44 protein-coding genes (2 of these 44 only partly in view) are annotated in these 57671 nt (G+C 42.6%); 20 read left to right on the forward strand and 24 right to left on the reverse strand.

The genetic code is table 11. The annotated features are described in order from the left end of the window. The 4 genes from ACSBL2_RS14295 to ACSBL2_RS14310 all read right to left on the reverse strand — a co-directional run. Nucleotides 1-727: the 5' portion of an MFS transporter gene (locus tag ACSBL2_RS14295; protein ID WP_442587208.1), read on the reverse strand. The gene continues 581 nt to the left of window position 1, outside the view; the window shows 727 of its 1308 coding nt (coding positions 1-727); the start codon lies at nt 725-727; its stop codon lies off the left edge, out of view. A 70-nt stretch (nt 728-797) separates the two neighbouring features. Next, nucleotides 798-2168, reverse strand: coding sequence for a glycoside hydrolase family 28 protein (locus ACSBL2_RS14300; RefSeq protein ID WP_442587209.1), 1371 nt, complete (start codon nt 2166-2168; stop codon nt 798-800). A gap of 180 nt (nt 2169-2348) precedes the next feature. Continuing rightward, entirely contained in the window at nt 2349-3599 is a 1251-nt protein-coding gene (locus tag ACSBL2_RS14305; protein ID WP_442587210.1) for a glycoside hydrolase family 28 protein, read from the reverse strand. Nucleotides 3600-3832: 233 nt separating this feature from the next. Beyond that, a complete protein-coding gene (locus ACSBL2_RS14310) occupies nt 3833-4684 on the reverse strand; it encodes a helix-turn-helix domain-containing protein (protein ID WP_442587211.1) in 852 nt (283 codons plus the stop codon). An 86-nt stretch (nt 4685-4770) separates the two neighbouring features. On the opposite strand from ACSBL2_RS14310, the gene ACSBL2_RS14315 reads away from it, so the two are divergent. Continuing rightward, nucleotides 4771-5718: an NADP-dependent oxidoreductase gene (locus tag ACSBL2_RS14315; protein WP_442587212.1), complete on the forward strand. Its 948-nt coding sequence runs from the start codon at nt 4771-4773 to the stop codon at nt 5716-5718. Between the two features lie 8 nt (nt 5719-5726). On the opposite strand, the gene ACSBL2_RS14320 is transcribed toward ACSBL2_RS14315, so the two are convergent. The 3 genes from ACSBL2_RS14320 to ACSBL2_RS14330 all read right to left on the reverse strand — a co-directional run bounded on the left by ACSBL2_RS14320 (nt 5727) and on the right by ACSBL2_RS14330 (nt 9302). Then, the gene (locus ACSBL2_RS14320; RefSeq protein ID WP_442587213.1) at nt 5727-7307 is read right to left on the reverse strand and encodes a hypothetical protein; all 1581 of its coding nucleotides are present in this window, start codon (nt 7305-7307) and stop codon (nt 5727-5729) included. Nucleotides 7308-7311: 4 nt separating this feature from the next. After that, nucleotides 7312-8184: an ABC transporter ATP-binding protein gene (locus ACSBL2_RS14325; RefSeq protein WP_442587214.1), complete on the reverse strand. Its 873-nt coding sequence runs from the start codon at nt 8182-8184 to the stop codon at nt 7312-7314. Between the two features lie 92 nt (nt 8185-8276). Next, nucleotides 8277-9302, reverse strand: coding sequence for a S41 family peptidase (locus ACSBL2_RS14330; RefSeq protein ID WP_442587215.1), 1026 nt, complete (start codon nt 9300-9302; stop codon nt 8277-8279). A gap of 214 nt (nt 9303-9516) precedes the next feature. On the opposite strand from ACSBL2_RS14330, the gene ACSBL2_RS14335 reads away from it, so the two are divergent. From ACSBL2_RS14335 to ACSBL2_RS14345, 3 genes are all read left to right on the forward strand, one after another. Further along, nucleotides 9517-9900 (forward strand): hypothetical protein, encoded by a 384-nt coding sequence (locus ACSBL2_RS14335; RefSeq protein WP_442587216.1) that lies wholly within the window; start codon nt 9517-9519, stop codon nt 9898-9900. 293 nt (nt 9901-10193) lie between these two features. Next, nucleotides 10194-12563: a TonB-dependent siderophore receptor gene (locus ACSBL2_RS14340; RefSeq protein ID WP_442587217.1), complete on the forward strand. Its 2370-nt coding sequence runs from the start codon at nt 10194-10196 to the stop codon at nt 12561-12563. A gap of 14 nt (nt 12564-12577) precedes the next feature. Continuing rightward, complete coding sequence (locus ACSBL2_RS14345; protein WP_442587218.1) at nt 12578-13666, forward strand: PepSY-associated TM helix domain-containing protein; 1089 nt, start codon at nt 12578-12580, stop codon at nt 13664-13666. 42 nt (nt 13667-13708) lie between these two features. On the opposite strand, the gene ACSBL2_RS14350 is transcribed toward ACSBL2_RS14345, so the two are convergent. Next, a complete protein-coding gene (locus ACSBL2_RS14350) occupies nt 13709-14386 on the reverse strand; it encodes a LytR/AlgR family response regulator transcription factor (protein ID WP_442587219.1) in 678 nt (225 codons plus the stop codon). Continuing rightward, entirely contained in the window at nt 14383-15171 is a 789-nt protein-coding gene (locus tag ACSBL2_RS14355; RefSeq protein WP_442587220.1) for a sensor histidine kinase, read from the reverse strand. Before ACSBL2_RS14355 ends, ACSBL2_RS14350 begins: the two co-directional genes overlap by 4 nt. A gap of 586 nt (nt 15172-15757) precedes the next feature. Between ACSBL2_RS14355 and ACSBL2_RS14360 the strand changes: the two genes are divergently transcribed. After that, complete coding sequence (locus tag ACSBL2_RS14360; RefSeq protein WP_442587221.1) at nt 15758-17068, forward strand: erythromycin esterase family protein; 1311 nt, start codon at nt 15758-15760, stop codon at nt 17066-17068. A 95-nt stretch (nt 17069-17163) separates the two neighbouring features. Here ACSBL2_RS14360 and ACSBL2_RS14365 read toward each other — a convergent pair whose 3' ends face one another. The 5 genes from ACSBL2_RS14365 to ACSBL2_RS14385 all read right to left on the reverse strand — a co-directional run bounded on the left by ACSBL2_RS14365 (nt 17164) and on the right by ACSBL2_RS14385 (nt 23802). Next, nucleotides 17164-18651 (reverse strand): hypothetical protein, encoded by a 1488-nt coding sequence (locus tag ACSBL2_RS14365; RefSeq protein ID WP_442587222.1) that lies wholly within the window; start codon nt 18649-18651, stop codon nt 17164-17166. A gap of 4 nt (nt 18652-18655) precedes the next feature. Beyond that, entirely contained in the window at nt 18656-20725 is a 2070-nt protein-coding gene (locus ACSBL2_RS14370; RefSeq protein WP_442587223.1) for a hypothetical protein, read from the reverse strand. Nucleotides 20726-20732: 7 nt separating this feature from the next. Continuing rightward, nucleotides 20733-22046 carry a hypothetical protein gene (locus ACSBL2_RS14375; RefSeq protein WP_442587224.1) on the reverse strand — a complete coding sequence of 438 codons (1314 nt, stop codon included), beginning with the start codon at nt 22044-22046 and terminating at the stop codon, nt 20733-20735. 155 nt (nt 22047-22201) lie between these two features. Next, the gene (locus tag ACSBL2_RS14380) at nt 22202-23092 is read right to left on the reverse strand and encodes an SDR family oxidoreductase (protein WP_442587225.1); all 891 of its coding nucleotides are present in this window, start codon (nt 23090-23092) and stop codon (nt 22202-22204) included. A gap of 131 nt (nt 23093-23223) precedes the next feature. Next, on the reverse strand, nt 23224-23802 hold the full coding sequence (locus tag ACSBL2_RS14385; protein WP_442587226.1) for a Crp/Fnr family transcriptional regulator: 579 nt from the start codon (nt 23800-23802) through the stop codon (nt 23224-23226). Nucleotides 23803-23949: 147 nt separating this feature from the next. Between ACSBL2_RS14385 and ACSBL2_RS14390 the strand changes: the two genes are divergently transcribed. Continuing rightward, nucleotides 23950-24963: an NAD-dependent epimerase/dehydratase family protein gene (locus ACSBL2_RS14390; RefSeq protein ID WP_442587227.1), complete on the forward strand. Its 1014-nt coding sequence runs from the start codon at nt 23950-23952 to the stop codon at nt 24961-24963. 44 nt (nt 24964-25007) lie between these two features. Then, a complete protein-coding gene (locus tag ACSBL2_RS14395; protein ID WP_442587228.1) occupies nt 25008-25583 on the forward strand; it encodes a Crp/Fnr family transcriptional regulator in 576 nt (191 codons plus the stop codon). 46 nt (nt 25584-25629) lie between these two features. On the opposite strand, the gene ACSBL2_RS14400 is transcribed toward ACSBL2_RS14395, so the two are convergent. Continuing rightward, complete coding sequence (locus ACSBL2_RS14400; RefSeq protein ID WP_442587229.1) at nt 25630-26340, reverse strand: TIGR02117 family protein; 711 nt, start codon at nt 26338-26340, stop codon at nt 25630-25632. A 147-nt stretch (nt 26341-26487) separates the two neighbouring features. Between ACSBL2_RS14400 and ACSBL2_RS14405 the strand changes: the two genes are divergently transcribed. The 6 genes from ACSBL2_RS14405 to ACSBL2_RS14430 all read left to right on the forward strand — a co-directional run bounded on the left by ACSBL2_RS14405 (nt 26488) and on the right by ACSBL2_RS14430 (nt 32769). Continuing rightward, nucleotides 26488-27105: a hypothetical protein gene (locus tag ACSBL2_RS14405; protein WP_442587230.1), complete on the forward strand. Its 618-nt coding sequence runs from the start codon at nt 26488-26490 to the stop codon at nt 27103-27105. A gap of 17 nt (nt 27106-27122) precedes the next feature. Continuing rightward, nucleotides 27123-27629 (forward strand): O-acetyl-ADP-ribose deacetylase, encoded by a 507-nt coding sequence (locus ACSBL2_RS14410; protein WP_442587231.1) that lies wholly within the window; start codon nt 27123-27125, stop codon nt 27627-27629. Nucleotides 27630-27995: 366 nt separating this feature from the next. Beyond that, nucleotides 27996-30266, forward strand: coding sequence for a nitric-oxide reductase large subunit (locus ACSBL2_RS14415; protein WP_442587232.1), 2271 nt, complete (start codon nt 27996-27998; stop codon nt 30264-30266). A gap of 19 nt (nt 30267-30285) precedes the next feature. Further along, nucleotides 30286-31164 (forward strand): DUF2249 domain-containing protein, encoded by an 879-nt coding sequence (locus tag ACSBL2_RS14420; RefSeq protein ID WP_442587233.1) that lies wholly within the window; start codon nt 30286-30288, stop codon nt 31162-31164. Beyond that, a complete protein-coding gene (locus ACSBL2_RS14425) occupies nt 31155-32447 on the forward strand; it encodes a hypothetical protein (RefSeq protein ID WP_442587234.1) in 1293 nt (430 codons plus the stop codon). The genes ACSBL2_RS14420 and ACSBL2_RS14425 overlap by 10 nt, the downstream gene beginning before the upstream one ends. Continuing rightward, nucleotides 32434-32769, forward strand: a complete 336-nt coding sequence (locus ACSBL2_RS14430) for a metal-sulfur cluster assembly factor (protein ID WP_442587235.1) — start codon at nt 32434-32436, stop codon at nt 32767-32769. The genes ACSBL2_RS14425 and ACSBL2_RS14430 overlap by 14 nt, the downstream gene beginning before the upstream one ends. A 28-nt stretch (nt 32770-32797) precedes the next feature. Here ACSBL2_RS14430 and ACSBL2_RS14435 read toward each other — a convergent pair whose 3' ends face one another. Continuing rightward, nucleotides 32798-34030 (reverse strand): hypothetical protein, encoded by a 1233-nt coding sequence (locus ACSBL2_RS14435; RefSeq protein ID WP_442587236.1) that lies wholly within the window; start codon nt 34028-34030, stop codon nt 32798-32800. A gap of 157 nt (nt 34031-34187) precedes the next feature. Between ACSBL2_RS14435 and ACSBL2_RS14440 the strand changes: the two genes are divergently transcribed. The 7 genes from ACSBL2_RS14440 to ACSBL2_RS14470 all read left to right on the forward strand — a co-directional run bounded on the left by ACSBL2_RS14440 (nt 34188) and on the right by ACSBL2_RS14470 (nt 40582). After that, the gene (locus tag ACSBL2_RS14440; RefSeq protein WP_442587237.1) at nt 34188-34667 is read left to right on the forward strand and encodes a c-type cytochrome; all 480 of its coding nucleotides are present in this window, start codon (nt 34188-34190) and stop codon (nt 34665-34667) included. Nucleotides 34668-34740: 73 nt separating this feature from the next. After that, complete coding sequence (nosZ, locus tag ACSBL2_RS14445; protein ID WP_442587238.1) at nt 34741-36735, forward strand: Sec-dependent nitrous-oxide reductase; 1995 nt, start codon at nt 34741-34743, stop codon at nt 36733-36735. A 54-nt stretch (nt 36736-36789) separates the two neighbouring features. Then, nucleotides 36790-37383, forward strand: a complete 594-nt coding sequence (locus tag ACSBL2_RS14450) for a hypothetical protein (protein ID WP_442587239.1) — start codon at nt 36790-36792, stop codon at nt 37381-37383. Then, on the forward strand, nt 37380-37820 hold the full coding sequence (locus ACSBL2_RS14455; protein WP_442587240.1) for a nitrous oxide reductase accessory protein NosL: 441 nt from the start codon (nt 37380-37382) through the stop codon (nt 37818-37820). The genes ACSBL2_RS14450 and ACSBL2_RS14455 overlap by 4 nt, the downstream gene beginning before the upstream one ends. Continuing rightward, on the forward strand, nt 37817-39055 hold the full coding sequence (nosD, locus tag ACSBL2_RS14460) for a nitrous oxide reductase family maturation protein NosD (protein ID WP_442587241.1): 1239 nt from the start codon (nt 37817-37819) through the stop codon (nt 39053-39055). Before ACSBL2_RS14455 ends, nosD begins: the two co-directional genes overlap by 4 nt. Beyond that, nucleotides 39052-39780, forward strand: coding sequence for an ABC transporter ATP-binding protein (locus ACSBL2_RS14465; protein ID WP_442587242.1), 729 nt, complete (start codon nt 39052-39054; stop codon nt 39778-39780). Before nosD ends, ACSBL2_RS14465 begins: the two co-directional genes overlap by 4 nt. Nucleotides 39781-39814: 34 nt before the next feature. Then, nucleotides 39815-40582, forward strand: a complete 768-nt coding sequence (locus ACSBL2_RS14470) for an ABC transporter permease subunit (RefSeq protein WP_442587243.1) — start codon at nt 39815-39817, stop codon at nt 40580-40582. Between the two features lie 129 nt (nt 40583-40711). On the opposite strand, the gene ACSBL2_RS14475 is transcribed toward ACSBL2_RS14470, so the two are convergent. The 8 genes from ACSBL2_RS14475 to ACSBL2_RS14510 all read right to left on the reverse strand — a co-directional run. Then, complete coding sequence (locus ACSBL2_RS14475) at nt 40712-43510, reverse strand: M16 family metallopeptidase (protein WP_442587244.1); 2799 nt, start codon at nt 43508-43510, stop codon at nt 40712-40714. Continuing rightward, nucleotides 43510-45798: a Gldg family protein gene (locus tag ACSBL2_RS14480; RefSeq protein ID WP_442587245.1), complete on the reverse strand. Its 2289-nt coding sequence runs from the start codon at nt 45796-45798 to the stop codon at nt 43510-43512. Before ACSBL2_RS14480 ends, ACSBL2_RS14475 begins: the two co-directional genes overlap by 1 nt. Before the next feature lie 2 nt (nt 45799-45800). Next, nucleotides 45801-46730, reverse strand: a complete 930-nt coding sequence (locus ACSBL2_RS14485) for an ABC transporter ATP-binding protein (protein ID WP_442587246.1) — start codon at nt 46728-46730, stop codon at nt 45801-45803. 89 nt (nt 46731-46819) lie between these two features. After that, nucleotides 46820-48232 (reverse strand): RagB/SusD family nutrient uptake outer membrane protein, encoded by a 1413-nt coding sequence (locus ACSBL2_RS14490; RefSeq protein WP_442587247.1) that lies wholly within the window; start codon nt 48230-48232, stop codon nt 46820-46822. A gap of 10 nt (nt 48233-48242) precedes the next feature. After that, nucleotides 48243-51596 carry a SusC/RagA family TonB-linked outer membrane protein gene (locus tag ACSBL2_RS14495; RefSeq protein WP_442587248.1) on the reverse strand — a complete coding sequence of 1118 codons (3354 nt, stop codon included), beginning with the start codon at nt 51594-51596 and terminating at the stop codon, nt 48243-48245. A gap of 99 nt (nt 51597-51695) precedes the next feature. Continuing rightward, on the reverse strand, nt 51696-52673 hold the full coding sequence (locus ACSBL2_RS14500) for a FecR family protein (protein ID WP_442587249.1): 978 nt from the start codon (nt 52671-52673) through the stop codon (nt 51696-51698). A gap of 92 nt (nt 52674-52765) precedes the next feature. Then, on the reverse strand, nt 52766-53362 hold the full coding sequence (locus ACSBL2_RS14505) for an RNA polymerase sigma-70 factor (protein ID WP_442587250.1): 597 nt from the start codon (nt 53360-53362) through the stop codon (nt 52766-52768). Between the two features lie 71 nt (nt 53363-53433). Continuing rightward, nucleotides 53434-57671, reverse strand: partial view of a hybrid sensor histidine kinase/response regulator transcription factor gene (locus tag ACSBL2_RS14510; RefSeq protein WP_442587251.1) — the 3' portion only. Its footprint extends 259 nt past the window's final position; 4238 of the gene's 4497 nt are visible here — the last part of the coding sequence; its start codon lies off the right edge, out of view; its stop codon occupies nt 53434-53436.

Here is a 57671-nt window from a genome sequence, read left to right on the forward strand (position 1 = left end):
GATATTTAAGCAATGCACTGATACCGGTTTTTTCCTCTTCTTCTTTCTTCGTTTTAAAAGCTGCCGTTTCATCAATATGCCTGCGTAAATACAAGGCGATAAAAGAAAGGATAGCACCTATAAAAAAGGGAATTCGCCAGCCCCAGGCATGCAATTGTGCTGAAGTCAGTAACAAGTTCTGCAAGACCAGTTGAATACCTAAGGCAAGCAATTGTCCCCCGATTAAGGTCACATATTGAAAGCTGGAATAAAACCCGCGTCTGTTCCTTGTGGCCATTTCACTTAGGTAAGTGGCTGATGTACCATATTCGCCTCCGGTACTCAATCCCTGAATTAATCTGGCCAACAACAATAAGAGTGGTGCTGCGATCCCTATCTGCCGGTGCCCGGGGGTAAGACCGATAATCAAGGATCCTATGGCCATGATCAGGACAGACAATGCCATAGACTTTTTCCTTCCATATTTATCGGCAATACTGCCGAATAACCATCCGCCTATGGGGCGCATTAAAAATCCCACCGCAAAAATACCTGCCGTGTTCAAGAGCTGTGCGGTGGGATTACTGTCGGGGAAAAACACCGGGGAGAAATATAAGGCAAAAGCAGAATAGCTATACCAGTCGTACCACTCCACCAGATTTCCAATTGATCCTCCGAATATTGATTTCAGCCGGTTTCCGACATCTTTGCTATCGTTGTTTGCTATCAAATCTCCTTTTTTACGCATACGCTGAATTTTTAATTCCGCTATATACGGTATTTTGCAATAATAGTCAGCATCATCATCCTGGTTGGGCTTAATTATCCGTCGTAAATCCAACTACATGTTCATGGATATAAGGCTGGTCCAGCACATGGGAAGCCGTAACTTTTTTCAGTGAAACATTTTGGACCGGCAGCTTTTCCTCGCCTGCAATATGGGAGATAAACTTCAGCTCTCCAGCAGTTACCTTATTCAAAAAGATATCTTTTATAGGGGTCAATCTGACTTCCACAGTAGGAACGAGGTTCTTCCACTGATAGAGTACATTGGTTTCTATCCCCAGAATCCCCTGGTCGATTTTGCCTGAAGAGATATTCTCCGCATAGATATGCCGCACATATCCTCCCATCCGTTCATTGGTTTTAATGAAGATGAGATGGAAGAGTTTGGCACCTTCAAGTACCCGGCAGTTTTGCAGCAGAACATTCTCAATCCCTCCTGAAAGCTCAGACCCAATGGCCAGCAGCTGGTGACCGTTTTTCACCGTACAATTGCGGACAACAATATTTTTTGAAGGGGTCTTCAACCGCCATCCTTCGGGATTCCGCCCTGATTTTATAGCAATTGCATCATCCCCCTGATCAAAAGTACAGTCTTCAATCAGCACATTCTGGCTCATCTCAGGGTCCACACCATCGTTATTGTGTCCATGGGCATAAACATTGACTTTTCTGATCGTGACATTCTTGCACAAATAAGGATGGATAGTCCAGAAAGGACTATTCGTAATCTTTACCCCCTCCAGCAGCACATTTTCACACCTGTTGAACAGGATAAACTGTGGCCTGAGGTGAGCAGTATCATTTACCATCTGGCGTTCGGTTACAGGAGTATATGCAGAGGCAAGGTTATACAACCGCCTGATGCTTTCCATATGTGCCTTCGGACGCGTGAACCATTGTTTCCATACCTCCATCTTTGCTTTCAATTCCCCCTCCCCGCTGATGGCGATGTTTTTACACTGATAAGCATAAATCAGTGGAGAATAGTTCATACATTCCATTCCTTCCCAGGTGCTGTGTACTGCAGGAAGGTAATCCTCAGGCTTTTCGGAAAACAACAATACGGCTCCCTTGCTGACGTGGAGATTGACATTGCTCTTGAAATGGATTTTTCCGGTTAGCCATTCCCCAGGTGGAATGATTACAGTACCACCGTTTAATCTGTTGGCCTTATCGATCGCAGCAGCTATCGCTTTTGTGGTCTTTTCCTTATTTCCCTGTTCTGCCCCAAAGTCAGTTATCGGGATTTTCTGGCACTTCTTAAAATCAGGAACAATAACTGCCGGCATGTTAAAAGGGGTATTCACTTTTGTTGCCCTTAATTCTACCTTCGCCGGATCTTTAATAAACGATAGTCCGGCAAGCGCCAGCAAGCTCAGGTATATGATATTTTTTTTCATCATTAAATGATTTTTTTTTTAAAGGTAATGAAGCTATCATAAGCATTTTTCATTAGCTCTTATTGTCCCTTATTTGCATTCAAGAACTCGCAAGCTCGGTTTTCATTGCTTTTTGTAAGCTGTAAGCTTATGATGGTTTCATCTGTGGTGGTCAAATAAGTGTGTGGATGAGGGAACGTTATCTCACAGTATCAATTGTTTCCCATTGAGCGTTACATTCTCCGTTTTCAGTCCTTTGTAGATATTCCGGAAATCAGGGGACACTGCTGTTGCAGTGATATTTCTGAAAGATATATCCGATACCTGATCATTGGGATTACCCTCCAGTTGCCCGAAGCTGGCACAGTTAACCCGGATATCAGAAAAACTGATATTCTTCACAATGCCAAAAGGTTTATCCTGGCTTTTGCCCAGATCAAAAAATTGTTTCCAGGGTTTTAGGGTAAGGATTGCTCCGCACTTCCCGGTGATGTTCTCCACCCTGACATCTTCAAAAACCTGGTAGGTATCAGGTCTCATTTTTAGGTTGAGGATAGAACAATTGTTATCCACCTCACAATTGCGCAATACAATATTTTTAACACGGATACATTCGCTGCCGAGGGTCAGCGTGGCATGCGCATTACCAAATTTACAATCCTCAATAAGTACATTCTCAATGGATCCGTTTTCCGGTAGTTGATGTGCATTCGGCCCTTTTCCTCCTTTAATTGCAATCGCATCATCATTTACCGAAATATAACACTTACGGATCACGACATCCTTGCAGACATCCAGGTCAATTCCATCTGTACTGGGTGCCGGTACAGGCTTGAATGGAGAACGGATGTCACAGTTTTCCATCAGTATGGTATTGCACTGGTAAAAATGGGTTGTCCAGAATCCTGCATTCCTTAAGGTAATATTGGTGATGGAAACATGATTGCTTTCCCAGATGAAGATCAGTCTGGGACGGTGTACTTCCAGGTTCGTACTTTCTTTACCGATCTTTTTCATGGCCAGGCGGTGTGCCCAGAATTGTTCCCAGAATTTGAGCCCATTCCCATCTACTGTTCCGGGGCCGGTGATGCTGAACCCGTCTACTTTTGTGGCATTGATCAGTGCAGCATAATAATCCAGTTTTCTGCCTTCCATCCTTGAAGGAACCAGCGGATAGTCCTTGATTTGGTCTGATCCTTTTAAGGTAGCTCCCTGCAGCAGTACAAGTTTGGTATTTTTTTTAAAGAATAAGGCTCCGGAAAGGTATACGCCTTTTGGAATGACTACTGTTCCTCCACCTTTACTGTAGGCAGCATCAATTGTTTTTTGGATAGCTTTTGTGCTCAGGCGCGTACTGTCAGCACCGGCCCCATAATCTGTGATCAGAAATTCCTGCGCAGTCAGCGTAGTTACAGACAGGGTAAATAATGTCGTTAGGGCTAGGATTAGCTTCATCTTATATTTGGTTAGATTTAGTGCAGGAGTTGATCAGCTACCTGAACAATGATCAAATGTAATGACCACAGGTCTTTCCAGACAGGTAAAAAACCACCAAAATGCAGGTAAAAATAATCATAATTTTTTCGATATATTTCATTATAACGAAACAAGTCACCGTAATTTTACAACTACTTGCCATTTGTTTGCAGACAAAGAAATGAGTGAGTATATATTTTTGCAAAAATGGCTTACCGGGTACCTGTTGAAGAATTTTGCAATTCCTTTCTGTACGCCCTAAGACTCCTCCCTCTGTGCCGTTTAAAAAATTTATTGATGTGACTTTCATCAGCAAAGCCAAATTCGTCTGAGATCTCATGAACCCTTCTGTCGCTAAAGCGTAGTCGGTGTTCAATCAGCCTGATCCGGTAGGAAGAAATATAATTCTGGATCGTTTCACCGCACTGTTTACGGAAATATTCACCAAGGTATGTAGAAGAGAGCCCGAAAACATCAGCGATGATCCCAATTTTTAATTGATCGGGGTGGCGGATATGTTCTTGGATATAATCCAGTATCTGAAGTATGCGTACATCTGCATTAGCAGAAATATTGCCCGGTTTCATGAGAGATAAATTCCTTGCAGCAATCACAATCACAGCATTTACCAGATGACGGATCAGGTCTTCATTGTAGAGATGATTGTATTCAATGGCATAGTGCAGCTGTTGCATCAATACCCCGACCATTTTCTCATCTTCCTGGTTAACTACAACAGAACCGGAGAAATGAGAAGCATAATACAGTAAGCATTCTACATGGTCTATGCTTTTCCATTGGTATTCTTTGATATAATTTTGACCAAAACGAACGACCATAAACTCACATATACCCTGCAGATCAAATTGATGGCAATCGTTTGGAGTAATCAGGAATAAGTTCCCAGGACTATAAGCAATTTGATGACCATTGACAAGGTGGGTACCTTTACCTGATATTACATACACCAGTTCAAAGAAGTTAAACTTCCTGTCACGCAAAGGACATACCGTTACTTTTTCATAGAAAACTTCCAGCGATTGATACAGGTTTTCTTTTGCCATACTGCAAAAATACCCAAACAGCCTTGAATTGTACCTGTTTTTACGATTGTTATCAGTCTATTTTTGTTGCATCAAACAGAAATAAAATGAGAGCTATCGTATTGGAGCAGTTTGGAGGTGTTGAAAACCTCCTTTATAAAGACATAGAGAAACCGGAAATAAAAGCAAATGAGGTACTGGTTAGGGTAAAAGCTATTGGTATCAATCCCGTGGATGTGAAAGTACGTAACCGGCAGGCTCCACTGGCAGAAGACCTGGTCAAATATGAACCGTTAATCCTGGGCTGGGATATTTCGGGAGAGGTTACCGCCATTGGAGAACACGTCAGCAAGTATCAGGTTGGAGATGAAGTATTCGGTATGATCAACTTTGCGGGACATGGCAGGGCTTATGCAGCATATGTTGCTGCCCCGGAGGAACAACTGGCTTTAAAGCCAGCAAATATCAGTCATGTAGAGGCAGCCGCAAGTACACTCGCCGCACTAACCGCCTGGCAGGCATTTGACAGTTATGGGAAATTGAGGGCATCAGATAAAATATTGATCCATGCAGCTTCTGGTGGTGTTGGGCATTTTGCCATACAGATGGCCAGGCATATCGGGGCGTATGTAATAGCTTCGTGTTCCGCAGCTAACCGGGAATTTGTAATGGGATTAGGTGCGGATGAACATATAGATTACAAATCTATTCCATTTGAGGAAATCCTTCAGGATATAGATTTTGTGCTGGAAGCTATCGGAGCTGAAAACTTTCAAAAATCCGTCAAAGTATTGAAGCCCTTTGGAACCATTGTGACGCTACCTTCCGGTCATACATTGGAAGATGAAGCTGCGGCAAGACATAAACAATTACATGCCTGCTATTTTATGTCGGTCTATTCCTGTGGGAGAGATATGGAGAAAATTGCCTTATTGCTGGAAAAAGGAATATTGAAACCCCACGTATCCCATGTATTTGGATTCAATGAAATGGATAAGGCCCATTTGCAAATTCAAACGGGCCGTACCCTTGGTAAAGTGGTAGTAAAATTCTAATAAGAACCTTACAGATGTCTTACCTCGTAGCTTCTTGCTAAAAAACTAACCAACGTTAGCAGCAGGTTGATGCCCAGCATAGTGATGATAAACCTCGCCATATTTTGATGGGGCAAACTACCCAGGTAATCGGTTACAGGGACTTTATTTAATACGGCATAGGTCAGCAGAAAGAATATCACCTCAAAAAGCTTCTTGCCTCCGGTTAAGATACCTGTTGCGACCGCCAATAAAACAATACATACCGAACCATTCAGGATATTGATAAAGGCATACAGGTTCGAAGTCATTACGCTACGCAGGAGTACAGGAAGTGCCAATCCCAATGCAAGGATGATGCCTGCAAGGATTTGTGAAGGAAGCATACGCTGCATAGGTTTATAGGAGGCATAAGCGAAATAATGAATGCGGTTGGTTTTTTCTTTTGTGACCAGATCTGACCAGCGCGTGACCTGGAAAAATAACAGTAGTGGCAACAGATACAGATATGCGATCTGAAAAGGTGCCAGAAACAACGCTATCCACAATCCTGCATTGACCAGCCAAAGCCATTTATTACCTTGCCTGATCAACAGCAGTAACTCCGTTTTAATAAATGGATAAATGCTGAAATTGAAAGTTACGGCCGGCAAGAGCGTACGATTTACTCCTGCCGGGCTAAGCATTAATTTGTCGTTTTGCTGAACTGCAGGCTGTTTTTTAGTTCTTTTTGAAGATCCCTTCTGTTTAAAATCGAACCGGTGAAAGAAGAAGGAAGAAATATACACTAATCCAATGCCCAGGCTGATCCAGATCAGCCTGCTGAGTATAAATAGAACAGACCAGTTCAAGCCGTTCCATACAAAAAGCTGATAGGGTCGCGGACCACTAAAAATAAAACCAAATGAGACGTGTTGAATATGCTCATGAAATTGGGTATTAATCTGGCCCTTTACACCTGACATCATGAGGCTTAACCCGAAGGGATCAAGTACACCTGACGGCTCCTGAACACTTGCCTTATTGAGCTGTACCATAATTATACTACAGAGAAACAGGTAAATGATGTATTGTAACAGCCCACGTCTAACCAAAAAAACCTCTGCGGCCACAGCAAGTGAGGCCACTAAAAACAAAGCAGGTAAGGCAAAGAATACATATGGCAGGATAAAATTACCCAGGATAAAAGGATAACCCGTTCCCCGTACAAAAAACATCAGTAAGCTTACCACAAAGGTACAGGCGGCAATGGTCACCAATACCAGGTAGTTGCTGAGCTGCTTGCTCAACAAGTATTGAAAATTTGTTATAGGTGTAGTGGCAATAATGAGTCCCACTTCCGTATCCATATCTTTTTTTATACCACTGTTCACGAGTAAAAAACCATAAAACGAAAGCATAACAGTAGTCATGATGGCTGACACATACCCTACCCATGCGGAGTTGTATGCCCCTTTGTATCCTACTGTACTTAAGGTAGTGTAGGAAGCATCATTGGTCGGTATAAAAGAATAGGCAATATATGTTGTGATCGCCATAGTGATTAAAAATGCATAACTCCGTGTACGCTGCAGATAGTCGGCTTTTATAATTCTGTAGAGGTTGTGCATATACCTAATGATTGTTTTGGGTTAAAAACAAATAAGCATCTTCCAGCGTAGCGGCAACCGGTACTGAAGAAAATGCAATATCATTTGCAGTACTGATGTAGCGCACCCTGATACGGTCAGCCTGGCGTGCGGTGTCAATTACCTTATAGCGACTTTTGAAGTCGGCCAGCGCATTATTTTCTAATAGTACCTCAAAAATGCGGTTATCGGCCTGATTAATTATGTCTTGTTGTTTTCCATGACTAATCAACCTTCCTCCCTGCATAATAGCCACCTCATCGGCTATGGTGTCAATATCCGATACAATATGTGAAGACAGAATAATAATGGAGTCATGTGCCAGATCGGCTATTAATTGCCGAAAGCGCATCCTTTCTTCCGGATCAAGGCCAACTGTCGGTTCATCAAAGATCAATACTTTGGGATCATTGAGCAAGGCCTGTGCGATGCCGATACGTTGTTTCATCCCACCGGAATAAGTTCCTATTGGACGCTTAGCCTCTGCAATCAGGTTTACCCCTTCCAGCAGCTGTTCAATTCTTTTTCGCAGCCCCCTGCCTCCAATCCCTTTCATGGCGGCTATATATTCCAGAAATTCATAGGCATTCAGATTGGGATATACACCAAAATCCTGTGGCAGATAACCCAGCACCTTACGGATAACATCAGGGTTTTTCAGGATGTCCTCTCCATCTAAAAGTAAAGTTCCTGCTGAGGGTTTACTGATGGTGGCTATGATTTTCATCAGGGTTGATTTTCCCGCTCCATTGGGCCCTAAAAGGCCTAAAACACCTTTGTTAATGGTAATGGAATAATCAAAGAGCGCAGTTTTTTGTGCGTTATATTGTTTACTGAGATTAGTGATAGTGAGCGCCATAGATAAGGTTTATGGGGTTATGACGCGGATTGCTGTGTTTAGTTACAGTTTAATTCTCCTGATTTCCTATTATACAGCCCTCCTGATCCATTCTACTTTTCCCTGCTGATCCATCTGATTGCCCTGTTTATTTTTGTATCTGCCAGAAGATCTTCGAAGTTGTCACCGCCATTAATGGATATATCCGGCATCACAAGATTCTTGTAGACCTTTCCATTCCTGTCTGCATCATAATCTACTGCCAAATTTAGTCCTGCGTAGGCATTTACCTGGAATCCTTCATTAGCTGTCGTATACCCTGCACTGTTTTCTCCAATGAGGATACTCTTTTCTCTTCCTATGGTACTGATGGCCGTTACTTCGCCCGAACTTGCGGTCATGCCACTGATCAGCACTGCGAGAGGTTTGAATTTTTTGGTAGTGCTGTGTTCCGGCAATTTAGAAACCTGGTTACTGTCTAAATAGATATTTCCTTTTCGAATGATCCAGCTGCCATCATTATCCCCATGCTGGTTGATAAAGCTGCCCACTTTCCCATCTCCCAGAAGACCGGATAAACCTGCAAGCATCTGATACATGCTGCCGCCCGTATTCAGACGCAGATCCAGAATCCAGCCCTTTACACTTTTACGATCAATTCTAGCAATTGCATCCCTGATCTGCTGTGCATCACGGTCAATATACTTTCCAGAAAAGTCACTGTTTCCGGGAACAAGGATATAACCGATATTCCCTTTAAGCAACCGGGCTTCTGCGTTTTTATATTTTTTCACCGCATCTTTTACATTCTGGTTAGTGTACACAAAGCCTGTGTTCCAGCTATATTGCTGTTTTCCTATTTTCAATGATCCATGGTGGTCATCAATTTGCTGGAAAATATAGGGGAAAACTTTTGCGGCGTCCGCATAGGTCTTCGCCTCCCTTGTTCTTTGTCCGATTTCCTGCTCCAACGATTTCCAGTCGACTGAATCCCGGTTAATTGCGTTTGTCCTGATCACTTCCAGGCTTTTACTCAGGAAGACATTCACACTATCAGGAACCTCCTGATGAGGTTGTTGCCCATACAGAAAAAGAGGCAAGAAAATGGCGAGAAAAGAAGCAATGATTTTAAAGTTCATAAGGTGTAGAGGTAAAAAAGGATAAATAGGTTGCAAGTGGATCAAAATATATCTACATCATAGGAAATTTTCAGGCCAGCTTGCTAATTTACCTTTTATATCTGGTAATGGAGGATAACCCATCTTCAGGATTCCATATTAGGCTATACGATTTTTAAGTAATTTGCTTTACCTCCATAAAAAACTATACATTTGCGGCAATAATAAAAGAAAGTTGAGAAAATCCGTTTGCCTTTTACTCATCATGATGATCATCATGCAGACCTTTAACAGGTTAGGCATCACGCTTGCTTTTAAAATCAACCAGGAATACATCACGGCCAACTTTTGTGTAAATAAAGATAAACCCGAAATGCACTGTAATGGTCGTTGCGTGCTGGCAAGCAAACTCAAAAAAGCTGAACAGAGCGAACAAAAGCAACGTACCCTGAATATGGAAAAAACGGGCGTACTTTTCTTTTGCAAAATGAATAAGCTGGAGTTGAACACTACATTGACAGATAGGGAAACAGGAAGCTTCAATCCCTTCTACCTGACTTTTAAACCAAACGCTTTCACCAACGATATCTTCAAACCACCACAGCACTCCGCTGCCTGATCCGATTGTATTTCTTTTGAACCAATTTCTGCTTAACCTAAGCAGCTAAAATTGTCTGTATAAAATTTTGCGTGATGCGGATATGATTATCGCTTTTTATCAGCGTGCCCATAAGTACGGTATAGACAGTTGTACATGAAAGTTGTACGGAGAATACACAGGATCACAAATTCTAATCTCAGCCTGCATACGTCAATAAATTCCACCGGGATATTGGCCGTATTCAAACTGCTGCAGGCAGGCTAAAAACAATATTTAACACATAAGTACTACAGAAATATCATCATATTCAAATGAAACCCAATATTTTCAACATCATACTCCTCTTCCTTTTGATCAGCAATTATTCCTTTTCCCAGACGGATGCAGGGAATTTAAAAGGTCGGATTATAACAGTTAATGAAGAACCTGTTACTGGTGCAACAGTACAATTACAGCATACCTCCATCCGCACGCAAACTGATGCGGAAGGGAATTTCAGCTTCAAGGCAGTTCCTGTCGGCACTTATATATTGGTCGTATCAAACATTGGTTATACGGCCCTAAAGCAAAACCTGCAGATCGTTCAGGGGAAAAACCCTTTTCTTCACCTGGAGCTCTCGGAAAGTAAACAGGAACTGAAGGAAATAGCCATCAGTACCATAAAAAAAAGATACCAGGAAAAAAAATCAAGCAGTTCCACGAGAATGAATATCCCTTTACTGGAAACACCCCAATCTGTACAGGTGGTTTCTTCAGAAGTCATGAAGGACAAACAGGCATTCACGCTGAATGAACTCGCAAATACCTTCACAGGTATGAAAGCCAATAATGGAAATGGCTCGTTTAACATGCGCGGATTTACGGCCTACTCTCCTACAGATGCCAGTTTTCTCCTTTACAATGGCATCAGGGGAAATCTATTTTTATGGAGTCAGCAACCCCTGTTGTATAACGTAGAATCTGTGGAATTACTACGGGGGCCTTCAGGAGCACTTTTTAGTGAAGGTGCACCAGGGGGCGTGATTAACTTCGTCACTAAAAAACCATTGGTTAACCCAGCGTATAACTTCGACCTCTCCCTTGGAAGCTGGAACTTCCGCAGGGCATCAGTAGACCTGACAGGGCCATTGACGAAAAACAGGAAACTTCTCTACCGTGCGATCATTGGATACGATAAATCTGAAAGTTTCCGCAATGACCAGGAAAAAGAGAATATCTTTTTTGCCCCATCTTTGACTTACTTGTTTAATGCGCATACCAACCTGAACCTGGAAGTTAACTATGCGCATCAAAAAGCTGTTCATCAATATGATAACGGAACTTTCATCCGTACCAGACCGGACGGAACATTTGACTTCAATTATTATCCGGATAACCTGACGATCCAGAGCCCGACAGATTACGGGAAGACCAATAACTCTTCTGCAACACTGACTTTCAACCATCAGTTTTCTGACAAACTGAAATTGACGGCAGTACAACGTGCTGTAAGAAATGTATTGGATTTTACAGATCATATTCCAGTGGGAAAGATAAGAAATGACTCGGTGAGCAGAGGATACCAGGACTGGGAAACAGACCGCTTTAGTCTGCAAACTACAGCATACCTTTCTTATGAAACAAATACAGGGCCCTTAAAACACCAGATCATTGTTGGGGCCGACTACAACCGCTATGGATGGACTAAAAATGATTATCAGTACAAAGCATCTACACGTATTTCTATTTTTAATCCTGATTACAGCAATGACATTCCGGGACCAGGTGTAGCCGCTGAGGAATCGGATGACAATAAACGCATCACTAATCTGACTGGTTTTTATGTTCAGGACCAGGTCAGCATTGGTCGCCAAATTAAAGCTTTACTTTCCTTGAGGCATGACAATTATGATGGTAAAGAAACCCCGCTTTCTGAAAGGGATGACAAGCAAGGAGACGAGCTGCAGGCATCAGGATGGATTCCGCGCGTGGGTTTAGTATACCTCCCTCTGGAGAATTTGTCGGTCTACGGAACTTTCTTAAAATCTTTTAATCCGCAGACCTCTAACAATGTATTATCCGGTGGACCATTTCCTACCCGCGAAGCTACGCAGTATGAACTGGGATCTAAGATTGACCTGTTTAACCAACTGCTGTCAACCACTTTATCCATCTATGAAATCAGGTATGCAAATATACTCACTGCAGCCCCTACAGAAGAAAACTCCCATCGCCAGGCAGCCATTGACGGTACCCGCAGCAGAGGGTTGGAATTTTCCGCAATGGGTACGATCCGGAATTTCAATATTATAGCCGGATATGCCTACAATGAACACATCATTTTAAGCACCAGTGCCTATGGCAAAAAAGGCGACCGCTTTGCCAATGCGCCGAAGCATATTGCCAATCTCTGGTTAAAGTATAACCTGAATACTACTGCACTGAAAGGATTAGGACTGGCTGCTGGTGTGCGATATGTGAGCGACCAGGTGGGTCTGATCACTAACCAAAACTTCTTGTTCCCTGAATATACCGTTTTTGATGCCGCCATTAATTATGGTAAAGGCCGGTACAACCTACAGCTAAATGCGTACAACCTGACGGACAAACACTATTTCACCGGCAGCAGGTCGAGTACCACCACAGCCGGACTGGGTGACCCTTTCAATTTCAGGGTTGGTTTAAGCTATCAGATCCGATGAGCAAAAAAAATTACATGAGCAGGCTTGCATTTACTTTGCACAGCTGGCTTGGCCTGATCAGCGGCATATTTCTGCTGCTGCTCGGGCTGAGTGGCTCCGCATTGGTATTTATGAAAGAAATCGATCATTTAGTCAATGCTGATATCCTTCGGGTTGAGCCAAGGGGGGAGCGACTTCCTTTAGATATGATGTACAGGAGTATCCTGAAAAATCATCCCACATCAGCAGGCATTGCCTGGCTGAATCCGGATGCTGAACCGGAAGAGGTTTATGAGTTCCGCTTGTACCAAAATGATGGAAAACTCAGTACTTACGATCTGGCCATGGTAAGTGTCAATCCTTATTCCGGGAAAATCATCCGCGAGGGAAACCTCAAGGACCTGAGTACGGGTTTCCTGCACTGGATGGTACAGTTTCACTGGAGTTTCCAGTTGGGTATACCCGGCTTATTACTCGCTACCATCTTTGCACTTACCATGCTGCTCTCTACATTGACCGGAGTAATAATTTACCGGAAACATGTATGGAAAGTATTAACATTCAGGGAAAAGCTCAAATGCAAGAATTGGAGAACCCTATCGTCCGGCCTGCACCGGATTGTAGGGGTATGGGCATTGGTATTCAATATCGTGATTTTCTTGACGGGTTTCTGGATGAACAAGTTTTCCTTTGATCCGGCTTACTGGAAGAGGCAAACGATAGCCATGCCGGAAAGTAGTTTAGCGGTCAGAAATATCGACCAGCTGCTGTCCAAAGCAAAAACAGAAATGCCCGACCTGATCATTAAGAAAGTGTATATGCCCACCCAGCCGGGAAAGAACTTTCTTGTCAGTGGGACGGTTGCAAGTCAATCTGCTGTGTTCGGCAATGCAAATTCAATTGCACTGGATCCCCTTACAGGAAAGACAGTTGCTATGGTACGTATCGCAGACCAAAACATCCCTGAAAAACTGGAAGCTGCAGTTTTCCCTTTACATGTGGGCAATTTTGGGGGTGTAATCATTAAGGTTTTTTATGTTATTATTGGCTTGTTACCAGGTTTACTATCCATTACAGGGGCTTTGTTATGGTGGAGAAAATTTAGAAAAAAGCGTGTATTTTAAACATCTTTGAACAAAATCAGAAGAAAACTATATCATTCAGGATCAGTCCTGAAGTCCACCCAAAAAACTTTTCTTATAAGACTGTCCAATTGGCACAATTACCTGGTTAACAAGAATAAGCCTTTCTTCCTGGATTCTTGCAATGAAAGATTTATTCACGATGTAGGATTTATGTGACTGTATAAAGTAGACCGGATTCAGTCTTTTCAGCATCCCCTTAAGGGTATGATAAATGACATGAGTCTGGTCTTTGGTTACAATTTTAATGTAATCTTTGCAGCCTTCTATATAAAGGATATCCATTTGCCTGATATTAATGAACCCCACTTTTTCCTTGATGAGTAAAGTATCGGCTGCGCCATTGGAAACCACGGCTACAGACCTGATCCTGTCAATTGCCTGTTCAAAGCGCTCATAGGAGAATGGCTTGAGCAGGTAATCGACAACACCCAATTCAAATCCTTCAAATGCGTATTCCTTGTAAGCCGTAGTAAATATTGTTTTCGGTTTATCTTTGAGTGCCTTTAAAAAACTGATGCCATTGATTAGCGGCATTTCTATATCAAGGAAAAGCAAATCAATTTTATTTCTACCAAGGTATTCATAAGCTTCTACCGCATTTCTGAATCCCGCCACAAAATTTAAATCCGGAGTCTGGTTCATATAATGTTCAAGCACCTGGTGTGCAAAGGGTTCATCATCCAATATTATACATTTCATGTTAAATTGATATCAAGATTAACCACATATTTATCAGTTTTATCATCTATAGACAAGACGTAATTCTTTGGATAATATAACTCCAGTCGTTGTCTGATATTACTCAGGCCGATACCTCCCCGATAACTTTGATGAGGCACTGGAGCAACCAGCACACGTTCGTTTGCTATAGAAAAACTTAGTGTCTTATGGTAGAAGGCTACTCTGCCTACGACACCTGCTCCATCTTCAAACCTGTGTCTTCCATGCTTAAAACTATTTTCCACAAGCGGAAGATAGAGTAAAGGGGGAACTGTAATATCAGGCAGATCGTCAGCGATCTCCAGATAAATTTTTGCCCCCGGGAATTTCTTTTGTTCTATCTCAAAATAACCCTGAAGAAAGATAAGCTCCTCTTTAAGTGTAACCTTTTCATTGTTACAATCGTACAGGATATACTGCATCATTTGCGAGAGCAGCAGTATAAATCTTGGGGTTTCCTTTGACCCGGTAAGGCTCATCCCATACAAACTATTGAGGGTATTAAACAGGAAATGTGGCTGCAATTGGGATTTCAACTGACTTAACTGGAGCTGAAGATGATCCATTTCAATTTGATGCCTTAATTGCTCACTTTGATAGGAAAACCTGGAAAAAGAAATACAGAGAAAGGCAATACTGTCGGTCAGGATCAGGTTCCAATCCAGGAAAAAACCATTAAACTGATGATCAAAAAAAGGATGAACGGCCCATCCACGGGTAACTATTTCAAAAACCCATGCAATGACGTTTTGTAGGTATGGCATTAAGAAAACAAAGACAAAAGCAGTTAGGATAAATAACCACCCATATCGCTTCTGTTGAAGGAGTTTAGGAACTGCCCACCTGTAATATGGAACCAGGCATAAGGTGATACAGATGGCATACAGGCAAATCTCCAGGTATGGAAAATCATTATTTGGAATTCTGGGCAGGTGTACCGATTCTAAAAAGTAAGAATACTTGTAAAATGCCACATAAAAAATCCAGATGAGAATTTCCAGTATGAAGGGAAAATTAAATGAGGTTTTCTTTAACACAACGCTAAAATCGAATTATTTTCCGGTAAAATACGAAGTTCTTCGACGAAGCCTGCTTTTTACGCGACGTAAAAAATTCATTTCCTTAATAACGGATGATCATCAACGTTTGTCGAATTGTCCATCCAGATTGCTATGGACACACTTTCTTTGGAGAAACAAATTAGCATGATGAAGCGATCATAAGCTTATGATCGCTTCATCACCTTAAAAAAATTATATACTGATGAAACCATCATAAGCTTGCTGCTTAAAAACCGTAATGAATAAGCTTATGATAGCTTCATCACCTTAAAAAAACAATGATATACTGATGAAAACAAAAAACACGATTATCGCAAGCCTCCTGGTCTTCAATTTCCTTCATTTCACTACAAGCAATGCCCAGGAGAGACCACTTAGTCCGGCACAAAACAAACAACTACAGCCATTTACTTTGAAAGACTATCAAACTTTTAAAAAAGAAGTCAAACCTTTAATTCAGGAAATGGGCCTAAAAAAAATTGTTGGACTTGGCGAGGGTACCCATGGAACTGCTGAGTTTTACACGGTCCGTTACTACATCACGAGAATGCTGATCGAGGATTATGGCTTTAACCATGTAGCCTTTGAAAACGACCTTACTGAGGTTTGGCAGTTCAACCAACAGTTATCGAAGACAAATGACCTAAATGCACTTCTCAAAAAATACTTCTTATCCCTGTGGCAGAATGAAGAGACGAAGCAACTTTTTCAATGGATCATTTCCTATAATGCAAGCCATAAAAAACAGGTTACAGTAAACGGTATTGATTTCCCGGCACAACAACCTGATGTGGATATGCTCATTGCTTTACTGGATGCTGCAAACATTACCTCTTTTTCAGCCCCACTTGAAGTGTTAAAAAAATCTGCATTCATGCAGGATGAAGCATGGAGTGGAATGAATAAAAAAGATGCTAAAACCGATTGGAACCTACTGGCAAAACATTGCAGAAATGAATATATAACAGCAGATTCCCTGGAGACTGCTTTCAAAGCGCTAAACATAGATTCATCATTGAAAAATAATCTCCTGCTCGCTATCGGAAATCTTAAACAGGGTTGTGAACCCTTTTTCAGGGAGATACCGGAGGGCGCACGCGATAGCATCATGGCCTACAATACCGCCAGGATTGTGAAGGACGGGAATGACAAGGTAGTGATTTGGGCGCATAATGCACATTTGGGTAAAACAGGGATTTATGATAATGTCGTAGGCGGAACAGGTGGCTATATTTTAAAACTTTTCCCCGGAAATTATTTTGCATTCGGCACTGGCACCGCATTGGGGACCTTTGGTGGAACCACGGATGCAAGAGCAGTGAATAATAGTCCAATAGCCCCCTACCCCTTGGAAAATCCAATAACAGGCTCCTGGGAAGAACTATTGAGTTCAGCCAAAACTTCTGATTTCTATTTTGATACGGATAAATTCAATCCAACTCAAGAGTTAAAGCCACTTCGATTCATAGGATTTGGAACAAAAAGTGGAGCCAGTTCCTATGACAAAACTAATTTACGCGATCTATTCGATGCCTTTATATTTTTGAATCAAACACATGCCCCAACTCCGTTGAAAGATAACCCTGTGGCAAGGCACTAAGAGCGGGAATTGCTTTAGGAGATCATATTGCCTCGATCTCCTACTGTGGTTCAACATTACTTCGTAAATGAATGCAGGATTCGTATCCAGGCTTTTTATCCTTTCACTGTATACTGCATATAAAGGTGTTTATTTTCAAAGTTTTGTTCGAAAACTTTCAATTCTTCAGGAGTCATTAGCTTCCTTGCCCTCGATAATTCATCTGTCAGTGTAATACCATCCTTGCGCTGGTACAACAGATCTTGTTCACTCATGACCATTAATCTTCCCTTGGTACGCTTAATGAGTTCCTTTAATAAGGGTTGATTTGGCATTGTATTCTTCCAGTTGGGACTAATCACCTCATAATCAAGTGTAGCCATGGCCACCAGGTCGGGATGATCCATCATCTCTACACCAAGACGCTCGGCAGTTCCATTATGACTTAGATGATGTGCAACTTTATAAAAAACGGTTTGGTGAAGTAAATGTTGGGTAAGTGGCTTGTCTTTCACCGGACTTGAGTTGCCCCAGTCAATCCTGTGCCAGCTTGCCCAGCTTCCATATTCCGCATCTCCCGGAAATAACATGATCCTTCCGCTATCCTCAAACTCAATAGCAAAAGCCAGGCTGAGGTTATTGGTCATGCTATTTACCCTGAGTGCCAGCGCCCCGGCACTGTTCAACCAGTCATTGTCTATCTTTCGCCACTCATTCCCAGGTAAATTATACGGGTGGTTTTCTTCTCGCATACCGGCAGCAGCTGATTCATACTTGTGGTCGAATGTAAGCAAGGATTCTTTATTCCCCGTACTGTCCATATGCAGGGCAGCCGCTGCAAAAGCATCCGTAGGTATAAAATCCTTGTTATGCTGGTAACTTTCTCCTTTACCCCCACTTTCCTGTTTCACTTCTTCCCATTTTTCCGGAGGACCAAGGATATAAAACTTGAGTCCGGTCGCCTTCTCTATATTGGAAAAGATCTCTCCAGGCTTAAAGTATTTGATATTATCCTTCGCAATCAGCTCCTTTACCACTTTCATTCCCCCAAGCATTCCAACATAATTTCCCCTTTCCCCGTCAAACTGCAAGTCGGCAATCCCGTTGATCGCATCTCTGAAGAAAGAGCGCATTCCAAGGATATGCTTATAATGTTGATCATTTAAAGCCAGTGGATCTCCCAGAGCTCTTTCAGTCGCTTCCTCCAGCTTATTGGCTGCCTTTGCAAGTGCCTTCTTCTGATCTCCGTAATCCTTCAGCCATTGGCTGGCTTCCTTTCCTTTTTCGTCTTCCGTCCAGCCCATCCAGATCTGACCTACTGTAAAGTCGTCCACAAATAACTCTTTACAGGCTTCAAAAACATATACATGATCTTTATGCTCATGGGTAATGACAAGTACATCGACACTGCCACTCACATGTTTTTTCAGGTCCTCGATATAAGGTATAAGTTTTTCTTTTTTTCCCTGCCAGGTTCCACAATCGATCATCATTTTAAAAGTCACCTCGGTATCAGAAAAAAATCTGATGACAAAACAGTCACCGGTTCCCATTTTATACATACGAACCTCAGCATGTGTTATTTTCCGGATTTTCTTAGCCATGTGATTAATGTTGATGTAAAAAACAAAATGGTTCAGTCATGTTAAAAGCGGCAGTCGAAAAATTCAGGGCATACGCATCGTCCTGCAATTCTGCTACCCTTTTCGTATACTCCAGTTGAGCCCGGAGCCGCTCTTCATTAATTTGAGGTGTGCTGGTTTTCATAATGGTATTTACATCGATAAGTGGTTTTGAGATGGCATATTTAAGTTTCAGGGTATCCAGATCAAAGATCAACGTACAGCCACCTTTAAATTCCAGGAATTCTTCCAGCTCATCCTGAGGGCCTTTATAAAATATGAATTTTCCATTCTCCAGCTTCACGCGACTGGTTTGTACGACGGAAAAAACCACCTGATTGACCTGGTTGCCATTGGGACCTACCCTGCTGACCAGCCGCAAATTCTGAATTTGAAATGAAGGGCCGCGATAATTCTGCTTGGCAGACATTTTAACCCCAATGATATCAGCATCATACAAAAATGCAAGGCCGGTAATCTTGGAAAACAATAAAGAACTATCAAATTTGAGGTTCAATCTTCTGAATAGTCCCAATATTTCCACTTTGCCGTTTGTATACTTACCGGCAATATAATCACGTGTGAGATTAAAAATCTCTTCACGATCATTCACGTATTTAATTTTATTGGCATACTCCCTGAGGAAAGTGGCAATAATTTCAAAAAGTTTAATGGTTTCATTGTTGTTTCCTTTTTCCGGTTGATTAAATGTCTCTGTGTTGACCTGCAGCTTTTTGCTGTTTTCCTTAAACTCAAGGTTGATCATTGGCTGCTGCAAACTTTCGACACTCAGGGTTTTAATTCCTGTAGGATAAATCCCTCTTTTTCTAAAAGCATCAATAAAGGCAAGCCGGTAATCTTTGTTGTCCTCCGCCACCAATTCCAGGTCAGCAGTAACAATTGCCCTTAAGAAATCACCAAAATTAATGTCTACCGGTGGACAATAATCCAATGCCCTGATACACATATTGAGCACATGTTTTGCCGCTTTGGCGGCTTCAATGGCAAGCCTGTTTACCAGATCAGGATGTAATTCTCCCAAAGGAAGGATACCTGTTCCGTTGGAAGCAATTCTCAGCAGGTCAGCAACCCTGTTTTGATAAATACTAATGAAAGCTTCAAATATTGCAGCAACAAGAATGCTGCCTCGCTCATGGGGTTTCATTTGGGTACGGTAGTCTTCCGGATTTGGCTTTTTAGGTTCCCAGAGATCTTTCTCCTCATCATACGATCCGATAGCATCTCTCAAACTGCCATATTTGCCTACGGAAGCACCGAACTGTTGTGCCAGTTTTCCCAATAGATTCTGGCTCTTCAAGTCTCCCCTGGTCTGTGCAATTTGGTGCTTAAGCACATCCGGGAAGGTAAAGTGTTGAAATAAGGCCACAATATCTGCGAATGCCTCATGAAAAGCCAGCACATCCGGATTTGTGGAATCATTATAATTCCGGTGCATTCCATCCAGGATGGCATGCGTGACTTCATGCGCAATGATATCATGACTTAGACAGGTAAATACGAGGGAATTTGGCATTTGTAACGTTTCATCTGCCGGCATAGCAGAAAAGTATCCGAACAACAAAGCCTTTTTTACAGGGCTATAATAGGCATTTGCATCGCGGAGTGCATGCGGATAAATTCTCAGATGCTGTACATAATCTTCATAACGTCCCATTACATCTTTATTCAGCAATCTGGACGCCCAGAGAATCTTTCTGCCCAAAGCCTGCTCAAAATTGCGGATGGTCACCATTGCCACAGCATATACCATTTGCTGATGAAAAAGCGGATTGGATTCACTGGGATCCAGTCCATCCTGAGCCAGGATATACGGATCTTCCAGATCTACAGGCGTATAAAAAATGTCCAGTGTCGGATCATAATCGATCACCTCCAGATATTCTCCTACAGGTCCGGGATCAACGGATTCCCAATCTACTTTGTAAACGATATCATTGATCCGGAAGGTATCCATTTTGAGCGACAGAGCTGGATCGAAAGCATATCCTCTTAACTTTCTGAATGGTGGTAGTGTAGAATAATTATTTTGCTCCATTTTCAGTTTATTGGCTTAATTTCATGGCTTCCACAATTTGAGTCAGTGCATTATTTTTATCTGCTTTATCCCAATAAGCGTTATGACCTCCCGGATAACACCAAAGTGAGTTGCGCGGAACCTTCACATCTTTAATTCCCTTACCAAACACCCGCTGCATGGGACCACCCACAAAATCAGAAGAGTAAAAAATATTTGTCCAGCGAACTACTGCGAACAAGGCTCCATGATTGAGCAGGTCAACCTGGACATAGCTGCCGTTATAGCCATAAGGTGGATAACTTTTATAACAGATGCGCTGGTCCAGACTGTCCAGTGCTGGCGGACAGACAGGCAATTCCCTTTCCACTATCATCTTGTCTATTTTCTGGTTGGTCACCATAAAATAATCTACAGAATTTACGGCTGCACCAAGGGTGATAAAATCAGAAATCAGCCATTTATTTCCGATTGATTGCTGCTCTTTCCATAGTTCAAACTGCGCATCCTGGAAGACTTGCAGATTGGTATTTGTTAGACCAGGTTTTCCATTGGCATAATCATCCATCACCTTCATGGCAGGCTGATCCTTATTGATCGTGTGATCGTAAACCGTGTTATGTTCCGTCCAGAGTAATCTTAGCAAATCATAAGCTACCACAGCGCCCAGACTATGGGCAACCACAATTATCCGGTCTACCTTCTCCTGTGTCTGTATATCATGCAGCTTTTTCAGGAATTGGATCCCCTGACGCCGGATATTGCTTCTTTCGGAGATATTGTCGGGAAAGGGCGTAAAATATCTGGCCACATCACCTAAATAATTCAAAAAATTAACCCGAACAGTCGAGATCAGCATAGGTAGAGCAAGTGGGAAAAGCGCAGCAAGAGCAGCAGAAATTACCGGGTTTACTTTTACATGGACCACAGCAGGATAAATAAAATAACCCGTTAATGCTGATAGGATCATCAGCCCCCAAATGGTGTACCATAGCTTTTTTAAGTGTGCCGGAACCTGGGAGACCCTCCTGAATACGACTTTCCTTAACCAAATAAACATATGCTTGAATTGTGTACCCCGCATATTATGTGCCCAGTAGAATTCATAAAAATCGGTCCGGGGCCGGCTTCCACCTTTTGCCTTACTCATACTGAGTCTGACAGTTTCATAGATGTCGCCAATACTATCCGGTTTACTCCTGACTATAGCAGTAGCTTCATTCGGATCATCAGCAATTAATCTGGCATGCACACCATCGACAAAAGATCGGAGTGTTTCCATTGGTCGTTGCTCCCCCATTCCGTGGATCACAACAACAGCCTGTCTGCTAATTGCAGACATGGCCGTAATTCAGTTTTGAGCGAAAATTCAACATTGGATTAACTTTAAAAGATCAAAGAAAATTCATAAAACACTGTAAGTAAATATATTAAATGAATTCTATATTTCAAAGAAACTTTGATTTCTAGGATAACCAAGCTGCCTGTTCAGGATTATTAGAAGTAGGTACCCTCTTCCAGGTCCTCTACCAGACCTTTCTCTACAGGGATCCAGCCAAGTGCTGATTGTGTATACGCACTTGAAGCCGGACAATCAATGCCCACAAAATGCGCAATCCAACCAAAATGTTCAGCGGCATTTTTCGGAGGTATAGATTCAAGCGGTAAATCCAGTTTACGACCTATGATCTCAGCAATTTGTTTCATTGGTATACCATGATCAGCCACACCATGGTACCTTGAACCGGCACTACCATTTTCCAATACCAATCTGAACAGGCGTGCTGCATCCAACCGGTGCACTGCCGGCCAGTGATTTTTTCCATCCCCTACAAAAGCAGAAACGCCATGTTGACGGGCAATGTCAATAATTACAGGCACGAAACCATGATCACCATCCCCATGTACCGATGGAGGAAGACGCACCAAAGAAGCACGAACTCCTTTAGCGGCAAAAGAAAGAACCAATTCTTCAGATTTTGCACGAAGAGAAGCTGCAGCGCCATCGGCAACCGTATCAGCTTCCTTACCTTCGCGTCCCGGGGCAAGCAAAGCAATACCGGAAGTAATGACCAAAGCTTTCCCGGAACCTTCCAGGGCTATACCCATTGCTTCCACGGCAAGCCTGTCCGTTTCGCAAGCTGCCGCGTAATCAGAAAAGTCATGGACAAATGCGGTATGAATTACACCATCAGCCGCTTCTGTTCCTTTCCTCAGACTATCCAGGTCATCAAGTGATCCCAGATGAACCTCGGCACCAGCAGCCAGCAAAGCCTGTGCTGATTTTTCTGAACGGGCCAGGCCTAAAACCTCATGTCCGGCAGCAATTAATTCTTTCACAACAGCAGAGCCTATAAAACCAGTTGCTCCAGTTACAAATACACGCATAATTTTATCTTTAATATTAATTGAATAAATGCCAATCGCCAGCTCCATAGGTATTACAGGATTTTGACGATGAACAAGACAAAATTCTGAATTGCACCATGGCTCCAAGAGGACATTTGTCCCAGTTTTACTTAGCGTTTAAGCTGGGCATGCCTGATCCTGGTGATTGTTTTACGCGAAACGCCCAGATAAGAAGCGACCAGGTGTAAGGGTAACCGGGGAAAGATGTCAGGATAGGTTTTAATAAAATCTTCATATTTTTCTTCGGGTGTGGCACTTAATGCCCTGAAAACCCGCTCTCTTGTCATGCTGGCATTTTTATTGACAAGGAGATCCGAAAATGTTTTTAAGCCAGGGATGCTAATCATCAGCTGATCGAAATTTTCCTTGCTCCATACAATGACATCACTCTCCTCAATAGCATCGATAATATAATTTGAAGGAGTTTTAGAGTGATAACTATCAGGATCCAGAATCCACCAGTCTTTTGTAGAAAACCAGATCATATGTTCGCTGCCATCTTCTTTAAGACGATATCCCCGTAATAATCCTTTTGTTACAAACGTCTTGTACCGGCATATTTCACCCTGATGGAGCAGGACTTCATTCTTACGCAATGTTCTGTTGACTGCTGTTTCCAGCATGAGCTGAACCTCCTGATCGTTCAGCTTTGTATTTTCCTTTATATAGGTTTTAAATTCTTCGAACATACAAAATAAAGGTATGTAAAAATAGATGCTCCCTGCAAATACATTCTTATTATACTTCATCTCTGGCGGAGATCGTATTAACTAACAAAAATCAAGTGCTTTTGCCTCCCCGGTACTGAATTTTGCAGGACAATAAAAGAAATCAAAATGTCACAAAAAAATTTAGCACTCGTATCCGGAGCCAATGGCCATCTGGGAAACAATCTTGTAAGGTTCCTCATTGGGAAAGGAATACCAGTAAGGGCAACTGTCCGCGATATCAATAACAAGACACCATTTGCAGGTTTGGATTGCGAAGTAGTCCAGGCCGATATCACCAATAAAGCAACCTTTGTAAAGGCCTTACAGGGAGTAGAAACATTTTATGCAGTTGGTGCATCTTTTAGACTCTGGGCAAAGAATCCAAAAAAAGAGATTTACGATGTGAATATTCAAGGTACAAAAAATACCATTGAAGCTGCGGCTGAAGCAGGAGTAAAACGTATCGTATATGTAAGTTCTATTGCTGCGCTGGATTACACCATTCTGCCAGCTAAAGAAAGCAATGGATACAATCCCGATCGCAGGGATATGTACTACAACTCAAAAAATGACGGGGAGATCCTGGCATTTCAACTGGCGAAAGAATTGGGAATTGAACTGGTCGCCGTGATGCCGGCAGCGATGATCGGAGCTGAAGCTTTTCTACCGTTGAATGTTTCCTACAATGTATTGAAACTGATCCTGAACAAACAAATTCCAATGGATACAAAAATAACACTCAACTGGATTGATGTAAAAGATGTCGCAGAAGGTTGCTATCAGGCAGCACAGCATGGTAGAGCTGGTGAACGCTACATTCTGGCAAATGAAAAATGTATGACCATTACCGACACCATTAAACTGGCCAGGAAATTATACCCTGACCTGAACCTAAAAGTACCCAGTACTGTCCCTCAGTTTATGCTGTACAGCCTTGCCTGGATAATGGAATCCAGTGCAAAAATTACAGGTAACCCACCTTTGCTGACGACAAAAGACATTGCAATGTTTTCGGGATTACAACAGGATTTTGATCTCAGCAAATCAAGAACAGAACTTAATTTTCAACCTAAACCACCCGAATTGGCCTTAACAGCGGCATTTGCCTATTTGATGAATCATAAAGAATTACTAAGGTAATAGTATTTAGATTTGCAGACACATAATATAGTTCCAGAACACTTATGATGCACCAGAAACTGATCGATTTCATTCAACTGCACCATTCCCTTAACGGAAATGACATCAACCTTGTTCATCGGTATTTTGAGCCGGTACTTTTCCCTAAAAACCGCATTATCGAAGAAGAAGGAAAAGTACCGGTATATTTATACTATATTATTTCAGGTTATATGCGGCTGTTTCATTACAATGAGAATGGCGATGAAGTTACCACGCATATCAACTGTCCACCAGGTTTCTTCACTTCCTACTCCAATTTTATTCAACAGACAAAGTCAGATGAAAACGTGGAGTGTGTTACCGATTGTGAATTGCTAAGGATCACCAAACAGGATTTGAATACCCTTACTGAAGAGAGTGCAGCAATTAAAAATTTCAGTATTTATGTATTCCAGCAATCGCTGACCTATAATGAAAACCGTGCCAATGAGCTGGCAGCATTAAATGCAGAACAACGCTATCGAAAACTTATGGAAAATTATCCAGGGATTCTCCATCACGTTCCGATCTCCTACATCGCCTCTTTTTTAGGGATGAAACCTGAAAGTCTCAGCCGTATCCGAAGAAAAATGATTTAATATCAAATTTTTATTCCTGTGGTCAGTAGATTTTTGCTAAACAAGGTTATTTCATGGTTTCCTTATCCGGATATTGGTAAAAAATCCCCCTGTCCGTTGGCGTCCACCAACAAGCTTTCTGGTCGCATGATTTTAAGGCACTATTCGCCCAGGTGTTACAGGTATGGAATACATCATATGCCCCCTTTGCTTCATAAAAGGCATCGTCAGGTCCATACCCGGCATGAATGCCCGGGATCTGGATAATCTCCCCATCTTCATTATATTGAAAACTTTCCTTGATATAATTCACCAATTTTTCATATTCCACTTTACTGATCCGAATTTCCCTGCAATTTTTATTCTCATGCATGGCATGAATAAAATCTACATGCATTGCCGTACTGCCTAAATGAAACATGGCACTGAATGCAACGCTGAATTTGAGGTCCGACCATTCTGGTGTTTGCAGGTAAAACCCTTTATCACCCCAACCGAATGCAGCATAATTGAAAGTCGTATCCTTAGACGCGGTATGTTCAAATTTTGTCATTCTGCTCCAATCCATGATCTCATTCCTGACAGGTACAACGATATCGGTATGAACTCCATTTGTCATTACATAAATGGAGATTTCCTTCTCCCCTTTTATCCCGGCATTTTTGTTCACAGGCAGGTAAAACAACAGATAGGTGAAAAATATATAAAGTAAAATAAAGGCACTTATTGTTCCTAAGATGTATAGAAAGGCTCTTTTAATGTGATGGAATACCTGCATTACTTTAGTGATTCATGAGTTAAATTTCTGATCAATACCAGATAGTGTTGAGAACAGTTATCCAGAATTTTACCGGGCGCTAAATGACAAAAATAAAGTATGATAATCATATCTTTATGATATAAATTTTCGGACTACACTTTAAGTATGAAATATATTCCAATTTGTATATTAATTTTTTGTTTCGGTATTTCAGCTCATTCCCAAAAAGCCGGGTTATCAGAAAAAAACAATAAAACAAACAATGACCTAAATACTACAGGTAAGGACCAGAAAGATAAGTGGGCTGAAGATATTTTTTTTAAGGAATATAAAAGACATTGTTTCAATAGATATCCTGATTCCGTGTATCAGACGAATGAAACAACATTTGTTTACGGTAAAAAGACATTCATTTTTCATGATAATGACACAGTACTAAAAAATATTTTCAGGCTAGGTATATTCTATCCACAGGTGTATACGGTTGAAAGTCAGCCGAAAATAAAAACAGAAGAGCTTACTGAGATGTCTGAGCACCAAAAATTATTTTATAATATGATCTATCCGGATACAGTTAGTATCTCAGGATTGGAAGAGTTAAATCTTAAAACGACTATTCAGGTCAAGAGGTACAGCTTTTTATTATTTAGAAAAAATTCATTAAATCCCATACTTTGCTTCATGGAGCTGACTAACAATGATGCAACGCCGCACATGAGCTTAAATGAATTTATTAATGACTCCACACTCACATTTTTCAAGGAGGGTTCAATTTTGCTATGAATGATTCAAACAGTATAATGATAGAAATACAACTTGGTGATATTACTAAAATCCAAACAGATGCAATCGTAAATGCAGCGAATACTTCACTGCTGGGTGGTGGAGGTGTTGATGGTGCCATACATCGGGCAGGTGGCAAAGCTATTTTGGAAGAATGCCAGAAAATAAGGAACAAACAAGGGGGCTGCAAAGTTGGCGAAGCAGTCATCACTACTGCTGGAAACCTACCTTCCAAATATGTGATACATACAGTTGGTCCTGTATGGAATGGTGGAAAAAGCAATGAAGAAGAATTGCTTTCATTGGCTTACAGCAATAGTCTCCAGGTTGCTGTACAGTATCAGTTAACTTCTATTGCCTTTCCAAACATCAGTACAGGTATTTACCATTTTCCAAAACAGAAAGCAGCAGAAATTGCGATCAGATCTGTTCGTCACTTTTTATTGAACAATAACTCCATCAATAAAGTTGTGTTTGTCTGCTTCGACAAAGAAAATTACGATATCTATGCCGGTCTTCTTTAAGAATTGAAATTCCTGCAAATGGAAAATAATTATAACGAATGGTTCGGATCCACATGTAATGCAATAAATTCTTACTAAACTATAAATCATCCTCATTAACGCAGCAACGGAATGGCTGCTCATATTTTTAAGCGCTTTATGATTTCACTCATAAAATGCGACGCATGCCTGACTATACCTTTGGTTTGTAATTAAAACAAATTAAAGACCATTAAAATAACCAGCATGAAAAATTCTATTAAAATATTCCTGATCCTGCCCACCTTCTTTATCGCCTTAAACAAATGTAGTGGAAGTGCTAACCATGTAGTAAGAAAAGACAAATTCATCATTGAATAAATTCCTTCACATTTAACGTCAAATACAATGAAACAGGAAAAAAAACTTTGGATAGGATTTGCATTGATTATGGGCCTCTCCTTTATCGTTCTGGGGTACTTCGGTTATGAAATCTATCAGCAGGCACCTCTGGTACCTCAAAAAATTATATCTGCAGACCAACAAACGATATTTACAGCAGCTGACATCAAAGATGGTCAGAATATCTGGCAAAGCATGGGCGGCCAGGAAGTAGGCACAATCTGGGGGCATGGTGCATATGTTGCGCCCGACTGGACGGCCGACTGGCTTCATCGGGAAGCCCGGTTTATACTGGATAAATATGCTGCAAAAGATTTCCAGTCAGGTTTTGATTCCTTAACGGATGAACAACAAGCTGCCTTAAAAATCAGGCTGCAGAATGACCTCCGCAAAAATACATTCGATCACACCTCAAATACCATTACGGTCTCTGCCGACCGTGTGGAAGCGATTGCCTACCTGAGTAACTATTACCGGGGTTTATTCATGGATGATCCCGCCTTTGATCAGCTCAGACATGATTATGCCATCCCCAAAATGTCTATCAGGGACAAGGATAGAATGCATAAAATGAATGCTTTTTTCTTCTGGGCAACCTGGGCTACAGTGACGGAACGACCAGATTCAAAGATCACTTACACCCATAACTGGCCATCTGATGAGCTGGTTGGCAATACCCCTACGCCGGATTTGCTTGTCTGGTCGGGCGTAAGCATTATTTTGCTGATTCTTTGTATTGGGATACTGGTCTTCTACCATGTGAAATCAGGAAAGGATGAACATTTTGAAATACCAGCAGCTGATCCACTTTTAAAACAAGGAATCACTCCTTCCATGCATCATGTAAAAAAATATTTTTTAATTGTCAGCCTGTTGATCGTTCTTCAGGTGCTACTGGGGGTCATCACCGCCCATTATGGAGTGGAAGGAAATGGTTTCTATGGGATTCCGCTCGACCAATTCCTGCCGTATGCAGTAACCAGAACATGGCATACCCAACTGGCTATTTTCTGGATCGCTACAGCATGGCTGGCAACAGGTTTATACATCGCCCCTGCCGTTGCCGGTAAAGATCCCAAATACCAGGTTTTCGGGGTGAATTTTCTTTTCATCGCCTTATTGCTGATTGTTTTAGGATCCATGGCAGGTCAGTGGATGGGCGTGATGCAGAAGTTAAACCTGATCAATAATTTCTGGTTTGGCCATCAGGGGTATGAATATGTCGACTTGGGACGGTTTTGGCAAATATTTTTATTGGTGGGTTTGTTCCTCTGGCTTGCCCTGATGATCAGACCCCTGTTGCCGGTACTGAGAAGAAAAACCGAAGAGCGAAACCTGATGATCATGTTTCTTATTTCCTGCACCGCAATTGCCCTGTTTTATGCAGCCGGTTTAATGTGGGGACGCCAGACGAATCTGGCCATTGCCGAATACTGGCGCTGGTGGGTTGTTCACCTGTGGGTGGAGGGTTTCTTTGAAGTCTTTGCGACTGTGGTTATCGCCTTTCTATTTGTACGGCTGGGACTGCTGAAAACTAAAACAGCGACCATTAATGTGATTTTCTCTACCATCATTTTTATGTCGGGCGGTATTTTAGGCACCTGCCATCACCTCTATTTCTCAGGAACACCTGTTGGCGTAATGGCCCTGGGTGCCACATTCAGTGCCCTGGAAATTGTACCACTTGTCCTTATTGGTTATGAAGCCTACAGCAATTACACGCTTTCCAAAGCCAATGAATGGATTAAAGATTATAAATGGCCGATCTATTTCATGATTGCCGTAGCCTTTTGGAATTTCCTGGGGGCTGGGGTCTTCGGTTTTATCATTAACCCTCCTATTGCGCTGTACTATGTTCAGGGATTAAATACAACAGCTTTACACGGACATACGGCTTTATTTGGGGTTTATGGAATGCTGGGAATCGGACTGATGCTGTTTGTCCTGCGCAGTCTGTACCGTCATGAAATATGGAATGAAAAGTTACTGCGTTTTATCTTCTGGTCTACCAATGCAGGTTTAATGGCGATGTCACTGATGAGTCTTTTACCTGTGGGCATATGGCAGGCAGTAGAAAGTATCCAGCATGGGATGTGGTACGCCCGTTCCAGTGAGCTGATGCAACAACCCATGATGGTTACCCTCAAATGGCTGAGGGCCATAGGCGATACCATCTTTGGCCTGGGAGTGTTGACCTTGTGTTATTTTGTTTTTTCTACCATCTGCGGGAAAGCATCGCAGAAGGACCACACTTTAACTCACAAAGACCAACAATAAGCCTGTTATCCATAGCTTTATGACGAAACAAGACCTTCACATTACACCAGAGACCACTATTGGAAAACTACTGGAAAAGGATCAGGAACAAGTGATTGATGCCCTGATTAAATTGAACAGTAATTTCTCCAGGCTGAGAAACCGCTTACTTCGCAATTTATTTGCCAGGCGGGTGACTATTGCGGATGCCTGTCAGATTGCACGCTGTGATGTTTCCTCCTTCCTGAATAGCATGAAGGCGATCGGCTTTGTAATTGATGAAACGATTATCGTCGACGAACAGTCACCAGCACCAGTCGACATGATCGATTTTAATCGTCAGACCAAAGTGCTGGAACTGGATGTCAGGCCATTCCTGGAACGAAATACAGATCCCCTGAAAGAGATTTTGAGGCTTGCTTCCCGGCTTCAACCTGGGGAACGCTTAAAAATCATCAGTCCATTTATCCCTGTTCCACTCCTCAGTGTATTGGAGGGCAAAGGTTTCCTGTCACATACCGACGGTATGGAGCCCAATTTATTCCTGACCTGGTTTGAAAAGATAAATAAACAGGAGAATAGCTTAAATACTGAAGATGAAGTTCCGGAAAATGGGCACCTGCCGGAAATATCCAATGTGGAACAGGGCAGTGGCGATACAGGATTTAACGAGATTTTACACCGTTATACCCCAGATAAAGTACAATATATTGATGTACGGGAACTCGAAATGCCAGGGCCAATGCTCAGGATCATGGAAGGTTTGGACAATTTACCGGATGACAATTTATTGTACGTGTATCATAAAAAAGTTCCGGCCTTTTTACTGCCGGAACTCCATAAAAGAGGACTTAAATTTCTCCTGCAGCAGCATCATGAAACCAGGGTGGACTTATTAATCTACAAGCCATGGGCATAAACACACAGGAAAGCAGACTTTACAAAGTAGTGGTTACCCATTATCTGCTCGCAGCAGTGTCTTTTCTGGTACTTTCCGTATTATTGATCTACGCGATCAGCTCTTTTTCCGGTCATTACTTCCAGCCAAAATTACTGGCAGTTACCCATTTAGCGGCTTTAGGTTGGGGAACGATGATCATCTTTGGTGCGCTTTATCAGTTACTTCCTGTAATTCTGGAAAAAGAACTGTACAGTACCAGGCTTTGCTGGTTGAGCCTGTTTTTTCTCCTCCCTGGCACTGTCCTTTTGGTGTATGGCTTCTGGGTTTTTAATCCGGGTTTGTACATGCAGATTGCCGGAATTCTTATTGTTGCCGCTGTGATCTCTTTTGTAGGGAACGTAGTGATGACCATGGAAAATAAAAAGGAAGCTTCAGTATTCAGGGCATTCATCCTGACTTCCTCCCTGTGGTTGTTGCTTACCGTGATTATCGGCCTCTTGCTCGTATTCAATTTCAGGTATGCATTTTTACCTGCCGATCACCTGAAATTTTTACGCTTACATGCACATCTGGGAATTGTGGGCTGGTTTCTGCTGCTCATTATTGGCGTGAGTTCCAAACTAATCCCTATGTTCCTGGTGTCTACCTACCAAAAAACCAGGCTGCTGTTATTTTCTTATTATTTAATCAATGGGAGTTTAATCCTGTTCCTGATAGATGGTTATTTGCATGGCATTCACACAAGGACGTACTTCATTTTAGCTGCAGGTGTTTATGGTGTAGTCTATTACCTCATTTATATCTACAAATGCTTCGCTACAAGAATCCGTCAGTCTATCGATTTTCCAATGGTGCAAAGCCTCCTTTCCTTTATTTTGCTGGGACTGGGACTGCTGACCTTACCCTTCATTCTTTACTATCATCTCAAAGCAGATCGTTACGCTGCGAATTTATCAGTTCTTTACGGAATCCTGATTTTTATGGGCTGGATCAGCACACTCATTATGGGGCAGACCTATAAAACCCTCCCATATATAGTCTGGGTAAGGCATTACGAAAAACTCGCCGGAAAAGTTCCAACCCCATTACCCGCTGACCTGATAAAGCATAGACTCATGTGCGTACAACTGATGAGTTTTATGATTTACCTCCTGACTTTCATCCCGGGATTCCTTTTTCATCACCTATGGTTGAAACAAACAGGTTCAATCAGTTTAATGGTCAGCGCCCTTTGTTACTTCATGCAGTTGCTTTCTCTGTTACTGCACAAAATCAATACTAAAGACGATGATCGTATTTAATCTGCCTGATTCTTATGCTGGTTTACAGGATAAACTGATTGCCACATTGCGAACAGTGATCGATCCAGAATTAGGGCTGAATATAGTCGATCTTGGATTGATTTACACCGTCAATGTAGAGGTTTCAGACCTGCTGATTACCATTGAAATGACCCTATCCTCCAAATTCTGTCCTATGGGTAAAAGCATCATCAATGCGGTTAAGCATAGTATGGAACGTACATTTGGCCATTTCAAAACAGAAATCAATGTCGTATGGGAACCCAGATGGTGTTATAAAAACATCACAGCCGAAGGATTAAAAAAGCTGCAGGGAAAATGAAGCTTTAAGCTTTCCTCCAGCTAAAGATTTACCCTGTTTTTATGCGTACTGATCTGAATGCGATCAGGTACAATCCCACAGCAATGACCACCGCCAGCAGAAAGAGCAGCATATTGGCATAGCTGAACAAAAACATGCCCATCATTTCCAGCCCCTGCAAAAGGAGTATAAATTCCTGAAACATTACCCCGAAGATAAAAAGACAAATCCCCGCGACATTTAACTTTAGCCTGTTCTTCAGTATTTCCTGCAATGCACCCATGATAAAAAATGAAATGACACCCAGGAAGCAAAGGTGCAGATAGGCAATCACTACCGGTCTGAACCCGAAAGTAAGTTCGCTCAATGCCGGAACCGTTGAAAGTGCCTGCAATAGGATCTTCAGTATAAAACAGCCTAAAGCCAGGGTCCATAAATACCTCGTACTCCGCAGGAGTGGTACAGTAAGGCTATTTCTTATGCCATAAAAAATCCGGAACAGATATAAACAAGCGAAAAGCTGCACCATCGATGACACCGTCGCGATCCAGTATAACCAGAGGGGTAAGTCCAACCAGATTAACGACAATAAATAACTGGGTACTATGGTAATGACCAGGAAGATATATACCCGCTTATCATTTTTGATCAGGCTGTCATGCTGCATTTTTTTGAAAAATGTACTTAGCAAGCCCAGGCAGGCAAATACAAACCAGCCATTGTATTGAAAATGCAAAAAGAAATAAATCGCGGCAAAAAAGTATTGCTGGATTTTGATATGGGCCGCCATGAGGTAAGCAAGCGTAAATGCTCCGGCAGAAGAAAGTGCCCATAAAATTAAGGCAGACCTGAACCAGCGTACCGTGGATTGCTGTCCTTTAATTTTCTTCAGGTCCTGCCAGTAATAAACAATAAAAACATAAGATACAAAAATGGAAAGTGTAGAAAATAGAATGGAAAACGCCCCGTATCCCTGTACTAAAAATGTAAACAGCATACCGAAAGCAGTGATATTGGTCGCCATCATTAATATTTGGTATTTTTTACCCTGGAACTGTATTTCCTGCCTGGAAAGATAGTCTGTCATCAACGCCATTAGAGCCAGTGTAATCCAGCCGACGAACGCAAAATGTGAATGCGCATGCAGCAGGAATTTCTGGTTGATTACCGGCAAGGGAAAGTTTATTTTATAGCGTAAACATATTCCTGCGATCGCTACGATCATGAAATTAATGAGTGCAATCCTGATCCATTTGGCAGTATTGAAAAGAGCAGTTTCCATAAATATGATTCGGGCTTTTGAAAGGATAAATAATCAAAGAAAAGCATAAAATCATCCTTATTATATGATATATATCATACTATTTAGAGATTTACATCATTTTACTCGTTATTTTTTATGGCTATCATTATATAAACTAACAAACCAAATAGATATAATGAGAAAGTTAATTACGATCTGTTTCGCAGCCTTTTTTATTGTCGCCTGCGGAGGAAATTCAGGAGATAATGCTACCGGAGATGCGGACAAAACAACGGCAGATGCTGCCACAGAAAAGAGCAGCAGTGACTATGACCCGAACCGGGGGGAAGGTAAGTTTACCGAGGTAAAATTAGGTGATCAGCTGGACGCCGCTATGGCACTTCGCGGGAAGAATATTGCCGACCTGAAATGTACATCCTGCCATAAGCTTACGGATGAAAAACTTGTGGGACCGGGATGGGCCGGGGTAACCAAAAGACATCAGCCGCAATGGATTATGAATTTCATCACGAATCCTGATCCCATGATTGATAAAGACCCGAAGATTCAGGCAATGCTGGAAATTTGCCTGGTCCGTATGCCCAATCAGAATGTCAGCGATGCTGATGCAAGAGACCTGCTCGAATTCATGAGAGAAAACGATGGGGTCAAATAAGGCAAAGGTGAAGCTGGAGATCCATTCTGCCCAGCTTCACCTTTTTTATTTTTCAAATTAATGGATTAATTTTATGAAAAAGACTTTACTTTCTATCGGCTGCTGTTCTGCATTGCTGATGGTATTGAATTTACAGGGTTGCAAGCCGAAAAATGCGGGAGATGCGACAGGCAGCGATGCCGCCGGACGTACGTATGTAGCTCCCGGCAAATATGATGAAATGTATAATTTCGTATCTGGCGGATTTAACGGGCAGGTGAGTGTATATGGCATTCCTTCCGGCAGACTCCTCCGGGTAATACCCGTGTTTTCTGTTGACCCTGAAAAAGGCTGGGGATATAGTGAAGAAACCAAACCGATGTTAAATACCTCCCATGGCAACCTGCCCTGGGGAGACCAGCACCACCTCGACCTTTCGCAAACCAATGGTGAAATGGATGGACGCTGGTTATTTGCCAATGAGAACAATACACCGAGGATTGCCAGGATCGACCTGAAAACTTTCCGTACAGCGGAGATTATTGAAATCCCAAACAGTGCTGGAAACCACTCCTCGCCATTTATTACCGAAAATACGGAATATGTGGTCGCCGGAACCAGATTCAGCGTACCTATGGATTATGAAAATGGTGATGTCCCCATTTCTTCCTACAAAAAAAATTTCAAGGGCACGCTAAGTTTTGTCAGCATAGCGCCCAAAGATGGCAATATGAAGATAGCCTTCCAGCTGTTGCTGCCAGGAATGAATTTCGACCTCAGCCATAGTGGAAAAGGTCCGAGCAGTGACTGGTTTTTCTTTAGCTGCTACAATTCTGAACAGGCGCATACACTGCTTGAAGTGAATGCCTCCAAGAGAGATAAGGATTATATCCTTGCCGTCAACTGGAAGAAAGCTGAGGCCTATGTCAAACAAGGCAAAGGAAAAAAAGTAAAAGCCAATTATGCACACAATACATACAGCGATATTAACCATATGGCCACTTCCACTATGGAAAATGAGGTGACGGTGATCGATGTGAAAGATTTACCCGATCTGGTGTACATGATCCCTTGTCCTAAATCACCACATGGCTGTGATGTGGATCCAAGCGGAGAATACATTGTAGGCAGTGGAAAACTGGCCGCTTTAATTCCTGTGTTTTCTTTCAGCAAAATTCAGGAAGCCATCGCAAAAAAAACGTTTGATGGCGATTATGGAGGCATTCCTGTATTGAAATATGAAGCCGCATTGTATGGGGAAGTTAAAAAACCTGGATTAGGTCCCTTACATACCGAGTTCGATGGCAAGGGCAATGCCTATACGACCTTCTTTATTTCTTCGGAGGTAGTAAAATGGAACATTAAGGACCTGAAGGTGCTGGACAGGCAGCCGACCTATTATTCGCCCGGACACTTGTCAATCCCCGGTGGTAATACAAGTAAACCTCTTGGTAAATACCTGATTGCCTATAATAAGATCACGAAAGACAGGTTTTTACCTACTGGCCCCGAATTGGCACAAAGTGCCCAGTTGTTTGATATCAGTGGTGATAAAATGAAGCTGTTGCTCGACTATCCGAGCATTGGAGAACCCCATTATGCGCAGATCATTCCGGCAGAACTGATTGCTAAAAACTCAGTCAAGATCTTCAAGCTGGAAGAGAACAAACATCCGTATGTGACCATGGGCGAAAAAAATGTGAAGGTCACACGGGAAGGAAATCAGGTCCATGTATATATGACAGCCATGCGTTCACATTTCTCTCCTGATAACATTGAAGGGATACAATTGGGGGATGAGGTTTATTTCCATGTGACCAACCTGGAACAGGATTGGGATGTTCCTCATGGCTTTGGTGTCAAAGGAAATAAAAATGCGGAACTGCTGGTGATGCCCGGGGAAACGGCTACGCTGAAGTGGGTACCCGGCAAAGTGGGGATCTATCCTATCTATTGTACAGATTTCTGCAGTGCCCTACATCAGGAAATGCAGGGATATGTAAGGGTTTCTGCCAAAGGTTCCAAAGTGCCTGTTACCTTCAGCCTGGGTAAAAACTCAGAGGCCGAAGATGAATTACCGAATAAATAATGATTCCGCGGCAATCCTGATTATCGGATTGCCGCGGAATTTACACCCTCAATTATGAAATCCCAGAAATTAATCCGTCCCGTACGGCTCCTTACCGGGCTCTGCGGCATGGCATTACTGATTGTCTTATTTGTCCCTTTGTGGCAGATTGAACTTGATGCCCCACAATATCCTGAAGGACTTGTACTCCAGATGTATCCCCATAAGCTTAGCGGAAATGTAGAGATCATTAATGGCTTAAACCACTATATCGGAATGCGAACCTTACATACCGAAGATTTTATTGAGTTTACCCTTTTGCCTTATATCATTGTATTTTTTGCCCTCTTCTCTTTTGCTGTGGCCTTTCTTTTAATGACTTACCGCTGGTTAAGCACATTGTTCTCCCTTTTCCTTGTTTTTGGCATAACGGCTATGGCCGATTTCTGGAGATGGGAATATGAGTACGGACATCGGCTCGATCCCGATGCGGCTATAAAAGTGCCGGGAATGAGTTATCAGCCCCCACTGCTTGGATATAAGCAATTACTGAACTTCGGTGCTTACTCCATTCCGGATACCGGTGGATGGTTATTTCTGGCTGTAGGAGCAGCTTTGCTCGCTGCGATGATCTTTCAATATAGAATCAACCCTAAAAAAGGAACATGATGAACATAAAAATATTCCTCAGCCATTGTTTTTGCGGCCTGCTCCTTGGCGCATGCAGTACTGCACCACAGCCCATAACCGTTGGCAAAGATGCCTGCAGTTTCTGCAAAATGAGTGTAGTGGACAAACGTTACGGTGCAGAACTAATCACCAAAAAAGGAAAAGTGTATAAGTTCGATGATATGCACTGCCTGATCGCATTCAGAAAAAGCGGAAGCATCCTGAACCAGGACCTGCAGTGCATGTATATTGTAAATTTTGATGCCCCGCATGAGTTGATGGAACTGAAAGATGCATTGCTCTTCAAAAGTGAGCTGTTAAGATCGCCCATGGGAAGTAATATCTCCGGCTTTAAGACAAAACAAGCCTTACAGTCTGCTGCTGAAACATTTAAAGGGGAAACGGTTCCCTTGCAACAATTAATTCCAGGGGAATGAAAATGTTATTCGGCATCGCTTTTGCGCTCTTGATGTGTAGTTTGGGTGCTGAAGGAAAAGTGATTTCTGTAGGCCGTTCCAGGCAATTCCAATCCATACAAAGGGCCATTGATTTTTCAGTAAATGGAGATACGATACAGGTATATCCGGGCATTTACCGGGAGAAAAATTTAGTGGTTCAGAAATCTATTACCCTGAAAGGGATAGGTTACCCTGTACTGGATGGAGAGCATAAATATGCCATAGTGACGATCAAAGCAAATCATGCGGGGATTGAGGGTTTTAGGTTACAGCATACGGGCAGGTCAGAAATCAGGGATATCGGCGCCATCATGATTTATGACAGTGACCGGGTTTCCGTGACCAACAATGTGCTGGACGATACAAATTTCGGTATTTACGTGCAGAACAGCCACCGCTGTACCATCAAGAATAATTCCATTACTTCCTATGGCAAGGATGAAGTACAAAGCGGGAATGGAATCCATTGCTGGAGGTCAGACTACCTGCTCATTGTGGGCAATAAAATCAAAGGCCATCGTGACGGCTTGTATTTTGAATTTGTAAAACACTCCATGATTCGTGGAAATGTGAGCAGTAGCAATGTACGTTATGGCATACATTTTATGTTTTCGAATTATAACACCTATATCAGGAATATTTTTGAACGGAACGGTGCTGGTGTAGCGGTAATGTATAGCAGAAAAATCAATATGTACAGCAATCAGTTTCTCAACAACTGGGGCGATGCGTCTTATGGCATATTGCTTAAGGATATCACGGACAGCAACATCCATAGCAACCATTTCACAAGAAACACTGTCGGATTACACATGGAAGGCTGCAGCCGAATCAAGCTGTCGAAAAACATGTTCAGGAATAATGGCTGGGCTGTGAAGATTCAGGCCAGCTGTGACAACAATGAGTTTACCCGGAATAATTTCCTGACCAATACTTTCGATATCGGTACCAACGGATCGTTGGTACTCAATACCTTCAATGGTAATTATTGGGACAAATATGAAGGTTATGACCTCGGAAAGGATAATGTGGGCGATGTCCCCTATCATCCGGTAAGCATGTATTCTATGATCATTGACAGCAATCCGGCAGCATTGATGTTATTCAGAAGCCTCATTGTATCGCTGCTGGACAAAACGGAAAGGCTTTTACCCGGGGTAACACCAGAGAATTTAAAGGACAATACACCGGTAATGAAACAAATTCAACCATGATTGCAGTTAAAAATATAACCAAGCGGTTCGCCAGGCTGACCGCCCTGGATGACCTCACACTTTCTTTCCGGAAGCAGGAATGTATTGCTTTACTTGGCCCCAATGGATGTGGAAAGACGACTCTAATCAAAACCATCCTGGGAATGGTGGTTCCCGATACAGGAAGCATTGAATTTAATGGCCAGCCGATAGCTGACCAGTGGATGTACCGGAACAACATTGGCTATATGCCGCAGATTGGCCGTTATCCGGAGAACATGACCATTTCAAATGTATTTGATATGATGAAAGATATCAGAAAGGACCATAAGAATATATTGGATACCGATTTGATGGAACAGTTTGACCTCCGGCAGATCATGAACAAAAAGATGCATACCCTTTCAGGAGGTACACGTCAGAAAGTAAGTGCGGCCTTAGCCTTCCTCTTTCATCCTGATGTGCTTATCCTGGATGAACCCACAGCAGGGCTTGATCCTGTGTCTTCTGAAAAGCTGAAGGAGAAAATCACGGTAGAAAAGGATAAGGGCAAGCTGATCCTGATTACCTCACACGTACTTAGTGAACTGGATGATATGGTCACTGAAGTTTTTTACATGCATGAAGGAAAGCTGGTATTTCAGAAAAAGCTGGACGACCTGAAAACTGAAACCGGTGAGGAGAAGCTTTCCAAAGCAGTAGCAAAGATAATGAAAGCCAATCAGCTGCTGGCTAAAGACATATGATAGCTTCATCACCTTTAAAAAACAATATTCACTGATGAAAAAAATAGTAAAATATGTCATACTTGACATTGTTCAGAATAAGATAGTGCTTATATATACCTTTTTGCTGCTCCTGATCTCATTGAGTGTCTTCATCCTGGAAAGCAATCCTGCAAAAGGTTTGCTCAGCCTATTAAATATCGTCCTGATCCTGATTCCACTCATCTGCATTATCTTCTCCACCATCTATATCTATAACAGTGCAGAGTTTATTGAATTGCTGGTGAGTCAGCCAATTAAGAGAAAGTCCATCTGGTTGAGCCTGTTTACCGGTCTTGCGTCCTCCCTTTGCCTCGCCTTTTTTATCGGGACAGGTATTCCGGTTTTACTTTATCATCCCGATGCCACAGGAACCATGATGATTGCGATGGGATTATGCCTTACGCTGGTATTCGTTGGTATTGCGATGCTTGCCGCTGGTTTTACCCGTGACAAAGCAAAAGGCATCGGCCTTTCGATCCTGTTATGGCTTTTTTTGTCGCTAATTTTTGATGCTCTGGTATTGTTCGCCCTGTTCCAGTTTCAGGATTATCCCCTGGAAAGAATAATGGTGTTCATCAGTTTCTTTAACCCCATAGATTTAAGCAGGATACAGATTTTGCTACAAATGGATATCTCAGCACTTATGGGATATACCGGAGCCATTTTCAGAGAGTTTTTTGGCAATAGCCTGGGAATTGTAATCTCATTTATAGGGTTGCTGCTATGGGGGCTGGTTCCTTTGCTCCTGTCCTTAAGGAAATTTGGTAAGCGGGATTTATAGCCGTTGAAATTCATCGGCAAGTAAAAGGTAGTCATGAATCAAAAAATGTGCTTAACTGCCCATAACCCCATAAAAAGCCGGACGCAATCCTGCAATCCGGCTTCAAATTAACTACCTATTATCTTTCTGTTACGGACGAAGGGTAAAAATGATCTCGTTCTGCTGATTCAGGAATTGCTTGCTGAATTTCACACTTTCTTTCGTATTCAGCCCTTTTAAAGATGCCGGATATTCGAGTTCATCAGCAATGGATAAATTGCCTTCCAGGTGATCCTGGATTGTCCCTAGCCAATATTCATTCGAACGCAGCTGCAGCTGGTGCGATCTGCTCTCTTCTGCAACAAATTTTTGCAAATCCTCTGCCGTGGTGCCATTCCTCGAAAGTAGATCGATTTCTTCTTTCGTTGCCTTGATCAGTTGTTCCATCTTTGCTGGATCACATTCAAAAGAAACCGTTACGGCATAAAAATTAACAGGTTCTTTTGCTGTGGTGAGGTATACTGCCGGAGAATAGACTCCTCCCTCTGCTTCCCTTAACCGGTTGGTGAGACGGAACTGTAAAGCGGCCTTCAGCAGGGACAGGTATAAATTGCTTTTTGTACCATATGCATAATTTCCGCTCAATACCAATTGTACACTCGCTTTATCCGCCTTACTGCCACGGAGATCTTTTCGCAACTGGCCTTCCGGAACCCGGATATGTAGGTCCTTTGCCCATTCTTTTACACCATTAACCGGTACAGATCCCAGGTTGCGGCTGACCAATATTTTCAGTGAATCGACATTTACATTCCCGGTGAAGACGAAGGTAAAATCAGATGGATTGGCAAAGCGTTCCTTGAATATTGTATGCACACGTGCCGAATCTATTTGTTCCAGGTTAGTGATTGCCATAGGTTTGCGTCGCAAATGATAACCTGACAACACATAATTGATGGTATCCGTGAAATCGCGCTGTGCATCAGGCACACGATTTCTGAAGGCCGATTTCGACTGTTCCATAATCTTGCTGAAGCGTGCTGTATCTATCCTTGGAGTCGTCATGTACAGATGAACCATCTCAAGGGCAGTAGAAAGGTCTCTCGTGGAACTGGCTCCTGAAAATCCTTCCGCCCTGTCGGTAATATATGGTTTTACCTGCATGGCTTTGTTCGCCAGTACCTGGGCGAGCTGACCGGCATTGAAACGTCCCAAACCACTACTGGTGATAAAAGGAACAGCATTTTTTGCCGAATTGAAATCAGCATCATTATACAATGAAATTCCTCCGCGACTAAAGCCACTGAATAATATCTCATCATTTTTGAAGTCTGTCTGTTTAACATAGATGTTCATTCCGTTATTCAGCACCCAGTGGAGAATACCTGTCTTACCAAGCTGTTCTTCTTTCACAATTTTTCCGGGTACAGGCAACTGAGCAAGTAAAGCTGCGGTTGTATGGTCCGCCTGATAGGCCTCAACTGGTTCAGCTTCTACCGCTTTCTGCCAGGAAACCAATTGTTGTCTGTCAGGCAGCATCTCTTTTCCTTTTTCCGGTCCCATCAGGATCACCGTCTGGTCCTTACTGCCCAGGAATTTTAACAGCTCCTGCTGAATGTCACCGATGTGAACCGCACTGATCAACCGTTTCACCAGTTCATCTCTTTCTTCTATACTCAGGTAAGCTTTTCCATCAAGGAAATACTGCAGATAATCGTCGGCATAACTTGTCGAACTCACTTTATCCTTTTCGGAAAGCGCCACTTCCATGGAACGTGTCATGCGCTCTTTCGCCATTTGCAGTTCTTCAGCAGTAAATCCAAATCGGTTGATACGTACCATTTCTGTCCAGAAAGCATGGAACCCTTCCCTGATCTTTTCCGGGTTGAGTGCGACACGCAACTCCAGTACATCCAGGTTTCCCGGAAGAGCAGACCACTGTCCTCTTGCAGAAACATATGGCTGGGCAGTCCGGTTGGCGACATCCCTTAGTCGTGTTGCATACATCACATTCATCAGTTGCTGAACAAGTTCAGTTCTGAAATCATTTTCAGTCTTCAGGATATTCCCTTTCCTCTTGAAATACCATTGCATTCCATACTGTCCAAATTCGGGATCAGTGACCTTTAGGTAACTGCTGGAATCTTTTAAGGCGATGGTATACTGTTCATGGGGAACCGGCTGTTTTGGCATCTGAAGGTCAGAGAATAATGAAATAATCTGCTTTTCAACTGCTGTGATATCGACATCTCCTACGACAATTAATGCCTGAAGGTCGGGTCTGTACCATTTTTTATAGAAATTTCTGGCGACTGAGACATCTGCTTTCTGTATCACCTCATCATTTCCTATGGGCATCCGGTCTGCATAACGGGAATAGTTATACAGCAGTGGACGGTATTTCTCCGACATCCTGCCATTCGCAGATCCGCCCAATCGTTTTTCTTCCTGTATCACTCCACGCTCCCTTTCAAACTCTGCCTGATCAAGGGTAGCATCTGCCGCCCAGTCACGCATCATCTGCATTCCATTATGCCATAGCTTTTTATCGTCTGTAGGCAATGGAAGCTGATATACTGTTTCATTGTAACTGGTATATGCATTCAGGTCGGCCCCAAATTTCACTCCGGAGCGTTCCAGATAGCTAATCAGTTCATTTTTAGGAAAATGCTTCGTCCCATTGAAATTCATGTGTTCCAGGAAATGGGCAATCCCCTGCTCTTCGTCCCTCTCCAGTAATGACCCTACCCGATTGGCCAGGTAAATTGTTGCACGACCTTTTGGTTCTTCATTGTGCCTGATAAAGTAGCGGAAGCCATTTTTCAACACACCAGTTTTTACGGCCGCATCGTTCTTCAGCACCGTTTCCTGTGCTGATGTTTGTGTCGGCACAGCATAGGCCAGCACAAATATCAGTAGTGTTTTTGTTATTTTTTGCTTGTTATTCATTATCTTCTTTTTCTAGAAATCAGCATCCAGGATATAGAAAGGGCAAGAAGTGCCGGCAATATCCCCAACAGACTGTACCTGATCCAGACGAGCTGATTGCTGTCTACCAATATTTTATTGTCCTTTGGTTCTTCCCTAATGGTATCGATCGGGAATTCTCCATTGCTGAACCATTTGAAAAGTTCAGTGACAAATGAAAAGTTCATTGATCTCAGGTTTTGCCTGCTCAGTTCCGCATTGCTCATAAAGTCAGCATCACCAATTACGAAGATCCGCTGTTCACCATGCTGGTCATTACGGCGTAAGGCAAGCGCTACTGGGTATGATTTTTTATCTGCATTATTTCTCAGGTCAACAAGCTCTTTGGTTTTATCAACCGTCAGTCCTTCAATCTGCCAGGTATTGGAAGCCTGCGTAACAAGGATTGGAAGGGACTCAAACCCTAAAGGAGCAAGCTGTTTGAGGGGGCCTACCGTTGGTGTAGTCACAAATGCACTGTCTCTTTTAAGGAAAGCACTATTTTCTACCAGCTGCATCCAGTTTTTACCGGATAAACCACTGAGTACAAAAGAAGGCTCAAAATTCTGGCTCTTTTGTACCATCATCCCATCTTCCAGTGCCACACCAGTTAGGGCAAGCACAGGATTTAATATCGCCTGACTTCCTGGTTCTGCAGCAATCAGCAGATTTCCTCCTGCATTCACATATGCCGCAAGATTTTTCATTTCTGCAGCACTGTAGGCAGTTAATGCATCGGCAATCACCAGGATATCTATTTTCTTGCTTAACTGCGCGTCTGTCAGCGAAATGGCCTGCACATCAAAACCCTGGTTCACCAGAGAATAACGAAAGCTGATCTCCCTGGTCGATACCTGGTAATCCCTGTCACCGGAACGCTGGATATTACGTTCACCATGACTGTTGGCAAAACCGACACGTGGCGGGCTCACCACCAACCTTTTAAAGGCAGCGGTAATTTCTTTCTCTCCCGGTTGTCTGAATAAATCATCATACACCCGTAGAAACGTTGTTTTTCCCTTATAAGAGACGGTACGAACCGATCTGTTGCGTTCAGGTTTTAAATCAATGATCTTTTTTATTTCCTCCGGACGGAGAAAATCTTCAAAATCCATCTGATTTACTTTAGCCATTTTTCTGGCCAGCTGCTCATCATTCAGTCCCGGATTTTCTTTATACAGGCGTTCATTTACGGAATGGTCCCAGTAGAAAACGTATTCCATGCGCATGTATGGCAAAAAGCGAAAATACATATCAAAGTGTTTTTTATCGCTATTCTGGTATGCGGGAAGTCCGAAATAATAATTCTCATCCAGCAAATTGATATAGGTGGTAATGACTACAGGCTCATCCATTTTGTCAATGACCTCCATACTGCTTTTCGTTAAAGTACGGTTGTGGTTGGCTGTCATATCTACGTACCCGATAAATTGTGGCATCGCACTCAGATAGCCGATGAGCAACATTGAGCTGATAAAACCAATATAACTGGCTATTTTGGAAGATAGTGAAATCGTCCTGCGCTCAAACTGAAGTTTAAGTAGAGTGAGGCCAATAAACAGGACAATAACGATCAGGAAATACAAGATGTCATTTGTTCCTAAAAGTCCGTTGATGGATTCTTCCGCCCTTCCTGAAATAGAAAGGAAATAAGTAATGTCCCTGACGAAATCAATATTCTGCCATAAACCACCTATAAAATTAAGGATAGCCAGTACCACCAGGGTACTGATGGCAGCTACAACCTGGTAACTGGTTAAGCTTGACATAAACAGACCGATCGCGGTATAGGCACAGATCAGCAGGTACAATCCAATGATACCCGACAGGATAAAGGAGAAATCGGCATGATCAATAGTGAATATAGAAATGACTCCAATACCTAGCAATACAGTAATCAGGAGAAAACAGTAAGCAATGGTAGCCAGGTATTTGCCGACTACGATATCAAAAACCCGGATGGGAGAAGAATATAACAATTTGATAGATCCGCTGTGTGTTTCACGGCTGATGACCCCCATGGTAAGCAGGGGAATATATAAATACAGGTATTCCTGCATCTTTGGAAAGAGACCCGAGAAACCAGAAAAAAACCAGCTGCTGAGGCTATTTGACTGCTGCCCCATTTGCTGGGCCTGGTCCATACGTTCCAGCAGGGAAACATATTCCCAGCCAGACTGGAAAATGAATACCAGCAATACAATCCAGGCTACCGGTGAGTAGAATAACAGGCTTAGCTCGATGCGGGCAATCCTTAAAATATTTTTCATGCTTAAGAAGATTTTTTATTAGATAATTGGGCAAATATTTGATCAAGGGAACTTTTTTCCAGCGTAATTTCACGCATACGCCATCCTTGTTCAGCCCCGGTGAGAATAAGACGCTCAGAAATATCCTGTCCTTCAGAAAAGCGAACCCTGAATTTGGTATCATTGATCACCTCTACACTTTTTACTCCCTCCAGCTGTTCTATAAGCTGAAGTGCCGGTGGATTGAGCAGTGACATCACCAGACTGTCCGGTTCGATGTAATTGTTAAAGGCATCCATCGTATCAGAAAAAACCATATGGCCATTCTCGATCATTTTAATCTGGCTGCAGGTAGCCTGGATTTCGGAAAGAATATGGGAAGAGAAAATGACTGATTTTTCTTCGCCTACTTCTTTGATCAGTTTACGCACTTCAAAGATCTGATTGGGATCAAGTCCATTGGTTGGTTCATCCAGAACGACCAGCTTTGGCTCATGGATAATTGCCTGTGCAATACCCACCCTTTGCTTGTATCCACCTGAGAGGTTAGAGATCAGTCGGTTTTTAAAATGAGAAACCCCACACTTCGCCATGGCTTTATCTACAGCTGCAGAAACGTTTTTTTTGTCAATCAGTCGTAGATAGGCGCATTGGGTAAGGTATTCACTTACGGTCAGATCCATGTACAGTGGTGCATTCTGAGGCAAAAAACCAATCAGCTTCTTTGCTGATATGGGATTCTCCTGCATCGTAAATCCTCCGATTTCTACGGTTCCTTCTGTTTGATTAAGGACACCGCACATAATGTTCATCGTTGTCGATTTTCCGGCACCGTTGGACCCAAGCAAACCAAGCACACCATGTTCACTGATCTCAAAATTGATATCGCGGATGGCCCATGATGTTCCATAACGATGCGAGAGCTTACTGATTTTTACAATGTTGTTATTCATTAAATTTGAAATTTTAAACTCAACAATTCCTGCACTAAGCAGAGAATTGCTGAGTTGTCTGTATACAGCGTGTTTGTTTTAAGCGGTTATTATCTGTATCCTTGATTTTGAATAAGGTTCGGATTGGAATCTATTGCCGTTTGTGGAATAGGAAAAAGTTGCGCAAATGATTGCCATGTAGGTTTCAATGCGCCTAAAACTGCATCTGCCCTTCCGGTTCTTTTGAGCGTTAGCCAGCGGTCACCACGTTCACAGAAAAGTTCTACCCTTCTTTCCTTTTCTATAGCCTGCTGAAGGTTTGCACCGGCAGTAAGATTCTCCAGTCCCGCACGTTTCCTGATGATATTTACATCGTCAATACTTTGAACCGTATTGCCTAATGCAGCATTTGCTTCCGCACGGATCAGGTACATTTCTGCAAGTCTTAAAACTGTCGGTAACTCCACTCTTCCTGAGCTTGTTGCAGATTCCCTGTCATAATTTTGGTACTTGTAGGGTTCTGCTGCGGTAACACCATTCAAGGTCACATCCCTTACCCAGGCACTGCGACGCAGGTCGCGAAGCTCAAATGAAGCCAGCAAACCAGCAGTCAACGTAAATTGCAAAGAAGAGGTAAACTGATTACTGACAAACTCTGCTCCTTCATTCGTGTAAGCAGTAGACTCTGTAAGAGCCGATCCGAGCTGTAAAATGGCTTCTCTCGAATTGGCCAGGAAAATTTTATCCAGCTGTTCTTTTGGTAACAATTCATATAATGAGGTATTGGAGATCACTTCGCTCGCATTGTTCACCGCTTCCTGCCAGTTGCCTGTAGTCAGGTAAGCCCTGGCCAACAAAGCTGCTGCGGCACTACGGTTGACCTGCATACGTCCGGCCACGGCACCATTGGATACATATGCTTCACCCAAACCAGTCTTTGCTTCTGTTAAATCTTTAATAATCTGTGCATAAACAGCATCTACAGAAATACGCGGCTGCAAAGATGTTTCCTGTACATTGGTGCTCAGTACCAGGGGAACATCGCCAAACAGACCAGCCAGCTGCAGGTAACAATAGGCACGCATGGCCTTAGACTCCGCAATAATTTGTCTGGAAATGTGCTGTTCCACAGCTGTATTGTTCGTTAACCCGGCAATAATGCTGTTGAAACGATAAATAGAAACATAGGAATCTGTCCAGATTTCCGAAGTAAAACTGCTGGTGATGGGCTCATAAGTATTGTTCACCAATGCATTATAACGGGCTGAAGAGGCTAAAGCACGAATCTCATCAGCGGCCAGTGCATTGACCAGCGTAAGATTAACACTATAGGTTTGTGTGCCGGAAAGTCCACTGTAGGCACCTGACAAGGCTGCCTTTGCCGTTTCCGGAGAGCCAAATACGACTACCGAAGGACGTTCATTTTGTGGGGGGTCAATGTCCAGTAATTTTTTACAGCCTGAAAGGCTGAATACAGCTGCAATGAAACAAACTGACCTGAAAAGTTTAAATAAATTATTCATTCCGCTTAAATTAAAAGGTAAATTGTACAGCTCCGACAATAGTTCTCAGCGGCGGTAAACTCACGCCCTGCGACTCAGGATCAAAGCCCAGATAATTGGTAATGGTAAATAAGTTTTGTGCCTGGACAGACAGCCGGAGCTTTTGCAATTTTATTCTTGTCAGCCAGTTTCCGCTGAAATCATAAGCAAGATTTACATTCTTCAGCCTGATAAAGGAAGCATCTGTTAAAATGGCATCTGAGCTGTTATAATCACCGTAAGCTGTATATGCCTCATCGTAGGTACTGGTCACCTGTGGTTGTCCCGGCAAACCAGCATTGATATAGTCCAGCAAGGGGGCAGCTGCTCCATTATACATAAATCCCGGGGGATAAAATGATTGCGAGAGGATAGTTCTACCCTTTTGTTTCACGAACTGGAATAAGAAATCCAGTGTGATATTTTTATAGGTCAGTGTATTTGAAATCCCTCCATAATATTTTGGTTGGGTTCCACCGGCAAAATAGCGGTCTCCACGTCCTGTATCTGCATATCCATAGTTAATGGTTCCATTACCATTGAGGTCTGCCACTGTTGGAAGACCTGTTGCAGGATCAAATCCGGTATATTGTAAGACATAAAAGCTGTTCAATGGCCTCCCCACAACATACCGTGTGTAATAAGAGGTATTTTGAATGTTCGGGAAAGCCAGTAATTTGTTCTGGTTGAGAGACAGGTTAAAATCAGTACTCCACCTGAATTCTTTGGTTCTGATCTGCTGTGAGGAGAGGGTAAACTCCCAGCCTTTATTCTCTACTTTAGCAGGCATATTGGCCTGGTAACTAGGAAATCCAGCCTGAATGCTCAGTGGATAATCCACAAGTTGGTTTCCTGAAATATTTCTGTAATAGGCTGCTGATAGGGAGAGCTTGTCATCAAAAAAACCAAGGTCAATTGCTGCTTCGAATTTTTTCGTTTGCTCCCACTGGTAATCCTGATTAGCAATACGTCTAGGTTGCAGGCCGTTGAGTCCATTATAATTGTAAGGTACAGACACATAAGAATCAAGATACTGGTAATCCCCGATCTGGTCACTGCCAATCACACCATAACTTGATCTCAGCTTTCCAAAGCTGAGGAATTTCAGCCCTTTGGCAAACTTTTCTTCCGTGAATACCCATGCCGCACCTGCGGAGCCAAAATTACCGAACCGGGAATTTAGCCCAAAACGGGAAGAGCCATCCCTGCGGAAATTGAGGTTCAGGATATACTTACTCTCCCAGTTGTAATTGACACGTCCAAAAACAGAAATGTACCTATACTGGCTGGAAGTACTGGAAGTGGATACATCTTCTGCTGAGGCAAGGTCTTCCAGAAAAGCATCTGAAGGAAAATTGCTGGCCATCGTATAATAGGGTTGTCTCGAATTCTGAGACTGCCATGTACCCCCAAGCAGTACGCCCAGTTTTCCTTTGGAAATATTTCTGTTATAGGTCAACTGGGGCTCAATAATATAGTTATTCGTTAAATTATAAATAAACAGACTCCTTGACTGATTCCAGCTAATGCCAGGATCCATGGATGACATTGGTGTCAGGCGCTTCTGATCCATGTCTGAACGACTGAAACCGAGGGAAGTTTTAAATGTCAAACCTTCCATTACATGATAATTAAGCGCCATATTGGTCACCAGGGTGCTGGTTGTATTGGTTTGAATTTCATTTAACATTCCCAATGGGTTGGTTGGAATTCCAAAGGAAACACCACTCCAGTACAGACTTCCATCCGGATTATATAAAGGATAATTCGGGGGAAGGTTATAGGCAGCTGAAGTCTGGTCAAGTGCGGAAATATTGTTGTTATCCGCACTATATATGGCTGAGAAATTAACCTCAAACTTCTGATTCAACGTTTTGTGACCCAGATTAAAATTGGCGGAACTCTTGTTGTACCCCTGGTTGCCAATGAACACATTCCCTTCGCGGTGATGGGTGCCGCTGAGGCGGAAGTTTGTACGTTCATCCCCTCCGCTCAATGCAATATTGGCATCTGTCATTTGCGCAGTATTGCCAATCAACAGTTTCTGAAAATCCGTTTGTGCATTCTGGTCCCATTGTGTAAGGTCGTAAGCCTGATCGGTTACAGGATTTTCTCCTGAATTTTGATAGCCCCTGCGGCGTATCTCTAGATACTGCTGGGTACTCAGCGTTTTTACAAAATGACTCACTTCAGAAACACCATGTTTCACCATTCCGTCGAATATTGTTTTGCCTGCTTTCCCTTTTTTTGTGGTGATGAGCACAACGCCATTGGCTCCTCTGGAACCATAAATCGCCGTCGCATCCGCATCTTTTAAGACACTGATACTTTCGATATCTATCGGATTAAGACTGTTCAGGGGACTTGTTGAGCCATTTGCACCGTCAATGGCTGTGCCAGTTTGTGCGTTGATAGCCTCAGCGAGGTATGGAACACCATCGACAATAAAAAGTGGATTGTTTCTTCCCGCAATAGAGTTTGTTCCCCGGATCCTGAAGGTCATTGCACTTCCCGGAAGTCCATTGGATTGTGTAATATATACCCCCGGAATCCTGCCCTGGATTGCGGCCGCAGGATTGGAAGCCGGAGTATTCATCAACTCTTTACCGGATATCGCATGTTCAGAACCTGTACTTGTTCTGCGTGTAGAAGTACCATAACCAATCACATTTACTTCATCCAGCCGCGCCGGATCAGGCTGCATCTGGAAAGAGAGTTCCTGATCGCGAATGGCAGGACGTGCAGCGGTTTTGTATCCGATGAATGAAAAAATCAACATGGTTTCATCTTTGGAAATACCAATTTGAAAATGTCCTTCACTATCACTCATCGCTACATTCGATGCATTATTCAGACGGATAGATACACCTGGAAGTGGTTTCCCATCCTCGTCATTTACTGTTCCGCGCTGCACAAATCCACTCAGGTTAAGTTTTTTTTCCTTTGATGGCCTGGAATCAGTAAGGCTACTTTGCTGTTTGCTTTTGAGAATGATATACCTCTCATCAATAACCTCATGGTTAATCCCATAACGGCTTTCTAACCAACTAAGGATAACCCGGAGACTCTGCCCCTGAAAGTTTTGCGTGATAAGGAGTTGTTTTCTGACCAAAGCTTCATTGTATACAAATTTAACTTTAGTCTGCATTTCCAGCGACTTGATCACCTCTTCCAATGAAGCCTGATTAAAAGCAATACTTACTGTCTTTTCCGACAAGGACTGGGCGGATGCCTGGTTGTTCCAGGCGAGGAATAACCCAAACAGGCAGATCAGTGCAAGCTGTGGTAATTTATTTTTTGTGGTTGAAAAGACATAGAAATTCCATGTCAAATATTTTTTATACATTTGTTAGGTTTAATTTTTGAAAAAAGAAATTTAAGAAACCGATAAGCGGGGGTGTTGGAGCACCTCCGTCTTAATTTTAAGGTAGAAGTTATCTATTCATTAAAAACAGCCTCCCCCTGCAATTTTTATTTTGTTGTTGCTGATCTTATAAGTGGCATTCATAGCACTGCAGATAATATCCAGTGATTTTTCCAGGGGCAGATTGGTTAGGTCTGCTGTAATCTGACAGGAACTGTATTCACCGGTATATCCTTCAAGTTCAACACCAAATTTTAATTCAAATTGTTTCATAATGGTTTCGAAAGAAGTCATCTCGAAATTCATATTGTACTGCGTGCCTTTGATCAGTTCAGACACCTGCTCCTGCCTGCTGTTGTCGGTTAACTTTGCCACTTTACCAGCATCCGCATGAAAGGACTCATTGGCGGAAACAAAATAAACACCAGGCTCTTTGTCAGTGGTTTTTTTCACCACCTGGACTTTCCCTGTTAAAACTGAGATCACAAAATCTTCATCTTTTTTTCCTGTCTTTAGGTTAAAACTGGTTCCTAATACGGTAGTGACATAGTTACCCGACCTGATTTTAAATGGCCTGAGTTTATTATGGGTAATTTCGAACAATGCTTCCCCGTCGAGTTCTACTTCCCTGCTATTATTAGCAAAGGCGGCAGGATAGACCAGATGACTGTTTTTTTTCAGCCAGACAATACTGCTATCGGGAAGGATAATCCTTTTGATTTCATTTTCACTTTGCGCCACCCGGCTTCCCAGAGGACGGTCCACTTTGTCCAGCGATTGAACAACAAGTAAAGACAAACCACCAATCAGGACAACAGCGGCGGCAACTTTTGTCCATATATGCAGTTTGCGGACAACCATCTTCTTCCCGTCACCTAATTCATTTTTGATGCGACTAAGTAATTTGTGCTTCAGTTCTTGTTCACCCTCCGCTTCCATGTACAGCTTTTCAGGAAGTGCTGCGTTGTACCACGCATCCAGTTCCGCCCTTTCATCTTCACTTAAATTGCGTTTTCGCCATTTAAGAACCAGGAATTTTATATGTTCAGGAACATCCATTGTATATACACTTTGCTTTTATACTCTAATAGCGTATATTTTTTTATGGAATACGTACGCCAAACAAAAAAAAATATTTTTATTCCCTGTTTTTACCTGAATAGCTCATAGATCGCCAGAAAAATATACGAATCAGAGCCTTTTAGCGCCTTTCTTAAAATCCTGATCGCTTTTCCAATCTGTGTTTCTACCGTGCGGGGAGACAAATTTAAAAGATCAGCAATTTTTCGGGCACTAAAGCCATCATCCCTGCTCATTTTAAAAATTATCTGACATTTTTCAGGAAGATGATCAATGATGTCGTTCATTTGCTGCTGCAATTCCTTAATTTCTATAGAATGGAACTGTTCTTCCTGAGACCAGATTTCAGTAAATTCAACAGCATCAATCGGGATATCGTCCTTACGGTACTGTTGCCTGGCAATGAAATGCATGACTTCATACCGAAGGGCGGCATAGATATATGTTTTAAAGGAAAACTGGAGATCTATTCGCTGTCTCCTGCGCCATATGCGTACAAAAAGCTCCTGCACCACCTCTTCCGCATCTTCTTTATGCTTTAAACGGTCAAAGGATTTTGCCAGCAGCTGACTCCAATACCGGTTATACAATTCATCAAAAGCAGGCAGGACATCGTCCTTGACCATAGCAATCAATTCTTCGTCGGTTTTGGTGGTTAAGCTGGTCATTTAGTTTAAGAAGATGGGCTAAGATATAAAAACTTATGATATCTGCATACGAAAGCGGGCTACAGATCTTGTCAGCTCCCCGTACGTTCCTGGAGAATGAGGGTTTCCGGTTCCAATTTTGCATTCTTCAGGTAATCTGTTGGCGATACCTGAAAACGCTGCCTGAAACAGGTACTGAAATATTTAGCGCTGTTGAATCCCAATTCATAGGCAATCAAAGAAATATTCTGTTCTCCGGCATCCAGGTACTGCAGACTGCGTTTAAGCCTGACTTCCCTTACAAATTCTACCGGACTAAAACCGGTCAGACTTTTTAATTTTTTGTAAAATGGCGAGCGGCTCATGTGCATCATCTCCACCACGGTATCGATGTTAAACTGTGGATCGGTCATTTTTCCCTCTACAATTTCCAGGACCTCTTTGAGAAACTGCTGGTCATGTGTAGTCACAGGAATGGAGGAGCAATTGACCTGTCCCATTTTCCTGTCTTTCAACAGATGTTCAAAAAGCCGCTTACGCTGGCTAATCAGATTATCAATAGTGGTCATCAGGTACTCTTTGTGAAAAGGCTTCTGAATATAATGGTCTGCTCCATATTTAAGTCCTGCCAGCTGGCTTTCTATGGAAAATTTAGCCGACAACAGGATCACCGGGATATGGCTGATTGCCGGGTTGTTCTTTATCCTGTCCAGCATTTCGATCCCGGTCATTTCCGGCATCATCACGTCGGTCAGCACCAGGTCTGGCAACAACTGTATAATTTTTTCCAGTCCGGCTTTTCCATTATCTGCGGTTTCTACCATATAATTCCCCGTTAATTGTTCCCGGAGAAACAATTGAAGGTCTGCATTATCCTCTACCAGTAAAATCAGGGGCAGCTGTTTACTGCAATCAGGCTGATCAGCCGCACAACCCTGAATCTCAGTACCCATTGTTGAATGACTTAAACCCCTGCCGTAAACTTCCGGAGCAGCAGTGGATACCAGATCGGCTGCTGCAAAATGTGCAGTTCCAGTTTTCAGTTCAATTCTGACTGCCAGCCCCGCAGCAGGCAGATTCCTTGCACTGATCGCCCCATGATGGAGCAAAATGAGTTCCTTTGAAAGTGCCAGCCCAATTCCTGAGCCCTTGACAGCCGATGTCCGTTTGCCCTCAAAATACAACTTAAAAATATCCTCCAGCTCCTCATGAAGCACACCAGGGCCTTCATCAGTAACCTCTACCGCTATTTTCTGGCTGGCATCATTTCCCTGTATGGTCAGGTGTATGCTTTTATGGTCCGGACTGAACTTGATCGCATTGGAAATAACATTGTACAGTACAGTTTCCAGTTTTTCTTCATCTGCCCAGCACAGCAGCTTTTTTGACGAGAATTCCAGCAGCAGCTTGATCTTTTTCTGATCCAGCACATCGGAAAAATAAGACACTGTATGCTGGATTAAAGCCACGATATCAATCTCTGTCACCCTTAAGGAAGCCACACCACTCTGCGTTTTTCTAAGGTCGAGCAACTGATTCACAAAAATATTCATGCGCTGGGCATTCCGGCGGACAAGCTCGAGGTAGCGTTGTCCCTGCACAGAGAGTGTTTCCTTACTTCCAATCTCTTCCAGGGGATTGACGATGAGTGTCAGTGGAGTGCGCAGTTCATGTGAAATACCGGTGAAAAAGTTAAGTTTCATCTCCGTTAATTCCCGTTCTATGATAATCCTTTGTTTCAGGTGTAACATTGTCAGAGCAGTTTGCCTGATCTTCCAGAGGATGAGTATCAGCACCGCGGCATATAAAAGGTATGCCCAGCATGTCCTCCAGAAAGGAGGACGGATGCTGATGGATACGCTTTTTTCGGGAATATTGGTATACAACTCCGTACTGGCTGACCTTACCCGGAACCTGTAATCTCCTGGGGGAAGATTGGTATAACTCACACTCCGGACGTCCCTATTGTCCTGCCAGATTTGATCATATCCTTCAAGAATAAAACTATACGATTCTTTATCCTTCCAGCGGTAATCGAGCACAGCAAAATCAAAACTTATCATGTTTTGCGTATGCGTAAGGACGATATCCGAAGGGGGATTACCTGCTGAAGTGGAAGCAGATCCGTCCTGCTGGAGATTTTCATTGTTTACCCGAATATTTGTAATTGCCATATTTGCCTGGATCCTTTCACTGTGGATATCTTTTGGATCGAAACGGATATACCCATCCAGGGCACCAAAGATCAACTCCCCCTCCTGGGTTAAAGTGCATGAAGCTTCTGATAAACCCAACCTGCTCAATCCGTCAGAACGGTCGAAGTTGCTGAAATTTCCTTTGGCCCTGTCCATTCTTGAAAATCCGTTTTGGGTAGCTAGCCAGAGCGCTCCTTTCTGGTCTTCTATACAGCTCAGCAAATAATCGCTGGGTAGCCCATTCTTCTTATTGTAATTGATAAATTCAAGCGAAGTCATGGGATCAAAGCCAATGGCTTTGTTCAGTCCCCCTGAAGAAGTCAATACCCACATCTGTCCGCCACTATCTCCATAAATAAACTGAATATCGTTGCCCCCAAGGCTCCGCTCCCTTCCAGGAATTTTGCCATATCTGATGAACTTGCCTTTCCACATGCCCTTAGCCTGAGGATCATATACCAGGAGACCATCTGTAGTTCCTATCCATAAGACCCCCTTTTTGTCCACCGCCAGGTGCCTGACCTTATCCCCCACATGAATAGGGTAATGCCTGAACACATTGTGATGGTTATAGAAAACTGTTCCTGAACTGCTTTCTTTCAGTAGATTTATTCCCCCACCATAGGTTCCCACCCAGATACTTCCGGTTTTATCCTCTGCCAGGGAATAAATAAAATTGCTGCTGAGGGCATAAGGATTTTCTGCATTCGCCAGAAAATGCCTGATCCTGTATTTTTCCCTGCGAGAATCTATTGGCTCTGCTTTAAACAGGCCATTTCCCTTCGTGCCAAGCCAGATATTCCCTTTGGAATCTTCAAAAATAGAATAGACACCATACATTAATTTCAGCGGTTCCGTAAAGAGGTTATTTACCGGTTTACCATTTTTTGTGATATAGAGTGCTGCCGATTTCGTGGCGACCCACAAACGTCCTTCCTTGTCAGCTAACAGACCACGGACCTCATTTTCTGCTTTGAAAAAGGTTTTGGGTTTTAAAATAACAGGCTTGAATTTATGTTGCTGAAATACAATCTTTTCCAATCCCCCGTCGTCTGTACTTAGCCACAGGATGCCTGCAGCATCAATATATTGGGTTTTTACCAGATTGGAGAATAGCCGGTCTGCACTGCCAGCCTGATTGTGGAAAGGTTTCAGGGTTTGGCTAACCGTATCGAAATAGCCGAATCCAAAACTTTTCATATTGATCCAAACCCTGCCTTTATGGTCCTCTGTTACATGAAACTTATTGTCTTCCAGCACATGATTGGAATAGTTTTGCTGGGAAAAATAGGTAAATGTCCCCCTGCCCGGCCTAAGCCTGAATATGCCTTTCTTTTCCGGTTCAATCCATAGGATACCTGTCCTGTCCTCATAAATGGAAAAAAGCCCCCCATGGTTGGTATTGACCCTATTTATGGAAGAAACCTTGCCTGTACTGCGTAACACCGTGATCAGCTCACCTTTTGAAGTGGAGCAATAGAGCTTCTTCCGGTCTATGGAAACCTTCAGATCATTGATCCGTCCAGCGGAAAGATGGATTTCGGAAGATTTACCGGTCTTCTTATCCATGCGAAGCAATTTGCCGTCAAGGGTGGCAAACAGCATATCTTTATCCTCCTCAGCGATCACCGATACGGACAATTTGCTCACAGGAACATTCCATCTGCTGAGCCTGAACATTCCATTGGATTGCCTTTTCAGGCATTGTACACCCCTGTTTGTTCCTATCCAGAGCCGGTTTAGCCTATCCTGATAGAAATAGGAGATACTATCGGAATTCAGTTGACCATCTTTGTCAGCATGCACAGAAAACCACCTCGCTATCGGCGTAGGTGACGAAGCAGCTGAAGTTAATGCAGGAGGATAAGAAATTAAAATGATACCTGATTGCTTTGTTGTGGCTATGATCTCTCCGCTCTGCAGCAACTGCATCTTTTCTACCCAGGTTAGCGGATCCCTTTTGTTCGCAAAGAACATGGAAACTGGTGAAAATTTACCGGTCGACTTATCAAAACGGTAGATATGTCCGTCATAAGCCTTTACCCAGAAAAATCCTTGCTGATCTTCCAGGATCTGATCAATACGGTTACTCCGCAACTCAGAATTATCTCCCGCCTGGGATTTATAGGTGATAA

The organism is Pedobacter sp. AW31-3R (assembly GCF_052180285.1).
Taxonomy (GTDB): Bacteria; Bacteroidota; Bacteroidia; order Sphingobacteriales; family Sphingobacteriaceae; genus Pedobacter.

Excerpts from the sequence above, each read along its gene's own strand:
- ACSBL2_RS14300 (WP_442587209.1), bottom strand. The coding sequence starts at position 2,168 with ATGATGAAAAAAAATATCATATACCTGAGCTTGCTGGCGCTTGCCGGA.
- ACSBL2_RS14305 (WP_442587210.1), bottom strand. The coding sequence starts at position 3,599 with ATGAAGCTAATCCTAGCCCTAACGACATTATTTACCCTGTCTGTAACT.
- ACSBL2_RS14310 (WP_442587211.1), bottom strand. The coding sequence starts at position 4,684 with ATGGCAAAAGAAAACCTGTATCAATCGCTGGAAGTTTTCTATGAAAAA.
- ACSBL2_RS14315 (WP_442587212.1), top strand. The coding sequence starts at position 4,771 with ATGAGAGCTATCGTATTGGAGCAGTTTGGAGGTGTTGAAAACCTCCTT.
- ACSBL2_RS14320 (WP_442587213.1), bottom strand. The coding sequence starts at position 7,307 with ATGCACAACCTCTACAGAATTATAAAAGCCGACTATCTGCAGCGTACA.
- ACSBL2_RS14325 (WP_442587214.1), bottom strand. The coding sequence starts at position 8,184 with ATGGCGCTCACTATCACTAATCTCAGTAAACAATATAACGCACAAAAA.
- ACSBL2_RS14330 (WP_442587215.1), bottom strand. The coding sequence starts at position 9,302 with ATGAACTTTAAAATCATTGCTTCTTTTCTCGCCATTTTCTTGCCTCTT.
- ACSBL2_RS14340 (WP_442587217.1), top strand. The coding sequence starts at position 10,194 with ATGAAACCCAATATTTTCAACATCATACTCCTCTTCCTTTTGATCAGC.
- ACSBL2_RS14345 (WP_442587218.1), top strand. The coding sequence starts at position 12,578 with ATGAGCAGGCTTGCATTTACTTTGCACAGCTGGCTTGGCCTGATCAGC.
- ACSBL2_RS14350 (WP_442587219.1), bottom strand. The coding sequence starts at position 14,386 with ATGAAATGTATAATATTGGATGATGAACCCTTTGCACACCAGGTGCTT.
- ACSBL2_RS14355 (WP_442587220.1), bottom strand. The coding sequence starts at position 15,171 with ATGCCATACCTACAAAACGTCATTGCATGGGTTTTTGAAATAGTTACC.
- ACSBL2_RS14360 (WP_442587221.1), top strand. The coding sequence starts at position 15,758 with ATGAAAACAAAAAACACGATTATCGCAAGCCTCCTGGTCTTCAATTTC.
- ACSBL2_RS14365 (WP_442587222.1), bottom strand. The coding sequence starts at position 18,651 with ATGGCTAAGAAAATCCGGAAAATAACACATGCTGAGGTTCGTATGTAT.
- ACSBL2_RS14370 (WP_442587223.1), bottom strand. The coding sequence starts at position 20,725 with ATGGAGCAAAATAATTATTCTACACTACCACCATTCAGAAAGTTAAGA.
- ACSBL2_RS14375 (WP_442587224.1), bottom strand. The coding sequence starts at position 22,046 with ATGTCTGCAATTAGCAGACAGGCTGTTGTTGTGATCCACGGAATGGGG.
- ACSBL2_RS14380 (WP_442587225.1), bottom strand. The coding sequence starts at position 23,092 with ATGCGTGTATTTGTAACTGGAGCAACTGGTTTTATAGGCTCTGCTGTT.
- ACSBL2_RS14385 (WP_442587226.1), bottom strand. The coding sequence starts at position 23,802 with ATGTTCGAAGAATTTAAAACCTATATAAAGGAAAATACAAAGCTGAAC.
- ACSBL2_RS14390 (WP_442587227.1), top strand. The coding sequence starts at position 23,950 with ATGTCACAAAAAAATTTAGCACTCGTATCCGGAGCCAATGGCCATCTG.
- ACSBL2_RS14395 (WP_442587228.1), top strand. The coding sequence starts at position 25,008 with ATGATGCACCAGAAACTGATCGATTTCATTCAACTGCACCATTCCCTT.
- ACSBL2_RS14400 (WP_442587229.1), bottom strand. The coding sequence starts at position 26,340 with ATGCAGGTATTCCATCACATTAAAAGAGCCTTTCTATACATCTTAGGA.
- ACSBL2_RS14405 (WP_442587230.1), top strand. The coding sequence starts at position 26,488 with ATGAAATATATTCCAATTTGTATATTAATTTTTTGTTTCGGTATTTCA.
- ACSBL2_RS14410 (WP_442587231.1), top strand. The coding sequence starts at position 27,123 with ATGATAGAAATACAACTTGGTGATATTACTAAAATCCAAACAGATGCA.
- ACSBL2_RS14415 (WP_442587232.1), top strand. The coding sequence starts at position 27,996 with ATGAAACAGGAAAAAAAACTTTGGATAGGATTTGCATTGATTATGGGC.
- ACSBL2_RS14420 (WP_442587233.1), top strand. The coding sequence starts at position 30,286 with ATGACGAAACAAGACCTTCACATTACACCAGAGACCACTATTGGAAAA.
- ACSBL2_RS14425 (WP_442587234.1), top strand. The coding sequence starts at position 31,155 with ATGGGCATAAACACACAGGAAAGCAGACTTTACAAAGTAGTGGTTACC.
- ACSBL2_RS14430 (WP_442587235.1), top strand. The coding sequence starts at position 32,434 with ATGATCGTATTTAATCTGCCTGATTCTTATGCTGGTTTACAGGATAAA.
- ACSBL2_RS14435 (WP_442587236.1), bottom strand. The coding sequence starts at position 34,030 with ATGGAAACTGCTCTTTTCAATACTGCCAAATGGATCAGGATTGCACTC.
- ACSBL2_RS14440 (WP_442587237.1), top strand. The coding sequence starts at position 34,188 with ATGAGAAAGTTAATTACGATCTGTTTCGCAGCCTTTTTTATTGTCGCC.
- nosZ (WP_442587238.1), top strand. The coding sequence starts at position 34,741 with ATGAAAAAGACTTTACTTTCTATCGGCTGCTGTTCTGCATTGCTGATG.
- ACSBL2_RS14450 (WP_442587239.1), top strand. The coding sequence starts at position 36,790 with ATGAAATCCCAGAAATTAATCCGTCCCGTACGGCTCCTTACCGGGCTC.
- ACSBL2_RS14455 (WP_442587240.1), top strand. The coding sequence starts at position 37,380 with ATGATGAACATAAAAATATTCCTCAGCCATTGTTTTTGCGGCCTGCTC.
- nosD (WP_442587241.1), top strand. The coding sequence starts at position 37,817 with ATGAAAATGTTATTCGGCATCGCTTTTGCGCTCTTGATGTGTAGTTTG.
- ACSBL2_RS14465 (WP_442587242.1), top strand. The coding sequence starts at position 39,052 with ATGATTGCAGTTAAAAATATAACCAAGCGGTTCGCCAGGCTGACCGCC.
- ACSBL2_RS14470 (WP_442587243.1), top strand. The coding sequence starts at position 39,815 with ATGAAAAAAATAGTAAAATATGTCATACTTGACATTGTTCAGAATAAG.
- ACSBL2_RS14475 (WP_442587244.1), bottom strand. The coding sequence starts at position 43,510 with ATGAATAACAAGCAAAAAATAACAAAAACACTACTGATATTTGTGCTG.
- ACSBL2_RS14480 (WP_442587245.1), bottom strand. The coding sequence starts at position 45,798 with ATGAAAAATATTTTAAGGATTGCCCGCATCGAGCTAAGCCTGTTATTC.
- ACSBL2_RS14485 (WP_442587246.1), bottom strand. The coding sequence starts at position 46,730 with ATGAATAACAACATTGTAAAAATCAGTAAGCTCTCGCATCGTTATGGA.
- ACSBL2_RS14490 (WP_442587247.1), bottom strand. The coding sequence starts at position 48,232 with ATGAATAATTTATTTAAACTTTTCAGGTCAGTTTGTTTCATTGCAGCT.
- ACSBL2_RS14495 (WP_442587248.1), bottom strand. The coding sequence starts at position 51,596 with ATGTATAAAAAATATTTGACATGGAATTTCTATGTCTTTTCAACCACA.
- ACSBL2_RS14500 (WP_442587249.1), bottom strand. The coding sequence starts at position 52,673 with ATGGATGTTCCTGAACATATAAAATTCCTGGTTCTTAAATGGCGAAAA.
- ACSBL2_RS14505 (WP_442587250.1), bottom strand. The coding sequence starts at position 53,362 with ATGACCAGCTTAACCACCAAAACCGACGAAGAATTGATTGCTATGGTC.